The organism is Microlunatus sp. GCM10028923 (genome assembly GCF_042666975.1).
Taxonomy (GTDB): Bacteria; Actinomycetota; Actinomycetes; order Propionibacteriales; family Propionibacteriaceae; genus Microlunatus.
Genome location: NZ_JBHTFF010000006.1, coordinates 228,500 through 286,170, shown reverse-complemented (window position 1 = coordinate 286,170; position 57,671 = coordinate 228,500). Strand labels below are relative to the sequence as shown.

Below are 57,671 nucleotides of genomic sequence, written 5' to 3'. Positions count from 1 at the left end.
GCCCGTGCACGGCGATCAGCAGCAGCGGGATGCCGATCAGGACGGTCCCCCAGATCGCGTACGGCTGCCAGGCCAGACCGAGCACCAGCCCGCCGACCACGGCACAGACCAGCCGCCACCAGAGCCGGGGATCGGACAGCAGGGCGGTCACAGCTGCGGGCGATCCTCGTACGGCGTGGACAGCACGGTCGTCGTATGGGTGGAGACCTTCGCCGAGGCCCGGATCTTGGCCAGGACGGCCTCCAGGTCGGCCATCGTCGGCACCTGCACCTTGAGCAGATAGCTCGGGTCGCCGGCCACCGAGTAGCAGGAGATGATCTCCGGCAGATGCTGCAGCCGGTCCGGCGCGTCGTCCGGCTGGCTCGGGTCGAACGGCTTGATCGCCACGAACGCCGTGACCAGCAGGCCCAGCTCGTTGGAGTCGAGCGTCGCCCGATAGCCCTTGATCACCCCACGCTGCTCCAGCCGGCGCACCCGCTGCTGGGCGGCCGAGGTGGAGAGACCGGTCTCTTTGCCGATGTCGGTGTAGGACATGCGACCGTCTCTCGCCAGCAGCTCGAGAATGCGGCGGTCAAGCTTCTCCATCCCCGACGCCGTGCCAGGATTCGACTGTGCGCACACCGCGATTACTCCTCCTCGACACTGCTTCCCTGTACTTCCGGGCCTTCTTCGGCGTACCGGATTCCCTGCGTGCACCGGATGGTACCCCGGTCAACGCGGTCCGTGGACTGCTGGACTTCATCTCAAGACTCGTTGACACCTACCGGCCGACCCACCTGGTCTGCTGCTGGGACAACGACTGGCGCCCGGCCTGGCGGGTGGAGCTGATTCCCAGCTACAAGGCGCACCGGGTCGCCGGCGCCGGGGAAACGGTGGTCAGCGAGATGTCGACCTCCGCCGAAACGGCCGGTGAACAGGCGCCGGACAACCTCGCGGTGCAGGTGCCGCTGATCGTGGAGGTGCTGACCGCGCTCGGGCTGCCGATCGTCGGCCACGACGGGTACGAGGCGGACGACGTGATCGGCACCCTGGCCAGCACCGCGGCGATGCCGGTCGACGTGGTGACCGGTGACCGGGACCTGTTCCAGTTGGTGGACGACACGCGCGACATCCGGATCCTCTACATCGCCCGCGGCGTCGGCAAGCACGAACAGGTAACCGATTCCTGGGTGCAGGGCAAGTACGGCATCCCGCCCGCCGCCTACGTCGACTTCGCCACCCTGCGCGGGGACACCTCGGACGGCCTGCCCGGCGTGGCGGGGATCGGCGAGAAGACCGCGGCGTCGCTGCTGAACACGTACGGGACGCTGGAGCAGGTGCTCGCCGCCGCCAGCGAGCCCGACACCAAGATCAGCGGCTCGATCCGGTCCAAGCTCGGCGCCGCGATCGACTACCTGGCCGTCGCCCCGACCGTGGTCGCCGTCGCCCGCGACATCGACCTCGGCGTCAAGCCGGACGATCTCGCCCTGCCCACCGCCCCGGTCGACCCGGCCGCGTTCGCCGAGCTCACCGAGCGGCTCGGGCTCGGCACCAGCGCCGACCGGATCACCGCCGCCCTGGCCCTCGACTGACGTCCGGCCCGGCCGAACGGCGGGCCCGGACCAGCGCGACGGCACCGAGCACCAGCGCTCCTGCTCCAGCGAGCAGCCCGAGGTAGGCCCCGGCGCGCCCGTTGCCGGTGCCGATTCCGGCGTCGGAGGTCAACACGACCAGGCCGGCCAGCACGATGCCGATCAAGCCGGCACCGACCGCGGACACCGCGCCGATCGAACCCGTCCCGGTGCCGAGCCGGCTGCCGGGACGGGACAGGGCCAGGCCGGCGGCGACCGCTCCGGCCAGGCCTAGGCCGACGGCCACGACGGCCCCGAGCCGGCCGGCGCTGAGGTAGTAGGCGCCGACGTGCGACGCGAACACGTTCGGGTCCGGCTCCGGACCGAACCGGCCCCAGGCGATGAAGCCCGCCGCCGCGAGGTAGACCAGCGGTGCCGCGGCCAGCAGCGGCTCCCGGCGGCGCAGGTGCAGGACGATCGCTCCGATCATGAGCAGCCCCACGCACACGGCCGTGATCGGGATCAGGATCGGCGCGACGCCGGTCCCGGCCGGCAGCACCAGACCCAGCGCCGCAAGCAACTCCAGGATTCCGATGTACCTCAACCGGGTCGCGCCGACGTCTCGCACCCAGGCACCGAGCCGGGTCGCCGCCAGGGTCTCCGCGGGAACGATGAGCTTGATCGCGCCGCCGATCAGGAGACCCGCGGCGAGCACGCCGCTGGTGATGAAGAGAACGAGGTTCATGGCCGCCTCCAGCCGAAAGGGTGCACTTCTCCCCCTGACGGTGCCGACCGGCGAAATGTGACACGGACCCTCGGTCTCGGCGTGCCCGGGCCTGGGGCCGCGGACCCTGCCGGGTGGGGCTTCCTCAGCTGCCGAACCGGGCGGTCAGCGCGCGGCGGCGGAGGGTCACTTCGTCCGGGTCGTCGCCGTACACCACGAGTTGGAGGGTGCTCTGCCGGACCGAATGGTCGGTCCGGGCGGTGTCGTGGCCGGCGACCACGATCAGGCCGCCGGCGGCCAGGGCCGGGCGCAGCGCGGTGAGCAGGTCGGCCAGCGGTGCCGTCACGGCCAGGCTCACCGACTCGGCCGGCCGCTCCAGCGCGTCGGGCCGGACGGTCTGCAGCGCCAGCAGCGGGATCGAGCCGCCGGTGATCCGGAAGTTCAGGTCGAGCAGGACCAGCCGGCCGTCCCGGGTCTCGGCGCAGTCCAGGCTGCACATCCCCCGGTAGCCGAGATCCGCCGCGCGCTGGGTGATCGCCTGACACTCCGCCAGCAGGGCCGGCGGCGGCGGGCTGACCAGCCCGAACAGGCCGCCGTCGTAGATCCCGGCGGAGTCCACCCGCTGCTCCGTGACGGCCAGCAGCCGCGCCGTCGCACCCGGCTCGACGAAGAACTGGATGCCCCAGTTGCGGACCAGGTCCAGGTATTCCTCGACCACGAACGCGGGCAGCACCCGGGTGAAGTCCGGCCAGCTGACCGGCTCGCCGGCCCGGTGCAGGTAGACGTCGAGATTGCCGCGGTGCGCGTCGTCGGTCGCCGCCTTGAGCACCCAGGAACCGGCCACCGGCGTCGCCTCCGCGAGGTCCGCGCGGGACACCACCCGGCGCCGGGCCCGGAAGTCCGGGTCGACGAACGTGCTGATGCTGGCCTTGTTGTTCAGGAACCCGACCAGCTCGGCCGTCTTGACCGCGTGGGTGTCGGGCAGCAGGGAGTTCGGCTGCGGGTACTCCATCGAGATCAGCAGGCCGTCGGCCATCGCCTCGGCCACCCGGAGCCCGAACTCCGTCTCGGTACGGAACGTACGGAGCTCGGTGCCGACCGGCAGTCCGCCCTCGCGCAACTGCGCCAGCAACGCCGGTTCCGTGCCGCCGGCGCTGCAGATCAGCGGCGTGTCCCCGGCCACGCCGACCGGCCTGGCCGAGACCACGTCCCGCGTCACGCGGTGCCGGCCCGCCGGTGCGTTGTCGGCCAGCGGCGGCCGGGCGCAGACCGCGACCCCGGGACCGTAGATGTCACCGAGCGTGCGCGGGGCACCGACCGACGGTGAGAAGGGAGCAACAAGGGTCATGCGGTACCTCCCGAAGGATCGTGCAAGACGGGCCGTGACGGGAGGCATCGACTGCTGGGTCCGGTTCGGTGGTTGCGAACCGGACACGATGAAAGCCGTGGGCAGGGGCCCGGGTGCGGGCCCTCTGAGCTGATCGTCTCATGCTTTCGACCGGCCTCCGGACGTCGTCGCGGAATGCCGGGCCGGCCCCCTGACCGGAGGCCGGGTCAGGGGCGCGGTGCGAGGTCCAGCTGGGCCCGGAGCGCGGCCAGGAACGGGGTCTCGGACGGCGGCAGCGGGCCTAGATAGCGGGCTGCCACTTCGGGCCGCCGGGAGGCGTTCGGGTCGGTCCGGAGCAACGGTTCGAGGACCGAATCCAGGTCGCCGGCCCGAAGTTGATCATGGGTGACGAGGTAGCCGGCCTCGGCGGTCGCCGGCGGCGTCGGAGTGGCGGCGGACAGCACGACGGCGTACGGCTTCAGGGTGGCGAAGTAGTCGACCAGCAGGCCGCCGACGTCGGTGACCAGCGCGTCGCTGGCGTTGAACGCCTCGATCAGGGTGTCCCGGCGGTGCTCCCCGGCCGGGCGGTGCGGCCGGCCCGACGCGGTCCGGTCCCGGGCGAGCAGCGCGTCGACCCGGTCGATCAGGGCCCGCTCGGCGGCGTTGTCCCAGCTCAGCGGGTGCGGCCGGAACGCCACCGTCGCGCCGCGGGCGATCAGGGCTTCGGCCAGGGTCAGGCAGTACGGCAGCGAGCTCAGCTCGGTCCGGGCGTTGTAGCCGCGCCAGGTCGGCGCCAGCAGCACGGTCGGCCCGGTCACCGAACCGATCGGCCCGGCCAGGGTGGCGGCCTCGGCCAGTTGCGGGCGGCCGATCTCGACGAACCGGTCGTCGGGCACTTCCAGCCCGGCCTGCCGGTAGCGGTCCCGGGCCGCCGGGCCGGCGACGAAGATCCGGTCGAACATCCGGTGGGTCGGATGCACCGACGCCTCCTTGTCGGAGTCGCCGTGGCCGAGGTAGACGTGCCGCAGCGACCGGTAGCCGACCAGGTTGGCGTTGCCGCCGACGACGTTCACGTAGAGCGCGACCCGGGCCGACTCGGTCACCACGGCGTCCAGGTCGGTGGCCAGCGGCGCGCAGACCACCGGTGCCGCCGTGAGCGGCGCGGCCCAGGCCAGCGCGGCCGGATGCCGGACCACGACCAGGTAGCGCTCCCCCAGCCGGTCCAGCAGCGGCAGCCACATCGCCAGCTGGTAGGCGCCGCCGCTCTCCCGGCTGGTGTAGATGATCACCCGCGGTGCGTATGTCTCGATCGCGGCCCGCGTCCGCGCCGCGTTCCCGACCGTACGGGCCCGCCGCCGGACCAGCTGCAGCAGCGCCCCGGCCAGCACGATCCCGATCACTCCGACCAAGATCATCACCGGGATCAGACCGGTCGCCGCGGCCGCCCCGGACAGCGCCAGGATCAGGCCGGCGACGAGCCGGGTCAGCAGCAACGTCACCGGGGTGCCCGGATCGGGATGGCCGGGCAGCCGGACCGCGCCGAGCTGCGGCCGGGACCCGGCCCGGGCCAGCGGCCGGCTCAGCGCGATCACGCCGGCCGACAGCAGGCCGAGCCCGACCCCGATGACCAGCGCGGGCGACGGGCCGGACCGGAACGCGGCGACCATGATCACCAGCAGTCCGGCGGCGACGGCCAGCGGGAGATCCGGGACGGCCCGGCGGAGCAGGCTAACCATGATCAACCGGGTGCGGGACCGGGCTCGGCTCTTCGACAGGTTCGGGGCGCGGGTCGGCCGGGTCGCTGTTGATCACGGTGCGGGCGGCGTCCAGGAATCCCTTGGCGTAGGTCTCGGCCGGGAAGTCGCCCAGGTAGTAGATCCGGGTGCTGTCGCGCTCGTCGAGCTTGGGATCGTTGATCAACAGGTCGTCCAGGGCGCCGTCGAGGTTGCCCAGGTCGTCCTCGATCAGATAGCCGGCCAGCGCGGCGGGCGCGTCCCGGACCAGGTCCGCCGGGGTCCGGCCGACGGAGACGATCGCGAACGGCTTGGCGCTGTGCAGGTAGTCCGACACCACCGCGGACACGTCGGAGATCATCGCGTCGGAGGCATTGAAGCAGTCCTCGACGGTCATCGCCTGCTCGGCCGCGTCGCCCCAGATGTGACCGCCGCCGGGATCCGCGGCCAGCCGGGCCTGGATCTTCTTGATCAACTCGACCGCCGCCGGGAACCGGTAGTTGAACGGGTGGGCGCGGAAGATCACCCGGGCGCCCCGGGCCAGCAGAGCCTGGACGATCCGCTCCCCCACCGGCAGCGAGTAGACCTTGGCGTCGGCGAAGGTGCCCTGCCAGGTCGGCGCATACAGCACGGTCGGTCGTTCCTGGTCAACGACCGGCCGCTCGGCCCGGGTGATCAACTCCACCTGCGGCCGGCCGACGATCCGGAACTTCTCGGCCGGGATCTCGACGCCGTGCCGGGCGTACCGGTCGATCCCGGCCTGGCCGGCGGCGAAGATCAGGTCGTAGATCGCGTGCACCGGGTTGTAGCAGGCCGGCTTCTCCGAGTCGCCGTGGTTGAGCCAGACATGGGTCAGCTCCCGGCGTTCGATGAAGTGGGTGTTCTTCACCGCGTTGTTGACGTAGAAGCAGGTGGCCATCGACGGGACGATGACCTCCTCCAGGCTGCCCAGGCTGGGCCGGTAGATCACCGGCACCGAGGTGATCGCGGCGATCTCCCGGTGCATCTTGAGGTCCCGCGTGATGATCACGTACGGCTCGCCGATCCGGTCGAAGTACGGCAGCCACATGCCGAGCTGGTAGCGGGCGCCGACCGGCGAGGCGAAGTAGGCGGCGAACCGCGGGGCGAGCTCGCGGACCGTCTGCGGCAGCAGCTCCTCGGCGGCGACGACCTGGTGCACCCGGACCGCCGCCAGCGCCAGCGCGCCGATCGTCACGCCGAGCAGCAGCACCGCCAGCACCAGCGCGACCCAGCCGCCGGCCGGGAACCAGCCGATCAGCCAGCCGACCCCGATCACGACCAGGCTGCCCGGCCAGGTCAGCCGCAGCAGGTTCGGCTGGCGCAGTTCGGCCCGCAGGCTGGGCAGGTTGGCCACCTCGACGCCGTGCCGGCCCCAGCCGCGCTTGATCGCCGTCTCGGCGGCGATGCAGAGCACCAGGATCACCGTCGTCGGCAGCACCACCGGGTCGGCGGTCGCGACCAGGCCGAAGCCGACCGCGAGCAGCAGCCGGGCCGGGCCGGCGAACGTCAGCAGCCCGTCCCAGCCGGCCGGCTTGGTCAGCTGGGTCCGCTTCAGGAAACCGATCAGCACCACGGCCGCGACGGCGAGCACCGCGGACACCGGGGCCGGCGCACCCATCAGCACCGCGGCCAGGGCCAGCGCGGCGAGGGCTCCCGCGACCGCGCCGCCGGCCAGCGCGGACAGCTGCCGGCGCAGGTTCGCCCGGCGGCTGGGCCGGGACGGCTCGTCGGGTTCGGACAGCCCGTGCACGTCGCCCGGGTCGGTCCCGGTGGCGGCGTCCCGGACTCCGTCGACGAACACGTCGGCATAGCCCTCGGCCGGGAAGTCGCCCAGGTAGTCGGCCCGGATCTCGGCCCGGACCGCGGCGTGCGGGTCGGCGCCGAGCAGGTCGTCCAGCACCCGGTCCAGTTCGACCAGGTCACGGTCCAGGACGTACGCGCCGCGGGCGATCGGGTACTGGGCGACGAAGTCCCCCCGCACCGGGTCGTCGTCCGGCACCGCCACCATCGCGAACGGCTTCCGCGAGTACAGGTAGTCCGAGACGATCGCGGAGACGTCGGCGATCATCGCGGCGGACTCGTTGGTGCAGTCGAGCACGGTCCGTTCCGACTCGGCCGCGGGTCCCCAGAGGTGGGCCCGGCCGGTCGCCGCTGCGTCGGCCGCGAGCCGGCGCTGGATCTGTTCGACCAGGGCGGTGTCCTCGGCGAAGTGGTACGAGAACGGGTGCGGCCGGAAGATCACCGTACGGCCGCGGGCCAGCAGGGCGTCCACGATCCGCAGGCCCGACGGCAGCGAGGACAACTGGGTCTCGGTGACGTGGCCGCGCCAGGTCGGCGCGTAGAGCACCGGGCCGTCCCCGGTGCCGTCGCCGGGTTCGACCACCCGGACGCCCTCGACCTGGGGCCGCCCGACGACGCGGAACTTGTCCAGTGGGATCCGGACGCCGTGGTCGGCGTAGCGGCGGGTCGCGGCGGGCCCGGCGGCGAAGATCCGGTCGTACATCGCGTGGGTCGGGTTGTACGACGGCGGCTTGTCGGAGTCGCCGTGGCCGAGATACACGTGGGTCAGGTGGCCGTACCGGATGAAGGCGCCGTTGCCGGACGAGGCGTTGACGTAGAAGGCGGCGCCCAGGGTCGGCGCGATGACGTCGTCCAGCCCGCCGATGGTGCGGCGGACCACGATCGGCACGTCCGTCAGCCCGGCCAGCACCCGGGCCGGCAGTTCGTCCCGGGCCACGATGAGGAACGGCAGCCCGGCCCGTTTCAGGTACGGCAGCCACATGGCCACCTGGTACGACGCGTCGTCCGGCCGGGCCGTGTAGACGACGAACCGTGGCCCGTAGTCGGCCACCGCCCCGGCCAGTTGCCGTTCGATCTCCCGGTGCCGCCGGATCCGCCCCGCGGTCTCGGTCAGGAAGGCCACCGCCACCAGGGCCGCCAGCACCGCGGCGGCCACCCAGAGCCAGGACCCCGGCGCCTCCAGCCCGTTCTCGGTCAACCAGCCGAAGCAGGCGCCGGCCACGGTCGCACCGAGGCTGGCCCAGAGCACCGCGGGCGGCAGCCAGCGGCGCGGCTCGGGCAGCGGCGCGATGCCGGGCAGGCCGTGCACGAAGACCAGCTTGGACGCCGCGCCGCGGGCGATCGCCGGCTCGACGATCAGCCCGGCGACGATGATCAACATCGCCAGCGCCCGGCCGGCCCCGGCCACCGGATCGCCGGCCGGCTCGAACACGGTCACCGCGGCGGCGAGCGCCACCCGGGGCAGCTGCCGGCTGCCGACCGGCGACTCACCCTCGCGCCGGTACGCCAGCTGCTGCTCGACGCCGATGATCACCGCGGCCGCGGCCGCCACGATCACGAACAGGGCGGTGCCGATCTCGGAGGTCACCGCCCCGGACCAGACCAGCCAGGCCAGGACCAGCGGAACGGCCGCCAGCAACAGGTCCTCGAGGCTCCACCGCACCTGCTCCGCAGTCCGCTTCACGGCGCGTTCCTCTCAGCCGTCGGTGCGACTGCCGCGATCGGCCTCGTCGAAGAACGCCTCCACCACACGTTGGGTGGCGGCGCCGTCGTGCAGGCCGTTGTACTCGGCGTTGAACCGCGCGATCTCGCCCGCGTACTCCTTCTCCACGACGTCCAGCCGGAGCAGGCAGTCGAGCAGTTCCGGCAGGGTCTTGACCTGCGGGCCGGGCGCGGTCGGCGCCCAGTCGAACAGCGACGACCGGGTGCCCAGGTAGTCGTCCAGGTCCGGCACGAAGAAGATCATCGGCTTGCCGGTCAGGGCCCAGTCGAATCGCAGCGACGAGTAGTCCAGGATCGCCACGTCGGCGGCCACCGTCAGGTCGTTGATCTCCGGGTAACGGGTCACGTCGACGACCGTCGCGGCCTTGTGCTCCAGGTCGCCCTGGCGCAGGTTGTAGTTGTGGCCGCGGAGCAGGATCACGTAGTCCTCGCCCAGCTGGGCGGCCAGCTTGTCGATGTCCAGCGCGTCGTAGAACCGGGCCGACCAGGCGCCGGTGGCGCTGGTGTCCCGCCAGGTCGGCGCGTACAGCAGCACCTTCTTGGCCGGGTCGACGCCGAGCCGGCCGAGCACCCGGCTCCGTTCCCCGGCGTCCGGGTCGACCAGGGCGTCGTCCCGCGGGTAGCCGGTGACCAGGATCTCGCCCTCGTACCGGTACTCCTGCCGGTACAGGTCGGCGCAGAACTCGGACGGGACCAGGATCGAGGTCCAGGCGTCGTTGCGGCGCCGGCACTCGACGTCGATCAGGTCGTCCGGGAAGTCCTTGGCCCGCCAGAACGAGATGCCCATCGACTTGAACGGGTAGCCGTGGAAGGTCTGCAGGAACTTCTGGTACGGCCGGCGAGCAAAGAACCGGTCGAAGTCGATGTTGTTGCAGAGATACCGGGAGGTGGCGATCGCCTCGTACCAGGCGGCGCTGCCGATGATCACCGGCTTGGCGCCCTCGGGCAGCTCGACCGACAGGTCGGAGACGCCCCAGAGCAGGTCCAGCGGCGCCTTCCGGCGGTGCAGCTCGCGGTGGATCGCCAGCTGGCTGTCGGTGGCGAACTCGCCCCGGTAGCACTGGAAGAACACCTGGTCGGCCGGCTTCTCCGGCCAGTCGGTCACGGCCAGCCGGCGCTGCGCGACCCGGCCCAGTTCGGCCTCGGCGAGCGGCGCCCGGAGACCGATGGTGAGCACCGGCGAGTTGGTCCGGCGGCCGATCGTGATCCGGTGCCAGTCGGTGACCAGGTCGTACGGCAGCTCGGCGAGCCAGTCGATGTCGTACAGGAGGTTGACCGACTCCTCCACGCCCGCCTCGCTGGTGAACCAGGGCAGCCGGACGCCGTAGGTGCCGGTCGGCAGCGGGTAGAGCTCCTCGCTGCGCCAGTTCGGCACCGCCGGGTCGAACGCCAGCCGGTGCCGGCCGGCCGGCAGTTCCTCGACCGAGGCGGCGAACACCTTCCCGCGCGGCGAGTGCAGGTAGGCGCCGGCCAGGGTGGCCGGGTCGGCGCCCTCGAGGGACACGTCGACCAGGATCCGGTTCTCCTCGGTGCTCACGCCGTGGGCCCGCAGCACCACCGGCGCGGTGGTCAGCGACACGTACCCGCGCGGGGTGCGGATCCAGCGCGACGCCCCGCGCCCGTAGCTTCCGATCTCGGCGCCGGCCTCGGCCTCGGCCGGCCAGGAGATCCGCCGGTCGGACCGGGCGCTGTCGCGCAGCCGGACCTCCCAGGTGCTGCTCGGCCGCAGCGTCTCCGGCAGCTGCAGCGAGAACGTGTAGTCGCCGTCGGCGAGCGGTTCCACCTTGGCCCGGAACACCTGCTGGCCGTTCCGGGTCAGCACGACCTCGCGCGGCGGCCGGCCGGGCCGGAGCAGCCGCAGCTGCCCGGTCAGTTCGCGCCCGTTCGCCGCCAGCCGGACCGCCCGCCACTGGTCCGGCCGGACCTGGATCGAGAAGCCGATCTTGTCGTCGTTCACCGGCACGATCCGGTACGAGAGGTCGCCATGGGCCAGGTCCCGGGCCGGGTTCATCTTGCCCTGGCCGGTCCGGATGATGCCGTGCACCGCGGCCTCCCGCTCGACGCCGCGGCAGGCGGTGCGCAGCCGGAGCTGCCACTGCGCCTCGGCGACCGGCTCGTCGACCAGCGCGTCGACGTCGACGACGGCGGTGAAGCCGGCGGAGTCGTATCGCTGATTGGGGTGATTGGCCCAGCGGGTGATGTAGTCGCGACGGAACCGGCCCACCTCCAGCTCGACCCGGCGGCCGGTGTTCACCTCCTTGAGGTAGGCGGTGATCTCCTCGTCGTGCTCGGTCAGGTCGACGCCGCGGGCGAACGCCCAGCCCTCCAGCCGGAGCTTGCCGTCGGGCAGCCAGTCGGTGCGGGCGACACAGGCCGACAGCGCACTCTGATGATCACTGAGCCGGTACATGTCCTCCGGCAGGTCCAGCTCGTCGGCGATCGGCAGGTCGGCGAACACGACGCCGTCGATCACCGTCGTCTGCGGCAGCGCGCCGTTCAGCCGGAAGTACTCGATCACCCGGCCGGCCTCGACCCAACGACCCTGCGCGGCCAGAGCGACCCGCAGCTTGCGCTCGACCCGGACGTGGGCCCAGGCCGCCGCGTCGGCACGGGCGATGAACCGCTGGCAGGCCCGCTGCAGCACGGACCGGTACTCCTCGTCGGCGGTGACCGCGAACTCGACGAACAGGGACAGGTCGATGTCCAGCACCCGGCCCAGCCAGGCGGCCGACACCCGGGGCGACGACTCGGCCGAGACGACCTCCCAGGCCAGGTCCTTCACCGACACCCGGTCGCGCAGGTTGGAGACCTCGTGCTTCTGCTGGCCGATCGAGGACTGGTCCTCCCGGATCCGCCAGTTGTACGTGCTGATCGACAGCAGGTCGAACGAGCGGGCGCGCAGGTACGCGGTGACCATCGGCACGTGGTCCTCGTACGCGATGCCCTCGGGGAACGGGCCGATCTTGGTGTTCCAGAACTCGCGGCGGAACATCCGGTTGCAGGCGATCACGTCCTGCATCGCGTCCGGGAACTCGTCGATGGTGATCCCGAGCCGCTCCTCGCGGTGCGCGTTGTCCACCCAGGCCGGCTTGGACGACTTGCCGTGGCTGAACCGGCGGACCGAGCCGACCACGAAGTCGGAGCCGGTCCGGTGCAGGGTGTCCACCATCCGCTGGTACGCCCGCTGCGGGATCGTGTCGTCGGAGTCGAGGAAGGTGATCAGCGGCGCCGTGGCGGCCGCGATGCCGACGTTCCGCGCGGCGCCGAGGCCGGCGTTGGCCTGCCGGATCACCTTGATCCGGCGGTCCTTCTTGACGTAGCGGGCGATCACCGCCGGCGAGCGGTCGGTCGAGCCGTCGTCCACGATGATGATCTCCAGCCGCTTCAGCGACTGACGGAGCAGGCTGTCCAGGCAGGCGCCGAGGTACTCCTCGACGTTGTACACCGGGACGATGACGCTCAGCTCGGGTCCGGGCAACCGGCGCCACAGCAACGGTCCGACCGGGCTCTCTTTCACGGTCCGGACCAAGCCGTTCGGGAGCCGCCGGGCGATCCGGCGCAGAAGCTTGCGTGCCTGCACTGTTCTCCTGTTCGTGTGCCACGTGGGCGAATGCACGTATCTCGAAAAAGTCACGGGGCGCGGCGAGTTTAAGTGAAGTCGACCGGTCAGGACGAGTCGTCCACGCCGCGACGCCGGTTCCAGACCTTCTTCAGGCCGCGCCGGAACCGGCCGCCGACGCCCTCCGGGACGGGTTCGGGGTCGGGTCGGGAGGGCGCCAGCGCAACGGTCGCCGCGGTCTCGCCGGCGATCGCGACGGTGGCCTCGCCGGTGCCGAACTCGACCGTCATCCGACGTGAACTGCGGTGCCCGGTGAAGGCGAACATCAGGTCGCGCCGAGTCGCCCGCACCGGGCCGTCGGCGACCAGCTCGGCACCCGCGTCGGTGGCCACCAGCCGGGCCGGCAGCTGGCTCTCGGTGACCGCCCGCCCGGACAGCCGGCCGGAGCCGGCGATCTGCACCCTGGTCAGGGCGAGCACCAACTCACCGGTGTCGCTGCCGGCGTCCTCGGCGCCGGGCCGGGACGCCCCGACGACGGTCCGCGCGGTCTCGGTGAGGTCCAGCGCGAGCCCGCCGTCCTTCGTCGCGTACGCCACCGCGGCGCGGCCGTCGACCAGCGCCGGCAGCTCGGTCAGACTGCCGATCCGGACCGGGTCCTTGTGCTTGCCGCCGGCCCCGTGCCCGTCGATCCGGACGTCCCAGACGTCCTCCTCCAGGCCGGCCACGTCGATCCGTCCGGTGACCTCGAACGCCAGGCCGTCCCGGTCCGCTCCGGCGGCCGGGTCGGGGGCCTGCCGGGCGGCCGGTACCTCGAGGCCGGACCGGCGTCCACGGACCGAGATGCCGACCGAGTCCAGCGGCTCGCTCGCGGTGCCGGTGACGGTGACGACGAAGGCCCGGCCGGCCCAGGTGACCCGTACCCCGCCGGTCTTCAGGGTCCCGGTGTTCTTGGCCGCCGCGACCGCGCGTTGCTTGGCGGCGGCCGGTTCCGGGAGTTGTCGGACGGCTGGCGGCGCGGCGGCCAGGTCGAGTTCGGCGCGCAGCGGCGCCCATCGGTCCTGGAACTGGCCCAGCACGGCGAACGTGTCGCCCGGCTCCGGCCGGAACCGCAGTTCGGCGGGCCGGTCCTGGTCCGCGACCAGCTCGGCGGCCGACGAGCTCTCGTACGCGATGGTGCCGGTGAGCTCCGAATTGCCGGACGTGTGCAGCCCGGTCAGGCTCAGCCGGACCCGGTCCGGTCCGATCCGGCTCGCGGCCGGGTCCACCCTGGTCAGCGGCAGGATCCGGCGGGCCTCGCCGAGCCGGGTCAGGTCCAGCGCCAGCCGCCCGTCGTTGGTCCGGTACGGCACCACGGGTAGCCCGGCGATCAGCGCCGGCCGCTCGGTCAGCCCCTCGGCCCGGACCGGGTCGATCCGTTCGTAGCCGAGCCCGGTCAGGTGCAGCCGGGCGTCGAAGATCTCGTCACCCTCGCCGCCGTCCAGCCAGCCCCGCAACGGGCTGCCGCCCGGGCCGAGGTCGATCCGGGCGGCCACGGTGAACGTGAGCCGGTGGTCGGCGTCCAGCCGCAGCGGCGTACCGCCGGGCATCGGCCACTCCACGCCGGAGCCGCGGCCGCGCAGCCCGAGGTCGACCAGGGTCGCGGCCAGGTCGCCCAGCCGGGTCGCCGACTCGGGCGGCAGGTCGGGCAGGCCGACGCCGGTCAGGTCCAGCACCGGGCCGTCGGCGCCCGCGGCGACCGGGTACGGGTCGTCCCCCGCCTGCAGCCGGCCGCTGATCGTGACCCGCAGCTCACCGCGGTCCCAGTCGACCTCGCGGACCGGGTCGAGCCCGAGCTTGACCGTCCGGTCCCGTTCCCGGAGGGCGTCCAGGCCGGCCCGGTCACCGCGCCGGTAGAGCCAGGACCGGACCCGGTCGATCGGGTCCAGGTCGTCGTCCATCGCGGCCGGGAAGTGGCGCAGCAGCCGGTCGGCGTCGGACAGGAAGCGTTCCCGGACCGGGTGGTCGCCCGGGCCCAGCCAGCGCAGGATGACGCGGACGTACCAGCGTTTCAGCAGGGCCCGCCGCTTCGGGCCGTCGGGCAGCGCCTCGATCGGCTCCAGCGATCGTTCGTACGAGTCCAGGAAGACGTCGAAGTCGAAGCCGGCCCGGTGCAGGTTCTGATCATGGATCAGCCATTGGTAGCAGGGGTAGTCGGCCAGGATCGCGACCCGGTCGGTGGCGGTGTAGGCGGCGGCGTTGAAGTACTGGTCCTCCAGCCGGACCGGCCCCTCCGGGAACCTGATCCCGGCCTCGGCCAGCAGCGCTCGGCGGTACAGCTTGTGCGGCGTCACGCAGTGCAGCACCCGCTGGTCAACGCCGGCCGCGGCGACGTTGCCGCGCCAGGTCGGCCAGCCGGGCGTCAGCGGGTCGCCCTTCATGACCTCCTTGCCGAGCACCACGTCGGCGCCGGTCTGCACCGCGTAGTCGTACATCCGGCGCAGGGCGTCCGGGAACAGTTGGTCGTCGTGATCGAGGTAGAGGACGTACTCGCCGGTGGCGCGGTCGGTGCCGAGGTTGCGCGGCCGGCCGGACCAGCCGGAGTTCGGGAGCTGCAATAGCTGCAGTTGCGGGTGGTCGGCGATCAGGCCCGCGACGAGGTCGTACGTGCCGTCGGTCGAGCCGTCGTCGACGAAGATCCCTTCGTACTCATCCGCCGGCAGGGTCTGCGCAAGCAGGCTCCGCACGGTCTCTTCGATCCGGTTTCCCGAGTTGTACGTCGCGATGACGACGCTGACTTTCCGCATGTTTCACCAGTCTGTCTTTCCGCATGCTTCACCAGTCTGTGGTTGCCGCGTCGGTGAGGAAGTCACCGTCGCGTTCGAAGTCCACGCTGAAGCCCGATGCGAACGCCTTGCCGTCCCAGCCCTTCTCCGGCTGGGCGATGTCCGGGTCGCACCAGACCAGGCTGACCCGGTGCCCCATGGCGAAGGCCATCATGTATTCGTTCCGGGCCGTGTACGACTCGGACGAGATCAGGATGACGCGTTTGGGTTCTGCGCAGAAGATCAAGCTGAACATGGCGCTGCCGGCGAACCCGGCGATCAACTCGGCGGAGTCGAAGATCGTCGCCTGCTCGGCGACGTCGTGGTCCTCCGGGTAGACGATCGTGAACCCGTGCCGGGTGAAGAACTCCTCCACCTCGGTCAGGTTGTGGCAGGCGCGTTTGTAGTTGGAGCGGCGGGAGACGAAGATCTTCGCCGGCCGGTCCTGGTCGCTCCGCGAGCGGCCCTCGGCGACCAGCTTGGCGCCGGCCCGGCGCCAGACGTCCGGCAGGTCCGGGTGGACGTAGCTCGGATTGACCAGCATCGGCGTCGCCGACAGCAGCTTCTCCACCCGCAGGACGCCCTTCGGTGACACGAAGTCGTCCGGCCCGGCGCCGGCCGCCGCCAGCACCTCCCGCTCGAACGGGGCGAGTTCGTTGTGGCCGCCGGGCAGCGGCAGCAGCACCTTCAGATCGGGGTGCTGTTCCTTGGCGATCGACCAGGCCCACATCCGGGACAGCTGCTCGGTCATCATGTGCCCGAAGTGCCGCGGCCACTCCGAGGACAGGTAGAAGTAGCTGCCGGCCAGCTCCTTGGGCGCCGACACGTCCCGCGGGTAGCGGGCGAACAACGGGTTGAGGTCGTCCAGGAACCTGTTCTTCAGCCGCGGGTGGGTCAGGTGCCGGAACGTGTCGGGCAGGATCACGTCGTGCGACAGCACCACCTGGTGCGGGCAGGCCAGCACGTTGTCGTACTCGCGCAGTTGCAGTTCGGGCACCTTGTACTCGGTGGCGAACCGCGGGTCGTGCCGGTCGTGGTTGTACCGCAGGTCGCCGACGCGGGAGAAGGTGGTGGCGGGCAGCCGGGTCAGGATCCGGCCGATCTCCGGCTTGGCCTGGAGCACCCGCTCCACTTCCCACTCGCGCAGCTTGGGCAGCGCGGGGCCGGCACTGGTGATGATCAACAACTCGTCGTCGTACGCGATCCCGCGGACGGCCTGGGCGATCCCCTTATCGTCCTTGCGCGGCGTCGGCTTCTTGTCCTCGACGTCGGCGAACCGGCCGCGGTCGCGGTCGTCCAGCGCCCGGGTGACGAACTCCCAGATCGACGGAGTCTTCTTGGCGTCCGCGGTGAGTCCGGTGGTGGCGCTGCGGACGCAGTACCGGCCGCCGGCCTCGAGGTGGAACAGGGTCCGGCGGAAGCGGCGCAGCCGTTCGGCCGGGCCGGCCAGCGTGGCGTCGATGATCACGTCGAGCGGACCCTGGGCGGCGAGCTCGGCGTGCTGGTCGGAGTCGCTGCCGTCGGCGACCGCGAAGACGAAGCTCTTCGGCAGCACCTCCACCAGCAGCGCGGTCAGCTCGGCCGAGCTGTCGTCGGTGAACAGCGCGATCCGTTGCGGGGTGCCCTGGCCGAGGGCGTCCTCGAGCCGGGCCAGGAACTTCCGGGTCGGCTTGTCCGGGCTCCAGCCGCGGTCCTTGGCGACGCTCAGCCACTCAGCCGGTCCGGCCTCAGTCTTGGTCTCCGCACCGTTGGTCGAGGGCGTGCCATCGCCGCGCGCCGACCGGTACGCGCTCTTCAGCCAGTCCGGGGCGTAGCGACGACCCAGTTTCTTGAGCCGCGCCACCCGGCGTGGCTGATCGGATTGGCGTGACGTTTCCACCAGACTCCCGCTGTGCACTCGTGTATGACCACCGAAGAACCCGACGGTAGTGTGCAGGTTACGACGAACTGACAACTCTCGAACAACAGGACACCCGGATGCCCGTAGAAGTTTCGGTACTGATCACTGCCGACCGCGAGCCGCGGCGGCTCGCGAAGCTGATCTCCTCGCTGGACACGCAGACGCTGAGCCCGTCCGAACTGGAGATCATCCTGGTCAGTACCGGTGACGGACCCGCCGAGCGGCTGGAGGATCTGGCCGCGCGCCGCCCGAACGTGACCGTGCGCCGGTCCGCCGGCCCGGCCGAGGCGGCCCTGGCCCAGGCGTTCGGCGCGGCCTCCGGGACCTGGACCGTCATCTTCGGTACGGAGACCGCGACGCGGGACGCCGAGCTGCTGCCGGAGTCGCTGCGCAAGCTGGTCGATCACGCCGAGAAGCTCCAGCTGGACTGGCTCGCGGCGCAGGTCGCGTACCGGAACGCGAAGGGGCGGCTGACCGGCCTGTTCCGGTTGTCCGAGCAGCGTTCCGGCGGCCCGGTGCCGCCGTCGCCGTGCATCCTGCACCGGACCGAACGGCTCCGGGACGCCTCCGACGAGCAAGGCGCCGGCGGTGTCTTCGCCGACTACGCGTGCCTGGTCCTCGGCGAGCAGGACGGCGCCGAGGGTCCGGCCGCGTCCTTCGAGGTGGCCGATGCGACTGCCTCCTGGCAGGGCACCGTGCTGACCGTGACGGCGACCGCGTCCTCGTCCGCCGAGCTGGCGTACACGTTGCAGCACCGGGCGACCGGGCTGGAGCACTGGCTGCCGACCACGACCGAACCGGCCGCCGACGGCGGCACCGTCGTCCGGGCCACGATCGACCTGGCCGCCGACGCCGAGGTGCCGCAGCTCGCCGACGGCGCCTGGGGTCTGTGGCTGACCGCGATCGACGGCGACGGCACCGGCGAACGGGTCCGGGTGCCACCGATCACCGCTCCGTCGGCCGTGGTCGACGGCACCCTGATCGCCCTCGGCGTGACCGGGAACGGGTTCTCGCTCGACCTCGGCGCGACCATGCTGGCCGGGCTCGGTGAGCTGCCCGCCGAACGCGCCACGATCGAGGAAGCGGCCGGCGGCACGCTCGCCACGCTGCCCGCGCCGGGCCTGCATGTGCACGGCGACGCCCGGATCGAAGGCTTCCTGCAGCAGGGCGGATTCCCGCTGCCGGCCGAGCTGCTCGCCACCGACGGCGAGGCCCGGGTCGAGTGCCTGATGTCCGGGATGGCCGGCAGCAGCCCGCTGCTGACCAAGTTCGGCACGAGCCATGCCGCCGAGACCGGCCTGACCCTGACCATCGACGCGGTCGGTGCCATGTCGATCGCGCCGACGCCGCCCAAGCCGGCCCCGAAGCCCGCACCGAAGCCAGCCGCCAAGCCCGCCCCGAAGCCCGCGGCCGTGGCGCCGAAGCCGCAGCCGGCCGCGAAGAAGCCGGCCAAGAAGAAGGCGAAGAAGAAGCCGCCGCCCACCGCCCTGACCAAGATCAGGCGCCGCGTCCCCGGCTTCCTCGAGCCGGCTGTCCGCGGCCTTTCCCGCAACTCGGCCGCCCGCAGCATCTACAGCCGGATCAACAAGTCCCTGCGCTGAGCCCGACTCACGCCACTCGATCCTGACGAGCGGCCGCGCCGGGCGTCAGCCCGGGTCCGCGGCCGTTTTCGTCGTCAGGCCTTCGGTTCGTTCCCGCCGGGATGGGAGCAGGAGCCGCCATTCGGGACGCGGCCCGGATGTGCGAGGAGCTGACCTCCGTCCGGCAGGGCGACAAGCCGCTGACCATCGCGGTCCGCGACTTCAACGAGGACTGCCGTCAGCGCGGGGCCGCGGTGGTCGCCGCCTCGCTGCCCACCATCCGGCAGATCCTGGCCACCGGAACCGCCACCGGATCGGTGATCACCAGGGCGGCGCTGCCGGCGCTCGCAGCCGTTCACCGGCTCCGGCTCCGGCCGGCTTCATGATCATGATCGTCTGGGACGCGCCCGCCCCACCCGTCACACCTCACCAGCTTTGCTGTCGCTTCCCGTCAGATATATCTCGCGGGAAGTGCCAGTTTTTCACGTGACGTGAAAAACCGACCGGCCCGTTCGGCCGCGGAACGGTGGAGTCAGCGGCCGCGGATCAGGCGGCGGAGCCGGGAGCCGAGGGTCGGCTGCACGGTCACCGTGTGGTCGGTCTTCGTGGTCCGGCCGCTGAACCGCACTTCGATCGTGTACGTGCCCGGATCGATCACCGCGGCCGCCGTCCGGATCAGGGCCCGGCCGTCGGCGCCGACCAGCGTCGCACTCAGCTCGATCGGCTCGCGGTCGTCGTCGGCCGGCACCAGCCGGACCGTGCCGGTCAGGGCCGTCGAGCCGTGCACGTGGACGCCCGGCACGGCGATCTCCAGCACGGAGCGGCCGTCGGACGGCAACAGTTCCACGGTCGCGCCGGGCGCCGCCGCCCCCGCCGCGACGGTACGGAAGCGCTCCCCCACGTCCAGGGTCAGCCCGCCGCTCCGGTTCGTGTAGGCGATCACCGCGGTCCCGTCGATCAGGGCCGGCAGCACCAGCCCGTCCGGTCCCGGCGCGGCGTGGTGGAACCGCCGGTCCAGCGCGGTGGTGCTCAGGCTGAGGTCGTACGGCTGCTGCCCGAGCGGCCGGCCGAACAGCGCCGTCCCGAGGTCGATGCCGGTCGTGTGCCGGCCCTTGATCACGAAGCCGTCGCCGGCCGGTACCAGCTCAACGGTGCCCGGCTCCCCGACGTGCCAGTCCTCCCGGGTGTCCCGCGCCTTCAGCCCGAACTGGAGCAGCCCGCCGTCCGCGGAACCGGCGAAGTCGAGCTGGTCCTGGCCGAGCACGGCGCGGACGGCGGCGTCCGGGTCCCGGTGCAGCCGCCCGTCCGGATCCCGGGTCAGGATCAGCGGTACGCCCTCGTACCGCAGCTGGGACTCGACGGTCAGCATCAGCCGCGATTCCTGCCAGGACACGTCGACCGCGGTCGCCGACGCGCTGAGGCCGCGTTCGATCAGGGCCAGCCGGCGGGCCGTGTCGAGGTCGCCGGTCCGCAGGCACCGCGACCGGGCCCGGCCCACCGGCACCAGCCCGGCGTCCAGGCTCTCCGGGACCAGTTCCTCGGCCAGCGTCCGGGCCTGCTCCGCCTCGAACGCCAGGCGCTCCGGCCGCGCGGTCAGCATCCACACGCCGAGCCGGTCCAGGAACCGCCCCTTGTACGTGTGCAGCAGCACCTCGTCGCGGACCGGGCCGGGCGGCAGCACCTCGCAGGCGGAGCGCATCAGGTCGGTCAGGTTGCGCCACTTCTCCGCCGGGTCGGCGCCGAACGTGGTCGAGCTGCTGGTCCCGTGCTTGACCCAGTGGTAGCAGGCCCGGCTGCCGAACACCGCGACCCGGGCACCGCGGGCCAAGGCGAGGACGTTGAACCGGATGTCCTCCCAGAGCAGCCGTCGCGACTCCTCGAACCGGACGCCCTGGTCACGCAGGAACGCGCGCCGGTACAACTTGTGCGGGGTCAGCGGCAGCAGGCTGGTCAGCCGGGTCACCGGCTCCGGCGCGAGGTCACGCTCGTAGGCGTCCCAGCCCCAGCCCCACCCCTTGGACCGGGCCTCCTTGATGTTCACGATGTCGGCCCGGTGCCGGTGCCCGAACGTGTACGCGGCCTCCAGCCCGTCCGGGAAGAGCACGTCGTCGTGGTCCAGGTAGAGCACGTACTCGCCGGTGGCCAGGTCGGTCCCGACGTTGCGCGGCCGGCACGGCCAGCCGGAGTTCGGAATTTGCCGGGCCTGGGTGTTCGGCCGGGACTCGGCGATCTTGAGCAGCCGGTCGTACGTGTCGTCCGGCGACCCGTCGTCGACGAAGATCAACTCGACCGCGTCGGCGGGCAGGGTCAGCCGGTCGACCGACTCCACCAGCATCGCCAGGTGGTCCGGATTGGTCCGGTATGTCGGCACGACAAGGCTCACGCAGATCCGCATACTTTGGCCCCGGTTTCTCGTTCTCACGCAGTTTGCCAAGTATCACCGCAGAAATCGCGGGATGCTGGGATTCGCGCCGAAAATCGGAGCCCGGAATTCAGGCCGTGGAGATTCCGCTCAGGAGCGGGACGAAACGGTCAGGCGTACGCGGCACCGAGCGACGCGCCGAGCCGGCCGGACAGCCGATCCTGCACCTCGCGGGCCGGAGTGCCCGGCTCGACACCGATCAGAGTGTCCCAGAGATCCGACTGCATGACCCGCTCCGGGGACTGCGCGCCGAGCCGGTCGATCAGCTGGATCGGCACCGGCTGCGGGTCCGGCTTGCGGAACTCGGCCAGGATCTCGGTGAAGTTGTCGGCCAGCACCGTGTTCTCCGGGTCGAGCCCGGTGACCAGCAGCAGCCCGGTCGGCCGGACGTCGGTCATGATCACGGTGAGGTCCGGCCGGTAGCGGCGGAGCACCTCGACGATCGAGTACACGTCGCCGGTCCAGAGCCGGGTGTGCTTGACCCGGGCGGCCTCCTCGACCGAGTTCGGCATCATGTCGTCGAAAAAGATGACGCCCTTGGTCGAGCTGTAGCGCTCCGCGTTGATGAAGTCGCGGAGGGCGTACTCGAAGAGGTGCATGCCGTCGATGAACGCCAGCTCGAACGGCCGGCCGCCGGTCGCCGCCAGCGGATCCGGCTGGCTGAAGTACGCATCACTCGTGGTCCGGAAGAGCGACACGTCGCAGTGCAGCTCGGTCTTGATCGTGAACGCCGGGTCGATCCCGATCGCGCGGCAGCGGGCCAGCGCGAGGCTGGTCCCGGTCCGTACGCCGATCTCGAGATAGGTGGCCGGGTTCAGCTTCCGGTGTGCGTATTCCAGGACCGTCAGATACCTCATCGGCACAACTTATCCCTTCTTCACTTTCGGTTCACGTTGCCGTCACCGAAGACGGCATCGACGACGCGCGCGGCGGCCTGGCCGTCGTCGCGCGGGTTGAACTTCGCCACCCAGGCGGCGTAGGCATCCGCGTGCTCGGCGTGCTTCGCCTCCGCGTTGCGGACGTTCTCGACGACCTCTTCCGGCGAGTACGACAGCGGGCCGGGCGCGCTCTCCGCCAGATCGAAGTAGAGGCCGCGCCGGCGGTCCCGGTAGTCGTCGTAGTCGGGCACGAAGAACTGGATCGGCTTCCCGGTCACCGTGTAGTCGAACATGATCGACGAGTAGTCGGTGATCACCAGGTCGGCCGCCAGCAGCAGGTCGTTCAACAGCGGGTACGACGTCGCGTCGATGATGTTGCTGCCGAACACGCGGGCACCCGGGCGCAGCGAATTCGTGTGGCCGCGGAGCAGGAACACATAGTCCGGCCCGAGCTGGCGGCCCAGCCACTCGAGATCGAGATAGCCGACCACGTGGCCCTCGCCGTCCCGCCAGGTCGGCGCGTACAGGATCGCCTTCTGGTCCGGCCGCAGCCCGAGCCCCTCCCGGATCCGGGCGATCTGCTCCGGCGGCGTGGTGACCAGGGTGTCGTTGCGCGGATAGCCGAGTTCCAGCAGCGGGCCCTCGTAGAAGTAGGCCTCCCGGAAGATGTCCGCCGCGTACGTGTTCTGCGCCAGCAGGAAGTCCCAGTCGGCGGACAGCGCCTCCTGCAGCTTCCGGTAGTTGGACCGGTTGTGGTTCACCGGCCGGTCGTTGCCGAGCAGCTTCAGCGGGGTCCCGTGCCAGGTCTGGACGACGGTCTGGCCGGGCCGCTTGTGCTTGCGCAGCGGGATCGGCGCGCCGCAGTTGTGGAAGAAGTACGAGGCCTTGCCGAGCACCTCGAACCACTCCCGGCTCTTCCAGAGCAGCGGCGTCGCGCCCTCCGGCAGCGGCACCGAGTAGTCCGCGACCGTCCAGTAGAGGGTGCGGTCGGTGCCGCGGCGGACCAGTTCCTCGTGGATGGCGCGCGGGCTGTCGGTCGCGCTGCGGGCGTAGAAGCTCTCGAAGTAGACGGAGCCGTCGCGCTCGGACGGGGTGGACCAGTAGCGATCCCGCTGCTGGCGGAACGCGTACAGGCCGGCCTCGTCGACCCGCAGCGGCGGCGCGACGTGCACCGACGGGAGGTCCTTCCCGCCGCGGCCCAGGGTCGCGTTCAGCCGGCTCGACTCGAACTCGACCGGGAGCTCCGCGATCGCCTCCGGAGCCAGCCGGACCTCGATCGGCTCGCCGTCGGCCAGCGCCCAGAGCCGGTAGTGGCCGATCGACAGCGGCGCCACCGGCCCGTTCCAGAAGCTGGCCTCGAGGTCGAGGGTCAGGGTGAAGCCGCGCCGCTGCCAGGTCGTCTCGGCCGGGACCGACCCGAGCGGTCCGCGCAGTTCCAGGGTCACCGCTTCCGGATCGACGTCCTCGGCGACCCAGCCGGTCGCCCGGACCCGCGGCGCGCCGGGATCGTAGGCGGCCCATTCGGTGATCATCACCGGCGCGGTGGCCGGCCGGGGCGGTTCGCCGTCCCGCCGGACGACGGACAGGCCGTCCTCCTTCGACCAGACCGGCTGCAGGTGCCGCGGGGCGTTGTCCGGCCCGGCGCCGCCGGCGGACGGCGCGAGGCTGCCGGCCGAGCCCTGGTCCTGCCGGCCGGTGACCGTGCCCTCGATCGTCGAGCCCTGCTGGGTCAGGGCGCCGTGGACCGTGAGCCGGTCGGTGTCGGCGCTGGTCAGCAGCGGCTTCAGGTCGACGACGGCACGGAAGCCGGCGCCGCTGCGGTCGTGCTTGTCGTCCGCGGCGTACAGGTTCGCCCGCAGGTCGACCCGCTGCTCGACGGTCGCGGCCACCGACGTGTCGCCGCCGGCCAGCCAGACCCGGAGCTTGGGCGGGTTGAGGGTCGCGGGCAGCTTGCTGCCGTACGCCCAGCCGGTGAGTTCGTACTTCGTCGGGCCGAGCCACCGTGCCCCGGCCAGGACGAAGACCAGATCACCGAAGTTGATCTTGGGTGCGGCCTTCTTCGCGGCGGCCTTCTTCGCGGGCGCCGGCGTGGCCTTCTTCGCGGGCGCCGGCGGGGCCGCCGCCTTGCGGGCGCTGTCGTACCGGCGGAGCAGGCCGTTCAGCACCGGCGTCCGTTTGACCACGCGGCGGATCCGCCGTTTCAGTCGGGTCACCGAGCTCCGACGTTCGCCTGTCCTCACCATGGCGGGGAAGTTTACGGGCGATGGACCCCCGAGCGCGCCCATGGTGTCCACGGCGCGCCAGGAATCTGCGACGGAGCGGTGAATCGACAGTAAGGTTGACTCGATGTCGCACTCCGTCTCGGTCGTGGTGTATGCGGACCGCCCCGCCCAGGAGTTATCCGCCACCCTGGCCTCACTCGATGCTCAGTCGCTGCCTGCCGCGCGGCTGCAGGTCATCCTGGCCACCGGCAGCGGCGAGCTGGCCCGGCGCCTGGATCGCTACGCCCAGCACCGGCCGAACGTCCTGGTCCACCACAACCCCGGACCGGCCGAGGCCTCGAAGCACGGCGCGGCCGCGCTGGCCAGCGGAGACTGGACCCTGATCCTCGGCCCGAGCGTGATGGACCGCCGGGCCCGGGTGCTGCCGGAGGCGCTGGAACGACTGACCCGGTACGCGGCGGAGCAGGACCTGGACCGGCTGACCGGCCGGGTCGCCTACCGGAGCGCGGCCGGGATCCTGGACGGCCTGTTCGGCGAGAACTCGGTCTGGTCCGGGGACGTACCGGATCGTCCGGAGCCGTTCGTGCTCTACCGGACCGCGGTCCTCACCGACCCGCGCCGGCACACCCGGCGGGGCGGCGTGCTCGCCGACTACCCCGCCCTCTATCTGGATCCGCGGCCCAGCAACACGCCGCCGATCACCCGCTCCGGCGTCGCCGCCCACTGGGTCGACGGCCGGCTCCGGGTCGAGGTGACACTCCGCTCCGAGGCCGCCGCGATGGCGATCGCCGACCAGCGGCTTCATGATCAACAACTGCGGTTCGCCGTCCACCACCCGGCCTCCGGCCTGGACTTCTGGCTGCCCACCGACGCGCCGAAGTCGGACGACCCGGACGCCGACAAGCGGGTGGCCCGAGCGGAACTCGACCCGCGCCGCGCCGCGCTGGGCGAGCCGCTCGCCGAGGGCGTCTGGGAACTCTGGATCTCCGTGATCGGCCCGGACCACACCGGCTGCCGGCTCCGGATCCCGGCCGCCGACGCGCAGTCCGCCGTCCTGGACGGGCTGCTGGTCGCGACCGCCCGGCACGGCGACGGACTCGCCGTCGACGTCGGCGCCACCCGCTATCCGGCCGTGGGCGCCCTGCCGGCCGACGGCGCCGAGGTCACCGAGAGCGTCCGCGGCACCCTGGGCCGGCTGATGGTCCCGTCGCTGCACGTCACCGGTACGGCCACGATCCGCGGTCACCTGGTCCAGCGCGGCGACGCCGCCCCAGCCACCCTGATCTGCGCCGACGGCCAGGCCCGGGTGGAGAGCTACCTGTCCGGGCTGGCCGGGACCAACCCGCTGGCCGTCGCCTTCGGCGGCGCCAAGCCCGCCGAGACCGGCCTCAGCCTGCGCATCGACGCCTCCGGCGGCATGACCGTGATCGCCACCCCGAAGCCGCCCCGCCCCCGCGTCATCCCGGCCCCGGTCGCCCGCGACCCGGAGCCCGTCGCGGACCATCCTCGTCGTACCCGGCCGAAGCCCCCGCCCACGGTCCTGACCCGCCTCCGCCACCGCATCCCGGCCTTCCTCGAGCCGGCCGCGCAGCGCCTCTCGCACAACCCCGCCGCCCGCGCCTTCTACCGCCGCGTCAACCGCTCCCTCCGCCCCCGCCACTGACCCCCGCCACGGCCCCGGCACGGCCCCGGCGACCGGCGCCCCCGAAGTCCGGCGGTCCCGGCGGTCCCGGCGGTCCCGGCGACCGGGCACAAAAGCAGGCGTTTGGGCGGCGTGTCGCTGCAGAGGTGCCGAGTCGCTGCAGGGTTGGGGTTCGGACCGCGACGACCGGTCTCTGACTCGAACCTCATGACCGGACCAACCGGATCACGGTCGCCAAGGAGGCCGTCCGCCGGGTGCTCCCCGGCCCATCGACGGTGGCCCCGGCACGCCGACCCGGCAGTTCGGCAGCGACACGCCGCCGAAACGCCTGCTTTTGTGCCCGGTCGGCGAGAAGGGGGTTAGCGGGCGAAGGCGGGGCCCAGTTGGGCGGACAGGCAGCCGGCGATCTGCTGCTGGGTCATCACCGATCCGTCGGTGGGGGCGGCGGAGCGGAGGACGGACCACAGGTCGGAGTCCAGGACGCGGCGGGCCGGCTGGGCGTCCAGGCGGTCGATCAGGTCCGCCGGGACCTGCTGCGGGTCGGTGGCGCGGAACTCGGAGACGATCTGGTCGTAGCGCGCGGCGAGCACGGTGTTGGTCGGGTCGAGGCCGGCGAGCAGCAGCATCCCGGTGGGCTCGGTGGCGAGCGGTACGACAGCCAGGTCCGGCCGGTACGTCCGCAACACGCCGATCAACTGGTACGCGTCGCCGGTCCAGACGCCGGTGTGCCGGACCCGGGCGGCCTCGTCGACGTTGCGCGGCAGTACGCCGTCGATCAGGATCACGCCGTGCGGCGAGCTGCAGCGCTCGACGTTGATCACGTCGCGCAGGACGAACTCGAAGAGGTGCAGCCCGTCCACGTACGTCAGGTCGAACGGACGGCCGCCGGTCGGCTCCAGCGGATCGGGCCGGTTGAAGTAGTCGTCGCTGGTGGTCCGGAACAGGGACACGTCGCAGCGCAGTTCCGCCTCGATGGCGTACTGCGGATCGATCCCGACCGCCTGGCACCGGGCCAGCGCCAGGCTGTGCCCCTGCCGTACGCCGATCTCGAGGTAGCGCTCCGGCTGCAGCCGCCGATGGACTTCCGCCAGCACCTCCAGGGACTTCATCGCGCAACGGTATCGCGGCGGAAGGTATCGCGGCGGGGCCTACGCGGCGACGTCCAGGTGACGGCCCGGCGTGTTCCACATGTCCGACGACGGAACAGTTAGAGTTCGTCCGGTGACAAGCTTGCGTAACGTCGCCGTGATCCTGGCCGGAGGCATCGGTACCCGGGTCGGCATGAGCATCCCCAAACAGTTGATCAAGGTCGCCGGGAAGCCGATCATCGAGCACACCCTGGCCACATTCCAGGCGTCGCCGTTGATCGACGAGATCCTCGTGCTGATGACTCCGGGCTACCTGGACGAGATCCGGGCGATCGTCAAGAAGGGTGGCTACGACAAGGTCAGCCAGATCCTGGAGGGGGCCGGCGCGGGCGGCACCCGCAACGACACCACCGCCATCGCGCTCAACGCGCTCGGCGACGAGGACTGCAACGTGCTGCTGCACGACGCGGTCCGGCCGCTGGTGTCGCAGACGATCATCGCGGCGAACGTCGAGGCGCTGCAGACCCACCAGGCGGTGGACACCGCGATTCCGTCGGCGGACACCGTGATCATGGTCGACGATCCCGGCGCCCGGATGGTCGACGTCCTCCCCCGGCATCTGCTGCGGCGCGGCCAGACCCCGCAGTCGTTCCGGCTCTCCACCATCAGGGCCGCGTACGCGAAGGCGGCCGAGGACCCGAACTTCATGGCGACCGACGACTGCACGGTGGTGCTGCGCTACCTGCCGGACGTCGAGATCGCCGTCGTCGCCGGCCACGAGCGCAACATGAAGGTCACCGAGCCGATCGACATCTCGCTGGCCGACAAGCTGTTCCAGCTGGCCTCGGCCGACCGGCCCGAGCCGCTCAGCGACGACGAGTACCGGCGCCGGCTGGCCGGAAAGATCATGGTCGTCTTCGGCGGTTCGTACGGGATCGGCCACGACATCGCCGAGCTCGCGGCCGGCTACGGCGCGACGGTCCGGGCCTTCTCCCGGTCCTCCACCGACACCCACGTCGAGCGGCGCGGCGACATCACCGCGGCCGCCGACGAGGTGCTGGCGAAGGACGGCCGGGTGGACTTCGTGGTCAACACGGCCGGCATCCTGCCGCTCGGCGAGCTGGCCGAGTACTCCGAGGAGGCGGTCTACGCGGCGACGGAGATCAATTACCTGGCGCCGGTGTTCATCGCGCAGGAGTTCTTCCCGCACCTGGCCGCGAGCCACGGGTCGCTGCTGTTGTTCACCTCGTCCTCCTACACCCGGGGCCGGTCCGGCTACTCCCTCTACTCGTCGGCGAAGGCGGCCGTGGTCAACCTGACCCAGGCGTTGGCCGACGAGTGGGCCGACGCGGGGGTACGGGTGAACTGCCTGAACCCGGAACGGACCGGTACGCCGATGCGCACCAAGGCGTTCGGCGACGAGCCGCCCGGCACGCTGCTCACCTCCGAGGAAGTCGCCCGGCAGTCGCTGGACGTGCTGCTCTCCGGCCAGTCCGGCCACGTGATCGACATCCGCCGCTCGGAGGGGCCGGCCGCGCTCGAGAACGGCTGATCGTCCTGGATTCGTGCCCTGAGCCTGTCGAAGGGCCAAGCCCGATGTGCCCTGCCCTTCGACAAGCTCAGGGAACGTCGGGCCAGGCGTCGCCCCATTCGATCTTGCGGGCGCGGCGGTAGTCCTCCTTCGCCCGCTTGGTGATCTTGGTCCGCTGGATTCCCGGCGGCACCGTGCAGAGGGTCAGGTCGACCTGGCCCTTGGCGTAGCCGGGGTGCCGGAGGATCCGCGCGTCGGCGGGCTCGACCGGCTGCCGGGTCGCGACCAGGTAGCTGAACTTCTCGTCCTCGTACGACAGCTCGGCGTTCTTGATCAGCCGATGGGTGACCGAGCGCCCGATCCGGACGGCGAAGTGGCACCAGTCCTCGTCGGTCATCGGGCAGTCCAGGTCGTGCGGGCACGGCGCCGCGACCCGGAGCCCGGCGGTGATCAACTGCTGCCGCGCTTCGAGGACCCGGCGATAGCCGGCCTTGGTCCCCGGCTCGATGATCGCGATCGTCGCGCCGCTGTCGGCCAGCTTGGTGATCATGGTCCGGCGCAGCTCCGGGTCCAGCTCGCCGAGAACGTACGAGATCGTGATCAGGTCGGCGTCCGGCAGGGTCAGCGCCCCGTCCAGTACGGAACGGGTCCAGTCCGTCCCGCCGATCGGCCCGCCGGTGCCGGCCACCAGCCGTCGGCCCACCGTGATCATGGCCGGCGCCTGTTCGATCACCTGGTGCCCGGTGATCCCGGGCCAGGTCTCCGCGGCCGCCCAGACCGCTCCCCCGGTGCCGCCACCAAGATCAACGTGCCGCTCCGGCCGGAACCCGGGCACCGCCGCCGCGGCCTGCCGGAGCGCGGACCGGATCGCCGCATAGGTCGCCGGCATCCGGTACAGCGCATAGGCCGCCGCCTGCTCCTCCGCCGCCACGATCGGCGCACCGGCCGGGGCCGGGCGGTCGGCCTGGTAGCGGTCGATCAGCCGTCCGGTCAGCTCGGCCAGCCGACCCGTCGGCAGCGCCGAGGCGAGCCGGTTCAGACCCTCCGCGAGAGGCTCCGGCAACGGCTGCACGGGTACCGCCTTCCATGATCGATCCGGCCCTAGCGTGTGGAACCGACCCTACGATAGGGAGATGGAGCAGCTCGACGTGATCATCGTCGGCGCGGGCATCTCGGGTATCGGTGCCGCGTGTCAGCTGCGGCGGCGCTGCCCGGACCTGTCGTTCGCGGTGCTCGAATCGCGGGACCGGGTGGGCGGCACCTGGGACCTGTTCCGCTATCCGGGGGTCCGGTCGGATTCGGACATGTTCACCCTCGGCTATGCGTTCCGGCCCTGGCGTGGGCCGCGGGCGATCGCCGACGGCGACGCGATCCGCCGCTACGTCGAGGACACCGCACGTGAGTTCGGGGTGGATCGCGAGATCAGGTTCGGGCACCGGGTGATCGCGGCGGACTGGGACGACGCCGCCGCCCGCTGGACCGTGACCGTCGAGCACGGCGGCGACCGCCGGACGCTGTCCTGCCGCTGGCTGGCGTTGTGCTCCGGCTACTACGACTTCGCGGCCGGTCACCGGCCGGACTTCCCCGGCGAGCAGGAGTTCCGGGGCCGGATCGTCCATCCGCAGCACTGGCCGGCCGGCCTCGACCACGCCGGCCGGCGGGTGATCGTGATCGGCAGCGGCGCGACCGCGATCACCCTGGTTCCGGCGTTGGCCCGGACCGCGGCGAAGGTGATCATGGTGCAGCGGACGCCGAGCTATGTGGTGTCGCAGCCGCGCGACGACCCGTTCGCCGAGCGGCTGCCCGGCTGGCTGCCGAGCCGGCTCAAGCCCTGGCTGGTCCGCTGGCGGAATCTGCTGCTGACTCAGGCCTCCTACCAGTTCTCGCGCCGTCGGCCCGAGGAGATGAAGGCGCGGCTGCGCCGGTGGCTGCGGCACGCCCTGCCGGAGCCGTACGACCTGGACACGCACTTCACGCCGCCGTACCAGCCCTGGGACCAGCGGCTCTGCGTCGTGCCGGACGGCGACCTGTTCCGGGCGATCAACGAGGATCGGGTCGAGGTCGTCACCGACCGGATCGACAGCTTCACCGAGACCGGGCTGCGGCTGGTCTCAGGACGCGAGCTGGCCGCCGACGTGATCGTCACCGCGACCGGGCTGACCGTACGGCCGGCCGGCGGGATCCGGCTCAGCGTCGACGGAGTGCCGGTCGATCCGGGCCGGACGGTGACGTACCGCGGCGTCATGCTCTGCGGCGTGCCGAACCTGAGCCTGGTGATCGGTTACGTCAACGCCTCGTGGACCTTGCGGGCCGACCTGGTCAACAGCTACGTCGCCCGGCTGCTGCGCCACCTGGCCCGGCACGGCTTCGACCGGGTCGTGCCCGAGCCGCCGCCGGGCGAGCCGGGCGACCGGCCGCTGCTCGACCTGAGCTCCGGCTACATCGCCCGGGCCGCCGCCGCGTTGCCCAAGCAGGGCCGCCGCTCGCCGTGGCTGATCCACCAGAACTACCTGCGGGAGCTCTGGCCGTTGCGCTTCCGCCCGCTGACCGACGGCGTGCTGAGGTTCCGCCGGCGGTCCGCTGTTGATCATGGTCGGTCCCCCGTTGATCATGAACGGGCCGAGGCTGGCGATCGCTGATGACACCCTTCGACTTCGGTTCGGGTACGGCGATCGTCACCGGCGCGGCCGGCGGGATCGGCGAGCAGTTGGCGTACCGGCTGGCGGAGCGCGGCCTGGCGCTGGCCCTGGTCGACCGGGACGCCGACCGGCTGGACCGGGTCGCCGCGGCGGTGCGGGAGCGGACCACGGTGACCAGCTATGTCACGGACCTCGCCGACGGGCCGGCCTGCGCGCGGCTCGCGGCAGACCTCGCGGCCGAGCACCCGGACTGCACGCTGTTGATCAACAACGCCGGCGTCGCGCTGGTCGGCGACTTCGAACAGGTCAGCGCCGAAGAGTTCGACTGGGTGCTCGCGGTCAACCTGCACGCCACCGTCACGCTCTGCCGGGCCCTGGTCCCGGTGCTGCGATCCCATCCCGGCTCGCACCTGGTCAACCTGTCCAGCCTGTTCGGGCTGATCGCGCCGGCCGGGCAGGCGGCGTATGCGACCAGCAAGTACGCGGTCCGCGGGTTCACCGAATCGCTGCGCGCCGAACTGGCTCCCGACGTCGGCGTCACCGTCGTCCATCCGGGCGGCATCCGGACCGGGATCGCCCGCTCCGCCCGGCGGGCCGCCGCCCTGCCTCCGGCCCCGGCCGGCGACGGCATTGACGCCTTCGACCGGCTGCTCACCTTCCCCGCCGACCGGGCCGCGACCATGATCATCCGCGCCGTCGAACGCCGCCGGCCGCGCCTGCTGATCGGCGCCAGCGCCTCCGTACCCGACCTGCTCGCCCGGATCACCCCCGGCCACTACCCGCGGGCGCTCGGGCTGCTGCACCGTCTGCTGAGCCGGGGCCGCTGAGCCCGGCGCGTTGGGCGGACGGGCGCCGGATGCTGCACGATGGTCCGATGCCGATCGCTGAGTTGCTCCGCCTGGGCCGTCCGCGGCCGATCGTCCGCTGGGGCGATCCCGTGTTGCACCGGCCCGCGCAGCCGGTCACCGACTTCGGGCCGGAGCTGCAGCAGTTGCTGGCCGACATGTTCGCCACCAACCGGGCCGCGAACGGGGCCGGGATCGCCGCCCAGCAGCTCGGTGTCGATCTTGCCGTGTTCGCGTACGACTGTCCGGACCAGACCTGGGAACGCCGAATCGGCGTGATCTGCAACCCGGTGCTGGATCCGCCCGGCCGGCGGAGCCTGGTCACCCTGGGCGAGGGCTGCCTGTCGCTGCCCGGCGGCGAGGCCGAGGTGTCCCGCCCCGAGTACGCCACCTGCCGCGGCCAGGACCAGTTCGGCGAGCCGGTCGTGGTCACCGGCGGCGGAACCCTCGGCCGCTGCCTGCAGCACGAGACCGACCACACCCGCGGCACCGTGTACGGGGACCGGCTGAACACCCGCCGCCGCAAGGAACTGCACCGCGAGGCGGCCCGCTACGCCGACCGCTTCCCCGCCGACTGGCCCGCCACCGAGGCTCCCTGAGCCGGCTCGCCCGATCAGAATTCCTCCGCCAGGTCGTCACTTCCAGGAGACCTCTCGCACCGGTGGAAGGATGATGATCATGACAGAGGCCCGACAGCTGGGTGCCGACGATGCCGCGTTCATCGCGGCGGCCCGCTCGGACGACCCGGCGCAGTTCGAGCTCCTGACCGAGCGGCACCGGCGGGAGCTGCAGGTGCACTGCTACCGGATGCTCGCGAACTACGAGGATGCCCAGGACCTGACCCAGGAGACGTTTCTTCGAGCGTGGAACAAGCGGGCGTCGTTCCAGGGCCATGCGGCGGTGCGGACCTGGCTGTACCGGATCGCGACGAACGCCTGCCTCGACTTCCTGGAGAAGCGCAACGATCGCACTCCGGTCCCGTCCGGGCTGGCGGGCGTCGACGAGGTGCTCTACCTGCAGCCGTACCCCGACCGGATGCTGCCCGAGGACCCGCAGGAAACGTACGTGGCGCGGGAGACGATCGAGCTGGCGTTCATCGTGGCCGTCCAGCACCTACCGCCGCGGCAGCGGGCCGTGTTCATCCTGCGCGACGTCCTCGGCTGGCCGGCGGCGACGGCCGCCGAAACACTCGACCTGACCGTCGCATCGGTGACCAGCGCGCTGCAACGGGCCCGGGTGACGGTACGGGAGCGGCTGCCCGACCGCCGCCTCGACTGGAGCCGGTCCGCGACCCACGAGCTGTCGGAGGACGAGCGCAACTCGGTGAAGCGTTACCTCGAGGCGCATCAGCGCAATGACCTCGACGGGCTGACGTCCCTGCTCCGCGAAGACCTGCGGTTCGTCATGCTGCCCGAGGCCGGCACGTCGGTGATCACGGCGAAGGACGCGGTGGACGGCTGGGTCGCCGGCGGGCTCTTCCAGCCTGGTCACGACGACTGGCGCGGCGTCACCACGACGGTCAACCTGATGCCCGCCGTCGCGCTCTACCTCCGCGCCAAGGAGGACCCGACGCACCGACTGTTCGCCGTCTCGGTCCTGCGCATCGTGGACGGCAAGATCACCGAGCTGACCGGGTTCGGCGCCGCGGACAAGCCGTGGCTCGGCCTGCCCGCGACGCTGTGATCATCGCCGCGTCTCGTACCGGGTCATCAACCGGCCGCCGGGGAACGTCCGCGTCTCCACCAGGGTCAGGTTCACCCAGTTGTCCAGGCTGGCGAAGAACGGGGTGCCGCCGCCGACCAGGACCGGCACGGTGACGAGGACGTACTCGTCAATCAGCCCGGCCTTCATCGCCGCGCCGGCGAGCGTCGCGCCGGCGATATCCATCGGCTCGCCGTCCTCGCCCTTGAGTCGGGTGATCTCGGCGACGGCGTCGCCGCTGACCAGTCGTGAGTTCCAGACGACCTTGTCGATCGTCGAGGAGAAGACGATCTTCGGCCGGTCCCGCCAGCGGCGGGCGAACTCGATCACCTCCGGGGTGGCGCCGGGCTGCTGATCGGCGGTCGGCCAGGCCGAGCTCATCCCGTCCCAGAGCCGGCGCCCGTACAGCGACAGGCCAGGCGCCGCCACCCGGTCGGACCACCACTTGAACAGTTCGTCGCTCGGCGGCGAGCCCGGTTCGTCGTCCCCGCTCCAGCCGATGTCGTCGCCCGGTGCGGCGGTGTAGCCGTCCAGGCTCACGTTCATGGCGTAGGTCAGTTTTCGCATGGCAGTTGCCTTTCGGTGAGTCGATCTTCACCCGTATGGACGACTGCGGCGCGGAAACCTGATCGGTGCGCGGTCCTCCAGCGACCCGCAGAGCCCCACTACCCCACACTTCTTGTCGCTTCCCGCGAGTTATATCTCGCGGGAAGTGCCAGATTTTCACGTAACGTGAAAAACTGACCGGATCCAGGTCAGGGGGCGGTGGTCGCGGGGCGGGTGCGGTTGGCCAGGAGTTCCCGGAGCAGGCGGACCGCCGGGACGACCTGGGCGTCGCGCAGGTTGCCGTAGCCGAGGACCAGGGCGGGTGGGTCCGGCGGCCGGTCGGCGGCCCGGTAACGATCATGGTCGACCAGGTGCAGGTCGGCCTCGGCCGCGCGCCGGACAAGATCAGGAACGTCGGTGCCGGCGGGCAGCCCGAGCACCAGGTGCAGGCCGGCGCTCAGCCCCGTCACCGGCAGCTCCGGCAGTTCGGCGGCGAGTCGTTCGACCAGCCGGTCCCGCCGTTTCCGGTACGACAGCCGGAGCCGCCGCAGCTGCTGGTCGTACCGCCCGGACTCGATCAGCTCGGCGAACGCGACGGCGTCCACGGTCGACGGCCCGATCCCGTCCAGGGCGGTCGCGACCGGCTCGACCCAGTCCGGCGGCGGCACCACCCAGCCCAGCCCGAGGGCCGGCGACAGGGTCTTCGAGACCGAGCCGAGCAGGGCCACCCGGTCCGGCGCCATCCCTTGCAGGGAAGCGACCTGGGCCCGGTCGTAGCGGAACGGCGCGTCGTAGTCGTCCTCGATGATCAAGCCGTCGACGTCGCGGCACCAGTCCAGCAGTGCGGCCCGCCGGGCCGGCGACAGCGCCACCCCGGACGGGAACTGGTGCGCCGGAGTGATCAACACCGCCCGCACGCCGGGCAGCCCGGCCAGCCTCTCCACCAGCAGCCCGTCGGCGTCCACCGGGACCGGTCGCGGCGTCAGTCCGTGCCGGGCGCAGAGTCCCCGCAGCCGGCCCCAGCTCGGGTCCTCGACCGCGATCTCGGTCAGCCCGGCCCCGACCAGTGCCTCGGCCAGCGCCCGCATCCCGGCGCTCGCGCTCGGCACCAGCAGTGTCCCGGCGGCGTCGGCGTACGCGTCCCGGGCCCGGCGCAGATAGCCGGCCACCGCCCGCCGGGCCTGCGGATGCCCGGCCGGATAGGCCGCGGCCAACTCCCCCGCCGGCAGCACGCCGAGGGCCCGCCGCGTCGCCTCCGCCCAAGCCGCGCGGGGAAAGGCGTTCAGGTCCGCGATGCCCGGGCCGAGGTCGATCCGCCACGGCCGCGGGTCCGGGTCGGCGGCCGGTTCGGCCTCCGCCGGCCAGACCAGTCCCGGCCGGACCCTGGTCGCCGAGCCGCTCCGCGCGGTCAGATAACCCTCGGCGGTCAGCTGCCCGTACGCCTCGGTGACGGTGGCCCGGGAGATGCCCAACTCGGCCGCGAGGGTACGGCTGGGCGGCAGGGCCGTGTCGCCGGGCAGCCGGCCGTTGCGGATCGCGGCGCGCAGGGACCGGGCCAGCCGCTGGTAGAGCGGACCGTCCTCGACCTCGGTCAGGTCGAGCACCAGGTCCCAGGCCAGCCGCGGCGCCCGATCGGCCACGGGTGCGGCTAGGGACCGGCCGGATCGGCCGGCGGATTGATCAACAACGACAATCCCTGGTACGGGTCCAAGACCACCGGGAAGCTGTGCAGATCGTCCACCTCGCCGATGATCTTGTCCGTCATCATGTCGATCACCGGTGCGCCCGGGATCAGATGTTCGGACAGGACGTTGCCGGCGATCGGCTCGTCGGAGAAGTTGAGCACCGTCACCTGACGCGCGTCACCCTCGAGCGCGTGCACCATCACCAGCATCGCCCGCTGCGACACCTGCGGCACGTCCAGCTGTTCCGCGACGTCGATCCGGTAGCGCTTGCGGACCCGCAGGATCGCGGCCAGCCCGGACGCGAACGAGTCCGGATCCTCCAACTGCGCCGGCAATCCCCCGTAGAGGCTGACCCCGCGCGGCATCTGCGACCCGGACTGCAGCGCGTGCGGCTGATAGTCCATCAGGTCGTACGCCGCGCGGTGGATCCACCGGGTGTCGCCGGTCGCCAGCAGCGGCTCGACCTGCTTCCGGGGCAGCGTCAGCAGACCGCACAGATCCCAACCGGACAAGGCGAAGACGCCGGGCTGCCAGGCGTTGAACGCGGCCAGCAGCAGGTGCGCCCGCTTGATCGTCGCGATCTCGGCCGGGGTGATCTCGTCCAGCTCGGTGACGCCGAGGGTGGCGGCGATGATCGTCGCCAGGGTGGAGGCGATCCCATTGGTCGTGAAGGTCGCGTTGTATGGCGCCGCGTCGCCGGCCAGCCGGTCGGTCAGCTCCTGGCGGACCGTCACGGCCAGCTCCGCACCGCTGACCTCGCCGCCGCGGAACGCGAACGCGTCCTCGGCGTGCAAGGTGGCGAAGTGAACCAGCTCGTACGTCATCTCGTCGTGGTTCTGCAGCGCGTGCACCAGGCCGACCGGCGCCACGCCCATCTTCAGCGCCAGGTTCATCGTGAGCCGGAGGAACTCGGTGTCGGCGGTCGCCAGCGCGTGGTGGTAGGCGGGCCGGTTGACGAAGTCGTACGACAGGTCGGCGCCCCGCTCCGAGGTCGCCTTGATGTCGTCGATGGTCAGGTTCAGTTCCTGGAAGGTGAAGCCGCCGACCTTGCGCACCATCGAGGCGATGAACTGGTTCGCGGCCTCGGACAGCGGATGGCCCTCGGACCAGGCCGGTGCCCCCTCGGTGGTCTTCTCGACGGCGAGGAACCCGTTCGCGTCCAGCCGCAGCGCGCCGGTGCCGAGGTCGCCCAGCGAGTGCAGCGCGTCGCCGATCACCAGCCGCATCCCGGCGAACGTCGGGTCCAGCCAGTTGATCGACGGCTGGCCCTCCTTGAAGTAGTGCAGGTAGACCCAGCGCCGCTCCACCCCGTCCGCGCCGAGCACGACGTCGGTGGCGCTCCAGTTGGTGTCCTTGATGCCCGGGTCGTAGAAGATCACCCGCTGCATCTGGCCGATGATGTAACCGGCCTTGGCGAGCTGGTCCTCGGTCTCGGCGTCCAGGTTGATCGAGTCCCGGCCGCGCGGCACCCGCGGCAGCAGATGCCAGTCCTCCGGCGCGATCTCCACCATGTGATAGACGCCCGGGTAGTCGTCGACCTTCATCTCGGCCAGCCGGAAGTCGGCGCCCTTCCCGGTGTGCCCGGGGACGATGTCGTCGATCACCGTGCCGCCGTGCGAGGCGGCCACCTCGCAGAGCGTGCGGAACTCCTCCTCGGTGCCGAACTGCTCGTCGAGCTGGGTGCTGATCCGGTCGAAGTGGCCGTCAACGGTCGGCGTCGCGTCCCAGCCGGTCAGGCCGCCGGCCCGCTTCACCGGCCCGGTGTGCACCGCCTTGATCCCGATCTTCTCGAACGCCCGCCACAGGTCGTCGTCGCCGAGGGTGCCGAGGAACGAGCGGCCGGGCGCGGTGATCAACGAGATCGGGTACGCCGTGAACCAGACCGAGGCCTTGTCGATCGCGGCCCGCGGATCCGGATGCGCGTACGGGTTCTGCCACATGCTGCCCAGCCCGGAGAACTGGCCGGCGATCGCCGTCGCGTCGCCGAGCATCGATTCCTCGCGCAGCCAGGCGACGTAGGCCGGGTTGTCGCCGGACGGTTTGCCGTTGCGCGGCGTCCGCGGCCGGAGTGCGTACAGATCACGCAGCCGGGCCCGTGGCCGCAGTCGCTGCGGCCGGGCCGGATAGAACTGTTCGTCGTACGTGATCTCACTCGTCGGTGCTTCGTCGCGCGGCTGGACGACCTCGTCGTCGGGTGTGACTGCCTCCTCCGCCACGCAAGTCCCTTCCGCCCAGGCGACGTTTCGTCGCTCCCGCATGGTCATCACCAACGCTACTGCAGGCGAGCCGGTTCCAAACCCCCAAAACGGTACGAGCCGCGTTCAAGATCATCACAACCGCGAGGAAATCCTGGCTGCCACGGAGGCCTCGTCCAGATCGAGCTGTTCGATCAACTCCCGATAGACGTCATCGTCGAGCCGAAAGGCGTCCCGCTCCGCGGTCAGCGCCCGGCGCTGGGCCCGGACCATCGCCAGCCGGGCCTGCTGGAACTGCGCCGCCAGTAACTGGCGCTTGGCGTCGTGGCGGCCGTCCGGCTCGCCGTCGACCTCGGCCGGTTCAAGATCATCGGCGAGCCGTTGCCGGGCCTTCTGCGCCTCGGCGAACCGGGCCGCGAACGCCTCCACGGCACGAGGATCGATGATCCCGGCCTCCTTCTTCGCGGCGAGCTTGGTGAGGATCGCCTGGACCGTCTCCTGGCCGGCCTGCTCGATCACCCGCTGGGCGTGCCGGTGCTGTTGTTCCGTGTACGCGTCCTCGGCGGCGTTGTCCAGCTTGAGGCTGCGGATCAGCGCGGGCAGGGTGGCGCCCTGGATCAGCAGCGTGCCGATCGCGACGACCAGCGCGATCACCTGGATGGTGGCCCGGCCCGGGAAGTCCTCGCCGGTCGCGGTGACCGCGGGGATACCGGCGGCCGCGGCCAGGGTGACCACGCCCCGCATCCCGGTCCAGGAGATCACCAGGTCCGACTTCAGCGGCAGCACCCGCTGCTCGGGCGGCAGCTGTCCCTCCGGGTTCCGGGCCCGCCTGATCGCCTTCCGCGCGTTCGGCCGGTCCCGGAGGAACCAGCGGCCGAGCCTGGCCTGGCCGACCAGCCGGGCGTGGTCCAGCAACACCCAGGCGATCCGGACCAAGATCACCACCAGCAGGACGCCGAGCGCGGCCAGCAGCACCCCGCCGATCGGCCGGCCCTCCCGCACCACGTCGTCCAGGACGAACTTGACCTGCAGTCCCATGTAGGCGAAGACGAACGCCTCCAGCAGCACCGCGCAGGACCGCCAGACGTCGCGTTCCTGCATCCGGGTCGCGACTCCGGTCCGGTCGGCGTTGTGCCCGATCGCGAAGCCGGCCGCGACGACCGCGATGACGCCGGACGCGTGCAGCGACTCGGCGACCAGGTACGCGGCGAACGGCAGCACGATGCCGAGCACGGTCTCCAGACCGGTGTCGTTCAGCCGGCTCCGGGTCATCAGGACGATCGCGGCGAGCATCAGGCCGACGACCAGTCCGACCGCGGCGCCGTACCCGAAGAACAGCACCGGGCTGTCGATGAACGCGGTCTCCTGGGTGACCGCGACGGTGAAGATCGTGAACAGGGTCAGCGCGGCGGCGTCATTGACCAGGCTCTCCCCGGTCAAGATCGTCATCACCCGTTTGGACAGCCCGAGCCGGCGGCCGATCGCGACCGCACTGACCGCGTCCGGCGGCGCCACCACGGCGCCCAGCACCAGCGCCGCGGCCAGGGTCAGCTCCGGCACCATGATGTTGGCCGCGCCACCGACGATCAGGCTGGTGGCCAGTACCAGCAGCACGCCCAGACCGAGAATCGGCCTCAGGTTGCGGAAGAACTGGATGAGCGAGAACTCGACCGCCGTCGAGTAGAGCAACGGCGGCAGCACGAAGCTCAAGATCAACTCCGGCTCCAGCTCGATCCGGGGCAGGCCGGGGATGAACGAGACCGCCGTCCCGACCACGACCAGGATCAGCGGCGTCGGCAGACCGCGTCGGTGCGCGACCGCGGCAACCGCGATCGCAGCGATGACCACCAGCAGGATCTGTGCACCGTCCACGTACGGACACTAACCAGCGGATCAGGGAACCCGGTGGAGCCACTCTGTGGTGCCGAACTTCTCCTTGACCAGCTGTTCCGCCCGATCCCGTTCGTCGGCGCCGATCTCGGCATCCTTGGTGTCGTAGCGGGACCGGAAGTGATCCTTGTAGGCCTCGATGATCGCGGCCCGGGACAGCCCGGTCTGGCTGCGCAGCGGGTCGACCCGCTTGTTCGCGCTCTTGGTTCCCTTGTCGGACAGCTTCTCCCGGCCGATCCGCAGCACCTGCAGCATCTTGTCGGCGTCGATGTCGTACGCCATCGTCGCGTGGTGCAGCACCGAGCCGGCCGCCAGCCGCTTCTGGGCCGCGCCGCCGATCTTGCCGGCCGGCGAGGCGATGTCGTTCAGCGGTACGTAGCTGGCGTCGATGCCCAGGCCGTGCAGCGCGCCGAGCACCCAGTCGTCCAGGAAGGCGTACGAGCGCTCGAAGCTGAGCCCCTCGACCAGCGAGGCCGGCACATAGAGCGAGTACGTGATCGTGTTCCCCGGCTCGATGAACATCGCGCCGCCGCCGGAGATCCGGCGCACCACCGTGACCCCGTAGGCGACCGCGGCGTCGGTGTCGACCTCGTTGCGCAGCGACTGGAACGAGCCGATCACCACGGTCGGCCGTTCCCATTCCCAGATCCGCAGCGTCGGCGCCCGGGTCCCGTCCGCGACAGCCTCGGCCAGCACCTGGTCCAGCGCCATCTGCATCGGCGGCGTCTCGGCCCCGCCGTGGATGATGTCGAACGTGTGGTCGGCCCAGCCGGTCGCCCGCCCGACCGCCCGCCGGACCGCGATTGCGACGGCGTCCGGGGTGAACCCGATCATCCGCGCCTCACCGGCCGCGACCGACACCAGCTCGCTGAGCCGGTCCACCGGGGTATCCACCGCCAGGCCGGTCAGCGCCGCGTCGATCCGTTCCAGCGCGTCGTCGGGCTCCAGGAAGAAGTCGCCCGAGATGCGGACCGTCGTCAGCCGGCCCTGCTCGACCTCGACGTCGGCGGCGACCAGCTTGCCGCCCGGCACCTTGTATTCCCCGTGCATCGGTTCGTCCCGTCTCGTCTCGTCAGGTCAGCGCTCGGCCGGCGGCCAATCCCGCTGACCCTGCGCCGGCGGCCATTCCTGGCGCGGTTCGGCCGGCGGCGCCGACCGGACCGGACCCTGGCCGGGCAGCACCGGTCCCGGCGGCGGCTGCTGCCCGTACTGCTGCTGCGGGGGCTGCGGGGCCGGCGACTCGGGGCGGTACGGCTGCGGCGACTGCTGGTGATGGGGCTGAGGAGCCGGCTGCTGGTACTGCGGGGACTGCTGTCCGTACTGCGGCTGCTGACCGTGTTGCGGTTGCTGACCGTGTTGCGGTTGCTGACCAAATTGCGGCTGCGGCTGTGCGTAGGGCTGCTGGCCGTACGCCTGCTGCTGTCCGTAGGGCTGCGGCTGTTGCTGTCCCTGGGGCTGCGGGGACTGCGGCTGGTGCGGCTGCTGCGCTTGCGGCTGGCCGTACTGCTGCTGTTGCCCGAACTGCTGCTGCGGCTGTCCGTACTGCTGCTGATGCCCGTACTGCGGCTGTTGCTGTTGCCCGAACTGCGGCTGCTGGCCGTACTGCTGGGGCGGACCGACCGGCTGCTGCGGCTGCGGCTGTCCCGGCTGCGTGGTGATCACGGTGATCATGCCGGGCGGGTTGGCCCGGTAGAACGCGTCGACGAAGGCCGGGTGCGCCCGGGTCATCAAGATCGTCTGCCCGTCCACGTCGGCCCCGACCACGTCGGACCGGTAGCTGCCCAAGATCACCGACCCGAAGGCGGTGATCAACAACAGCAGGAAGAGGATCGCGCCGATCGGCGACGGCAGGACGGCGACCAGGACGAAGGCCAGCACGATCGAACCGAGACCGCCGATCAGGGTGATCAGCCGCCACATCGCGATCTTGCTCCGGACCGCCTCGCTGACCGGGATCATCAGGCCGATCGGCGGACTGGTCGCGTTCATGATCAACCGGCCGATCCCCGGGAGGAAGATCGTCCACTCCTTGCGGAACAGCATCCGGGTGTTCGTCGTGGCCGGCTCGCCCGTTGCCGGACACACCGGCGGAAAGACCACCCGCGACACATCCTGACGGAGCCAGGAAACCTTCATCGTCACCTTGTCAAAACCTCTCCATGACCGTACGGCGGAAACCGAAAGCCACAATACGAGACACCTGGTGCGGGACCTGACCCGATCCGGCGGTTCGGGTTGATCTGTGCGGAGGAACACGTAGCGTGGATGCTTTCTGTCCGCGATCTTCGAGGAGAGCTGTGCTCACCCTGACCGAGAACGCAAGCACCGTTGTGAAGACCATTGCCACCCAACAACTCGGGGCCGCTGAAGGAGGCCTGAGGATCAGTAGTCACGACGGAGACGGAAGTTTCGCGATCGCCGCGGTGCCGGACGGCCAACCGGGCGATCAGGTGGTGGAAAGCGACGGCGCCAAGGTGTTCGTCGACGAGAGTGCCTCGCCGGCCCTGACCGACAAGGTGCTGGACGCCCAGATCGACGATCAGGGCAACGTCCAGTTCCGGCTCGGCCAGCAAGCCTGAACTTCACCCCCTGACCGAGCTGTGGGCTCGGTCAGCTGCGGCGGCGGACGGGCAGGCGGGGCGGACTGCCTCCCTGCTCGTCCACCAGCCCGGCCGGCGCGGTCAGACGCCAGGCCTCGAACGTGAGCTCGCTCAACTCGTCCGGCTCGATCCCGTCCAGCCGGACCACAACCCAGCCGAACTGCCCGGTCGTGAACTGGATCTCGAACACGTCCGGCCGCTCGTGCACCAGCGCCAATTGCTCGGCGATCGTCTGCTTCAGGCCGACCGTGGCGGTGCGCTCCCAGAGGTAGCCGAATCCCTTTCCGTGCACCTTGAACCCGGTCCAGTCGGGTCCCTCGGACCGCTCGACCTCGGGCAACAGGTCGACCAGGCGAAGGAACGTCGCAATCGTCACGGCCACACCGAGGATCGAACCACGCGGCACCGACATCCGGCGCCCGGGTGGAAATCGCACCGCGTCCACCCGGTCCGTGATGACAGCCCGAACACGAACGGCACGACCTGCTGCCACGAATCTGCGACGCAACGCAGCCCGCTGTCTGGCCCTGTCACAGATCTGCAATGCAACGGCCTGCCGAGGCCATTTTCGGCGATTTCCGAGGCGTTGCATTGCAGATTTGTGACAGGCGGGACCGCCAGGGCCTGGATGTGACTGTGCGAACGTGTGCTTCGACGGGTCCGAGGTGCCGGGCCCGGCGGGTAGTAGTCTCCTGCGCCGGAGGTGACCGTGACCGAGAACGGCGGCGACGACAGCGAGGGACTGGGCCGGGAGGCCGGTCCGGATTTCACGGCGCCCGGAGGGTACTACGGTTCTTCGTCGCCGTTCGGATCCGAACCGTCCGGCACCTCGTCGGCGGAGGGGCCGAGCTCCCCCTCACCGCTGGCCGGGGGGTCCGCACCGCAGTACGGGCAGCCTTCCGCGGCGCCTGGCCAGTCCTCTTCCCCGCAGAGCCAGCCCTATGCGGCACCGGCCCAGACCAACCCCACGCCGGGCCGGTCCTATCCCCCGCCCGGTCAGTCCGCTCCGCCACCTCAACCGCCGCCGTCGGAGGGCTCCCGGCCACCGTTGTCGGCCGGTTCGCCGGTGCCGCCGCCGTCCCGCTCCAACCGGGGCATCACCACCGCGATCGTGGCCACGGTCGTCATCGTGTTCATCCTCGTGGTCGGCGTCGTCACGATCCGCAACGCGCTCACCGGCCCGTCGGCGGTCTCCGATCCGGCCGGCCAGTGGACCACGCCGCCGCGACAGAAGACGCCGCCGCTGAAGACCGAACCCCAGGAGCATCAGGGCTCCGGGTTCACCTTCACCTCGCCGGCCGGCTGGCAGCGCGCCGACGACTGGGGCGACAAGAACGACGGCAAGATCGTGGACGCCGCCGGCAACGACATCACGGTCTACATCTTCGACCGGGACGACCCGCGGGACCGGTGCCGGAAGGAGCTGCGTGCCCTGGAGGTCTGGGTGCCCGGCGAGATCAGCGACCTGCCGGACCGCAAGCTGGACGGCAAGGTCGCGCCCGGCGGCCAGCTGCTCGGCGAGGACACGTACCAGATGCGCTGTGCCGCCGGCCCGGCCGGGCTCTACAACATCTCGCTGCAGTCCCACCCGGACGACATCGACGCCACCAGCGCGGCTTACACCGCACTGCTGGACAGCTGGAAGTGGCGCTAGACCTCGACGCTGCTGTCCCCGACCATGATCACCGTCGTGCCGCCCGGTCCGGCGAAGGCGTCCCGTTCCATGATCATGAAGCGGTACGTCTGCCCGCCCGGCGGCACCTCGACGCGACGGAAGGCCAGCAGTTCCCGCTGCCGCGGCCAGAGCCGGCCACCGAGCCGCTTTCCGTACACCTGAAGGACTTCGGGCACCGCCGCGTCATGATCATGATCCAGGCCGACCTCGACCTCGACGCCGTCCGCGACCCGCGCCGCGGCCAGCCGGCTGACCCCGACGGTACGGAAGCCGAGCCCGGCACCGAACGGCCGCAGCACCGGTTCGGGCCGGTCGACGTAGCCGCCGGTCGCGTCCAGCCGGTCGTTGTAGCGGACCGGTACCACCCCGGTCGCCGCGGGCAGCGTCACCGGCAGCCGGCCGGTCGGCTCGGCCGCACCGGTCAGCAGGTCGGCGATCGCGGCCGCACCGTACGGACCCGGATAGAACGCGAGCACCGTCGCGTCGCTCAGCGCGAGCACCTCGGTCAGCACGTGCGGCCGGCCGGTGATCACCACGCTGACGACGGGTCCGCGCGCCCGCGCCCGGACCTCACGCAGCCAGGCGACCTGTCCGTCCGGTAGTTCCAAGTCGGCCAGGTCGACGCCCTCGCCGCAGTTCGCGGCCGTCCCGTCGCCGGCGGCGCCGTTGTCGGCGAAGTCCTCCTCGTAGGCCCGGTGGCTGGTGCCGCCGAGCACGCAGACCACCAGGTCCGCCGAGCCGATCGCCTCCTCGCCGGCCACCGTCCAGCGGCCGGCCAGCGCCTCCCGGACCGTCTCGGCGTCGCCCGGCCGCAGCGGCGGCACGTAGTCGCCGAGCATCGAGGTCACCGAGTCGGCGTTCGGGCCGGCCACGGCGACCACGAACGTGCCGTCGACGTTCCCTGAGCTTGTCGAAGGGCAAGGCACGGTCGGGTCTGGCACTTCGACAGGCTCAGTGCGCGTTCGAACGCTTACCGGCAGCACTCCGGCCGGGTCGTCCAGCAGGATCAGCGACCGTGCGGCCAGGGCCCGGGACAGGGCGGCCGCGTCGCGGACCACGATCGGGTCCGGCCGCGGATCGGTGGTTCCGGGCAGCAGGCCGTACCGCTGCTTCAGCCGGAGCACCCGGCGGCAGGAGCGGTCGACCGCCTCGGCCAGTTCCGGTTCGTCCGCGACGAGTTCCTCGAGCAGGGTGTACGCGGTGTCCCACAGACTGACGTCGACGCCGGCCAGCAGGGCGGCCCGGGCCGCCGACCGCAGCGAGCCGGTCTGGCCGGCCAGCCGGTCGATGGCCAGCCCGTCGCCGACGACGATCCCGTCGAAGCCCCACTGATCCCGGAGCAGGCCGGTGAGCAGGTCCGGGTTGGCCGAGCAGGGCACGCCGTCGATGTCGTTGTAGGCCGCCATCACGCCGACCGCGCCGGCCTCGATCCCGGCCAGGGCGGCCGGCAGGTGCAGCTCGGCGAGGTCGTGCGGGCCGATCACCGCGGAGTGCCCGTTCCGGCCACCGGTCCCCTCGCCCTGGGCCGCGAAGTGCTTGATCACCGCGCCGACCCCGGCAGCGGCCAGCCCGCGGACCTGGGCCGCGGTCAGTTCGGCGGCCAGCCGGGGATCCTCGCCGAAGCACTCCTCGCTGCGGCCCCAGCGCGGGTCGCGGAGCAGGTCCAGTCCGGAGATCAGGGCCAGGTGCACGCCGGCGGCGCGCAGCTCGGCGCCCATCGCGGCCGCGCACTCCTCGGTCAGCGCCGGGTCCCAGGCGGCCCCGGCGGCGAGGTTCACCGGGAACAGGGTCTGGCCCAGGCTCTGGTGCCCGTGCGGCGCCTCCTCGACCAGCAGCGGCGCGATCCCGTGCCGGGAACTGCGCCGGCCGGCGTCGGCGACCAGCGCGGCGACCTCGGGGCGTTGTTCGGGCAGGATCCCGTTGTGCCAGCCGCGGCCGGACCAGGCGTCGGAGCGGAACACCCCGTACAGTCCGCCGAGCCCGCCGCAGCGTTCCGCCTCGGCGTGGAAGACCTCGGTCAGCTCATGATCATCACCGCGCCGCTCGACCGCGGTCCAGCCGTGCAGCCGCAGGCTCAGCTGCCCGGCCTTCTCCCGCAGGCTCATCCGGCCGAGCAGGCCGTCCAGGTCGACCATCAATCGATGGGTGCCGTGGTGGTGGCCCGGTAGTCGGCCGGCAGCTCCGGGATCTCCGACGTCCCGGCCGCATAGCCGACGACCTCGGTCAGCCGCGCCGCGTCGCCCTCGAGCTTGATCGACAACCGCTCCACCCGGCGGGCCGGGAAGGCGTGCAGCCGCCGGCTGCCGACGGACTGCCCGGCGGCCAGTTGTTGATCTTGGTCGAAGATCGCGTGGCCGGTGATCCGCTGGCCGTCGACGAGTTCCTCGACCAGGGCGAGATGATCAAGTTCGACCTCGGCCCCGAAGTCGATCAGTACGCCGTCGTCGGTCTCGGTGAGCTTGGCCGGGATCGGATCGCCGAACCGGCGCTCCAGCTCGGCCGCCCACTCGGCGACCCGGGCCCGGTCCGCGTCGTCGATCAGGCCGCGCCGGTCCGGCGGGATGTTCAGCAGCAGGTTCGAGCCGAGGCCGACCGACCGGTAGTAGATCGCCAGCAGATGATCAAGGTCCTTGGGCTGCTCGGCCGGCTGCCAGAACCAGCCGCGGCGCAGCGAAACGTCGCACTCGATCGGCAGGTAGAGCGCCTCGCTGAACGTCGTCGTGACCACGGTGTAGTTGTCCATCTTGGTGTGGTCGATCACGTACCGGTACGGGTCCTCGGCATAGCCGTCCTCGTTGCCGACCCAGCGGATCGTCGGGTCACCCATGTTGAACACCATCGCGCCCCGCTGGTGCGTGTGCACCACGTCCATGATCGCCGCCCAGTCATAGGTACGGCCCTGCGAGCCGGCCCCGTCGAACCAGAGCTCGACCAGCGGCCCGTACCGGGTGCAGAGCTCGGTCAGCTGGCGTACGTAGAAGTCGTCGTAGGCCGCCGGATCGTCGTAGCAGGAGGCGTTCCGGTCCCACGGCGACAGGTAGAGACCGAGCCCCAGCCCGGCCTCGGCGCAGGCCTCCGCAACCTCGCCGACCACGTCGCCGCGCCCGTCCTTCCAGGGGCTGGAGGCGACCGAGTAGTCGGTCGTCTCGGTCGGCCACAGGCAGAACCCGTCGTGGTGCTTGGCGGTCAGCACCACGTACCGGGCGCCGGCCTGCTTGGCCACGGCCACCCACTGCCGCGCGTCCAGCTCGGCCGGATCGAAGCTGGCCGCGGGCAGCGTGCCGTCGCTCCATTCCTTGCCGTGGAAGGTGTTCAGGCCGAAGTGGAAGAAGACGCCAAGGCCCCAGTGCTGCCAGCGCAGCTGTTCCGGGGTCGGGGTGAGGGTCCCCGCGGTCGATGTCACAGTTCGAGCTCCTCGTTGAAGTAGACCTTGTCACGGCCCCGATCCAGGGCCAACGCCAGCGCGCCGCGCACCGCCGCACCGTCCGGCAGCGCACTCGGCACCACCCGCGGCCGGAACAACGACGTCGCCGCCACCTGTTCCGCCACCGCCTCGGCCACCTCGGCCGACGCCTGCGGGCCGGACAGCACCACCAGTTCCGGGTCGGCGACGGCGCAGAGCGCGATCGCCGCCTCGGTCAGCTGCCCGATCACCTCGGCCGCCGTCCGCTGGTACGGATGGAAGCCGATCTCACCGGCCGCCCCGTTGGCGCCGCGGACCAACCGGCCGTCCAGCACCAGCGCCGCGCTCAGGCTCTCGGTGAACCGGAGCAGCACGAAGTCGTCCGAGTCGGCCGCCGCGCCGTAGCGGTGTTCGGCCACGCCGGCCAGGTTGGTGTCGTTCTCCAGCACCACCGGTACGCCGAGCGCCTCGGTCAGCCGGGCGCCCTGCGGGCCGGCCCAGTGCGGATGGTCGGAGACGAAGACGACGTTGCCCTGCCGGTCCACGATGCCCGGGGTCGCGACCACCACGGCCTGCAACCGGTCCGCGCCGTCGAAGCCACGCACGGCCCGCCGGACCAGGGTGGCTGGACGTTCGTTGCGGCGCGCCTTCACCCGGATCCGTTCCAGCTCCGTGCCGTCGACGTCGGCCAGCACCGCCTCGGCGTGGTCCGGCTGGATCTCCAGTCCGACCACGGTGCCGCAACCGCGGCGCAGCCGGTAGCGCATCGCGTTCGGACCGCGGCGGCCGGTGGGGATCTCACCGTCCTCCTCGACCAGACCGGCGTTGATCAACCGCGTGATCAACTCGCCCGTCGACGGCCGGGACAGCCCGGTCAGCTCGGCCAACGCCGGACGGTCCAGCGGCCCGCGGGCGAGCAGCAGCTCGATCACCCGGTCATCGCTTCTGGATTTCACGCCGACAGTCTCCCAGCTATCAAGGCCCGCACTTGATTGGTGCGTCGCAAACACTAGCGCACGAATTAACTATTAGGTAGCCTGCCTGTTAGTTTCAACCGCCCGATGATCTTCGAGGAAGGGAGGTTCTGCTGCATGCGCATCCGTGAACCCCGCATCGACCGGGGCTTCCACGTGATCAACTACTGCATCCTGGCGCTGTTCGCGATCTCTGTGGTGTATCCGTTGATCTACGTGGTGAGCAGTTCGCTGAGCAGTGCCGAGGCGATCAGTACCGGCGCGGTGAAGCTGTTCCCGGTCGGGTTCAACGTCGACGCGTACCAGACGATCTTCTCCGCCCCGCCGCTGCTGCGCGGGATGGCGAATTCGATCTTCTACGCGGTCGCCGGCGCGGTGATCGGCACCGTGCTCACGGTGCTCTGCGCGTACCCGTTGTCCCGGCAGGATCTGCCCGGCCGCCGCTGGCTCACCTTCTTCGTGCTGATCCCAACCCTGTTCTCGGCGGGCATCATCCCCAACTACATCGTGGTGCAGCAGCTCGGTCTGCTGAACACGGTCTGGGCGATCGTGCTGCCCGGCGCGATGGCCGTCTTCAACGTGATCATCACCCGGACCTTCTACCAGCTGAACATCCCGGGCGAGCTGCTCGAGGCGGCCAAGATCGACGGCGCCAGCGATGCCCAGTTCTTCTTCCGGGTGGCGCTGCCGCTGAGCAAGCCGATCATCGCGGTCAACCTGCTCTTCTACGCGGTCGGGCAGTGGAACGGTTGGTTCTCCGCGATGCTCTACCTGACCGACCAGAACCTCTATCCGCTGCAGCTGGTGCTGCGCGAGGTGCTCACCCTGGCCAGCGTCTCCCCCACCGACATGGGCAGCATGAGCGCGGCCGAGTTCGCCCGCCGGCAGGACCTCTTCGACAAGCTGCGATATGCGCTGATCGTGGTCGCGATGATCCCGCCCTTGATCGCGTACCCCTTCGTCCAACGCCACTTCGTCAAGGGCGCACTGATCGGATCCCTCAAGTGAACGCCACCACCGCCGCGACGCCTCGCAAGAAGCGCACCCTGATCCGGATCCTGCAGTCCTGGCAGCTCTACCTGATGCTGGCCCTGCCGCTGGCGTACGTGATCGTCTTCCTCTACTGGCCGCTCTACGGCCTGCAGATCGCGTTCCGCAACTACAACATCGTGCAGGGCATCCTGGGCAGCCCGTGGATCGGGATGCAGCACCTGGAGCGGTTCATCGCCTCGTACCAGTTCTGGCCGGTGATCACGAACACGCTGATCCTCAACGTCTACGAGCTGGTCGCGCTGTTCCCGCTGCCGATCATCCTGGCGTTGTTGATGAACGTCGTCCGGAGCACCCTGTTCCGGCGGGGCGTGCAGTTGATCACGTACGCACCGCACTTCATCTCGACCGTGGTCGTGGTCGGCATGATGGTGATGTTGTTCTCGCCGAACGGCGGCATCGTCAACCAGGTGCTGCAGGTGTTCGGCGGCAAGCCGTTCGACTTCCTGGCCAGCCCGGACTCGTTCCGTCACATGTACGTCTGGTCCGGTGCCTGGCAGACCCTCGGCTGGTCGGCGATCATCTATCTGGCCGCGTTGTCCGGCGTCGATCCGGAGCTGCACGAGGCGGCCAAGGTGGACGGCGCCAACATCCTGCGCCGGATCTGGCACATCGACTTCCCGGCCGTGCTGCCGGTCAGCATCACGTTGTTGATCTTGAACATGGGATCGATGCTGAACAGCGGGTTCGAGAAGGTGCTGCTGATGCAGAACCCGCTCAACCTGGCCGGCTCCGAGGTGCTCGACACCTACGTCTACCGGGTCGGCCTGGCGTCGACCGTTCCCCAGTTCTCCTATGCGACGGCGATCGGCCTGTTCAAGTCCGTGATCGCACTGATCCTGCTGATCCTGGCCAACTGGCTGGCCCGGCGCGTCGCCAAGACAAGCCTCTTCTGAGCGTCCCCCGAGAAAGGAAATGATCATGGCCGATCCCAAGGAGCTGTCCCGCCGGACACTGCTGACCGGCGCAGCCGGAGTCTCGGCCGGGCTGGTCGCCGGCTGCACCACCGGAGGCGGCGAGGCCCCCGGCCCCGGTCCGTCCAGCGGCGGTGCCGGCACCGGCGCCAAGGTCGAGCTCGGTCCCGAGACCGAAGGCGTGCTCTATCCCGAGCCGTACGTCGGGCCGAAGGCGACCCAGCTGAAGCCGTTCGCGAGCAGCGGCACCACGTTCCGGATCGTCGTACCGCAGGACACCACGGTGGTCGGCGACTGGAACGACAACACGTACACCTCCTGGCTGGAAGAACGCACCGGCGTCAAGGTCCAGTTCGACGCCGTGCTGGTGACCAACCCGGACGGCAGCGCGGACCTTTCCAAGATCAACGCGATGATCGCCTCCGGTGACCTGCCGGACGCGTTCATGGCGGTCGGACTGACCCGCGACCAGATCGCCCTGTACGGGCAGCAGGGACTGTTCCAGCCCCTTGATCAACACATCGAGACCTCGGCGCCGCACATGCGACAGCTGCTGACCGACCTGCCCGACGTGCGGCAGACCAACCTCGCGCAGGACGGCAAGATCTACAACTTCGGCGGCGTCAACGACTGCTTCCACTGCCGTTGCGCCGGCGCCCGCGCCTTCGTGAACCAGAAGTACCTGGACAAGGTCGGCGCCAAGATCCCGGAGAACACCGAGGAGTTCCGGCAGCTGCTGCTCGCCTTCAAGTCCGAGAACCCGAGCGGCAAGGAGGGCTTCCTGCCGTTCATGGGCGGCGATGTCACCTACGACCCGGTCGACCAGTTCATGATGGGGCCGTTCACGTACAACCCGGGCCCGACCTCCGGTGCGGTCTACCTGCGGCTGAACCAGGGCAAGGTCGAGTTCGCCGCGAACAGCGAGGGCTGGCGGAACGGGCTGCGCTTCATGCGGCAGCTGTTCGACGACGGCACGCTGACCCAGCAGACGTTCACGATCAAGGGCGAGGAGCTGACCAAGCTCGGCAACAACGGCCAGATCGGCGTCTGCCGCGCCTTCAACTGGGCGGCCTGGGTCAACATGGACCCGGGCGAGGACGCCCTCTGGCGCGACTACGTCCCGGTGCCGCCGCTGGCCGGGCCGGACGGCACCCGGATCGGGACCTGGACGTACGGCAACGCGCCGTTCACCAACGCGATGGCGATCACCAGTGCCTGCAAGGATCCGGCGAGCCTGGTCCGCTGGGCCGACGCCCAGATGGAGCTCGAGTCCACCCTGCGCGCCTACGCCGGGCCGCAGGACGCAGGCTGGCGCTGGGCGAAGAAGGGTGAGCAGGGCAGCAGCGGCAAGCAAGCCGTCTGGGCCGGCATCCCGCGGGACAAGATCCCGGTCGGCGACGGCTGGAACCAGTACGCGATCATGTATCGCTCGGCGGACTTCCGGGCCGGCGAGAAGGTCGATCCTTCGGTGCCGAACCTGGACAAGATCGCCGAGCTCTACCAGGAGTACGCGCAGCCGGAGGACCAGTTCCTGCCCCGGCTGCTGTACACCCCGGACGTGACCGCCCAGCGCGGCGACATCGAGGCCAACCTGACCACCGCCGTGTCGATCCACCTGGCCAAGTTCGCGACCGGCCAGCTGGACGTGAACGACGACGCGGCCTGGAACGGCTACCTGTCCCAGCTCGAGCAGATGGGCCTGCCCAGCTATCTGCAGCTGACCCAGGAGGCGTACGACACGCGTCCGCAGTAACTGTCGGAGGCCGGGGTTAGGGTGATCGGGTCTTGATCTTTCGGAGGTGATCATGCCCGAGCACACTCCCCCGGCCGACGCCGTGCTGGTCGACGACTTCACCGGCCCGTCGCTCGACCCGGACCGGTGGATCGATCAGTACTTTCCGCACTGGACCACGCCTGACCGGTCGGCCGCCCGGTACGCGTTCGTACCGGACGGGCTGCGGTTGCGGATCGATCATGATCAACCGGCGTGGCGGGTCGAGGACGGCCCGATGCGGGCATCCGGCGTGCAGACGGGAAGCTTCGCCGGCCCCGTCGGCAGCACCAGGGGTCAGCAGCGGCACCGTACCGACGGGCTGGTGGTGCGGACCGCCGTACCGACCCGCCGGTTGTGGACCCCCAGTTCCGGCCGGGTCGAGGTGACCGCCGCCGCCAGCCCGGACCCGACCTGCATGCTGGGGATCTGGCTGGTCGGCGTCGAGGACGGCGCACCCGAGGACGCGGGCGAGATCCTGCTCGCCGAGCTGTACGGGGACCTGATCGGCGCCGAGCGGTCGACCGTACGGCTCGGCGTCAAGGCGCACCACGACCCGCGACTGACCACCGACGTCACCGATCACGACCTGCCGATCGACGCGACGACGCCGCACCGCTACGGAGCCGAATGGGACCGGTCCGGCGTCCGGATCCTCGTCGACGGCGCGCTGATCCGATCCTTCGACCAGGTCCTCGCGTATCCGCAGCAGCTCATGATCGCGCTGTTCGAGTTCCCCACCGACGGTGACCGCGACCCGGCCGATTACCCCAAGACCGCCGACGTGCTCCGGGTGTCCGCGTCCGGCCGCTGACCAGCCCCCCGGTCCGATCGAGGTGCACTTCCGCCGGTCAGTCACGGCGGAATCCACGATCCGACTCGAGCGGGATTCGGATCGCATCGAGTGGACCCTTATGGCAGCGAAATCGCGCGGGACTTGCCATGATCGTCCACTCGGCCCCTGATCCATCGGCCGAATTCCGCCGAAACCGACCCCGCACCGTGCCGCAGTCCCTGAATCCCAACACCGTGGAAACCAGAGGGCACCAGACACGGCGAACAGTTCCGCGTCGCCACGGCGATGCCTGGTGACCACTTCGGCGGAGCGAATTTCGGCCGGTCAGTCACGGCGGAAATCCACTTCGGTCGGGATGCAAGGTGAGCGTGATCAGCGCAACGCCCGCGCGGCGACCCTCCGATCAGCTGCGCAACCGATCACTCCGGGCAACCTCGCGCCGAAGCCCCGCCCACACGGCCGGAGGTATCCCCCGGTCATGCCGAACCAACCGAAGACGCCGGACCGGATCGTGCGCGTCGACGACGAGCTATGGCGAGCCGCCCAGGCAGCCGCCCACAATCAGGGCGAAACTGTCTCCGACGTGATCCGGCGGTCGCTGCGGGAGTACGTGGAGAAGCAGCGGTAACGAGATCATCACGGATAGCCCTGGGTAGCGCTCTGTGCGAGTGGCACAGAATTGCATTTCGGCGCACCCCAGGGGCCGATTTCGCCTTCCTCGGGCCACCAAAGTGCAATTCTGTGCCACTCGCCGTCGGCACCGGGCCGGCCGTTCCGTTCCGTAGGCCACGCGGGCCCCGTTCCGGCCGCGATCGTGGATGATGGGGACGTGAAGCTTCTCGAATCCCCGCTGTCCGAGCTCCGAGTCTCCAATGTCGTCCTCGGCCTGATGCGGATCAACAACCTCGATGATGATCAGATCCGCGACCTGGTCGCCGCCGCCCGGGACGAGGGCATCAACGTTCTTGATCATGCCGACATCTACGGTGGCGATCACGGCTGCGAGCGCCGGTTCGGTGACGCGGTCCGGCCGACCGGCGCCGATCGCGAGTCCATGATCATCCAGTCCAAGGTCGGCATCCGGCAGGGCTATTTCGACTTCTCGGCCGAGCACATCGCCGAGTCGGTCGACGAGTCACTGCGCGCACTCCGGACCGACTACCTCGACATCCTGCTGCTGCACCGGCCGGACACCCTGGTCGAGCCGGAGGAGGTCGCGGCCGCGTTCGACAAGCTGCACGAAGCCGGCAAGGTGCGCCACTTCGGCGTCTCCAACCACACGCCCGGCCAGATCGAGCTGCTCAAGCGTTCGGTACGGCAGCCGCTGGCGTACAACCAAGTCCAGTTGAGCATCACCCACGCTCCCCTGTTCGCCGCCGGCATCGCGGCCAACATGGCGGGACTCGATCAGTCGATCGACCGGGACAACGGGCTGCTCGACTACTGCCGGCTGAACGACATCACCCTGCAGGCGTGGTCGCCGTTCCAGAAGGGTTTCTTCGACGGCGTCTTCCTCGGCGACCGGGAGAACTACCCGGAGCTGAACGACGCGATCGACGAACTCGCCGAGAAGTACGGGGTCACGCCGACCGGCATCGCCGTCGCCTGGATCACCCGGCACCCGGCCGGCATCCAGGTCGTCCTCGGCACCACGAAGCCGGATCGGGTGCGCGAGTCCGCCGCCGGCTCCGAGGTGCCGCTGACCCGGCAGGAGTGGTACCGCCTGTTCACCGCGGCCGGCTACCGCGTCCCCTGATCACGCTCAGGGGCGCAGCGCGTCCCTGATCCGCTCGGCGTAGGCGTCCTGCTCACCGTCGGCGTACTTGGTTCGCGGCCAGAAGAAGCCGCGCAGGCCGTCGCCCTTGCTGCGCGGTACGACGTGCAGATGCAGGTGCGGTACGGACTGGCTGATCACGTTGTTCATCGCGACGAAGCTGCCCTGGGCCCCGAGCGCCGTGCCCAGGGCAGCGGCGATCTCCCGGCCGAGGTCGAGCAGCGGCTGCATCAGGTCCGGCGGAAGGTCGAGCAACGTGTCCACGTGATCGACCGGGATGATCAGCACGTGCCCCTTGAAGACCGGCCGATGATCAAGGAACGCGACCAGCCGGTCGGTCCGGGCCACCTCCGCCGCCGGCAGTTCGCCGCGCGCGATCTGGCAGAAGATGTCGTCGCTCATGGCGGCGATCCTACTGAGCCGGTCAGCGGGTCGAGGTGATCAGCCCGGCGGCCGCCTGCTCGGCCAGCGTGACCGCGACCAGGCGCTGTTCCAGGGACGGCCGGCGGATCCGGGTGGCGGCGGTGATCAGGAACCGGCCGTGCCCGACTCCAGCGTGCTGGACCGGGAGTTCGATGACGTCGTCGGTGGGCAGCCCGGACCGGTCCACGTCGACGGTCCGGTCGCCGTCGGTCAGCGTGCCGTCCGGCCGGAGCCGGTACCGCAGCGCCCGCGCGCCGTCGTCGTACCGGCAGCCGTCGACGTCAAGCACGGTCGTCACCTGGTCCGCGATCCGCTCCACCAGTTCACCGGTCGGAGTGCCGCCGGCGGCGACGATCCGGGCCGCCGAGGCCACGCCGGACAGGTAGCCCTCCCGGCGACTGGCCCGGCCCTGCTGCCGCCGGCCCCACAGCGAGAGCTCGGTCACCGCGAGCCCGACCAAGATCAACAGGACGGCGGTCTCGACGTCGTTCCGGTCGTTGATCGTGAAGGTCAGGTACGGCTCGGTGAGGAAGAAGTCGAACCAGGCGGTGGCCGACAACGCTGCCACGATCCCGGCCAGCCGGCGGCCGGTCGCCGCCACCCCGACCACGACGAGCACCAGCACAAGGGCGGCGTTGGCGTTGTCCACCACGTCGCGGGCCAGGCCGAGCAGCCAACCGACCAGGGCCGGTCCGAGCAGCGCGAGCGTCATGATCACGGGCCCGCGGGAAGTCCAGGTTCGCACGACACCAATCCACGCCCGGAACGCCCGCCGGTCAAGCTTCTTGACGTGATCTTGACTCCGGATTGATGCTCTCGTCCGCGAGACGCGTCCGGTCCAGCAGCGGTACGGGGTTGAAGCCCTTCACGACCAGCCACACGCCCAGCGCCAACTCCCAGAGCGCCACCGGCAGCGCGGCCAGGCCGGACAGCGCCGACACCTGACCCCAGAGACCGAACATCGTCGCGCCGGCCGACGCCACCAGCAGCGGCGCCCCGACGAACCCGATGATCGGCAAGACTCTCGGCACCAGACCCGACCGGAACAGCAGCGAGCCGAGCAGCAGCGCGTTCGCCGCCGGCAGCAGTCCCTGGCCGAGCAGGAAGGTCCACTGGTTCAGGGCGATCAAGGCCTGCGCGGTGATCAAGGCGTCCGCACCCGCCCCGGACTGGCGCAGCGACACCACCGCGAACAGGGTGCCGACGCCGGCGAAGATCGTCGCCGCCTCCAGCGTGCGTACGGCCACGAAGCCCAGCGCGATGCCCTCGTGCTGCCGCTTCACGACCGGGTACAAGATCACGGCGGTGCCGATGCAGGCCAGGGCGACGACGAGTTCCAGGATCCCGGCCAGGAAGACCTGGGCGTCCGGCCCGGATCCCAGCACATAGCGGGGATCCCGGACGCCCGCGTACAGGGCGAGGGTGGGGATCGAACAGAAGGTGATCAAGTACAGCACGCCGGCCGTCAGCGAAATTCTCCGGTACGGCCGCAGAGTTGAAGTCTTCATGAACGCCCCCGATCCCACCGCACCGTAGCCCCGGCCCGATCACCCCTGATAGGGCCGTTGGTCCCTCAGGGTACGAAGCGGTAGCCGACACCGGGCTCGGTCCGGAAGTGCCGCGGATGACTCGGATCGTCCTCCAGCTTGCGCCGCAACTGGGCGAAGTAGACGCGCAGGTAGTTGGTCTCGCGGTGGTAGGCCGGACCCCAGACCTCCTGCAACAGTTCGGCCTGCCGGACCAGCCGGCCCGGCCGCCGGGCCAGCGCGGCGACCAGCCGCCACTCGGTCGGCGTCAGGTGCACCTCGGCGCCGTCCCGGGTGGCGATCTGCTCGGCAAGATCAAGACTGAGCGTGTCGGTGGTGATCACCGACTGGTCGCCGGCCAGTTGATCAGGGCCGCGGCGCAGCGCCGCCCGGATCCGGGCCAGCAACTCCTCCATCCCGAACGGCTTCGTGACGAAGTCGTCCGCGCCGAGATCGAGGGCCTCCACCTTGTCGTCCGACTCGTGCCGCGCCGACAGGACCACCACCGGAACCGCGCTGAAATCCCGCACCCGCGCCAGCACCGACACCCCGTCCAGGTCCGGCAGGCCGAGATCGAGCAGCACCAGGTCGGGCATCCGCTCGTTGATCACCTGCAGGGCCGACCGGCCGTCGCCGACCGTCTCCACCTCGTAGTCGCGGGCGCGCAGGTTGATCCGAAGGGTACGCAAGATCGCGGGATCGTCGTCCACCGCCAGGATGAAGGTCACTCCTCCCCCCGCTCCGCCGCGGGCAGGTCGATCACC

At 70.9% G+C, this 57,671-nt stretch carries 46 protein-coding genes (2 of these 46 running past the window's edge); 17 read left to right on the top strand and 29 right to left on the bottom strand.

From position 1 onward, the window contains the following. Together lnt and ACFQU4_RS16830 are read right to left on the bottom strand one after the other, a co-directional pair. Nucleotides 1–151: the 5' portion of an apolipoprotein N-acyltransferase gene (lnt, locus tag ACFQU4_RS16835; RefSeq protein ID WP_377493876.1), read on the bottom strand. Its footprint begins 1,475 nt before the window's first position; 151 of the gene's 1,626 nt are visible here — the first part of the coding sequence; it begins with the start codon at nt 149–151; its stop codon lies off the left edge, out of view. After that, complete coding sequence (locus ACFQU4_RS16830; RefSeq protein ID WP_179758095.1) at nt 148–585, bottom strand: Lrp/AsnC family transcriptional regulator; 438 nt, start codon at nt 583–585, stop codon at nt 148–150. Before ACFQU4_RS16830 ends, lnt begins: the two co-directional genes overlap by 4 nt. Before the next feature lie 26 nt (nt 586–611). Between ACFQU4_RS16830 and ACFQU4_RS16825 the strand changes: the two genes are divergently transcribed. Further along, the gene (locus ACFQU4_RS16825; protein ID WP_377493873.1) at nt 612–1,571 is read left to right on the top strand and encodes a 5'-3' exonuclease H3TH domain-containing protein; all 960 of its coding nucleotides are present in this window, start codon (nt 612–614) and stop codon (nt 1,569–1,571) included. On the opposite strand, the gene ACFQU4_RS16820 is transcribed toward ACFQU4_RS16825, so the two are convergent. From ACFQU4_RS16820 to ACFQU4_RS16790, 7 genes are all read right to left on the bottom strand, one after another. Beyond that, nucleotides 1,546–2,295, bottom strand: a complete 750-nt coding sequence (locus tag ACFQU4_RS16820; RefSeq protein ID WP_377493871.1) for a DUF6223 family protein — start codon at nt 2,293–2,295, stop codon at nt 1,546–1,548. The two genes, ACFQU4_RS16825 and ACFQU4_RS16820, sit on opposite strands and share 26 nt — an antisense overlap. Before the next feature lie 124 nt (nt 2,296–2,419). After that, a complete protein-coding gene (locus tag ACFQU4_RS16815) occupies nt 2,420–3,622 on the bottom strand; it encodes a hypothetical protein (protein WP_377493869.1) in 1,203 nt (400 codons plus the stop codon). A 206-nt stretch (nt 3,623–3,828) separates the two neighbouring features. Further along, nucleotides 3,829–5,337, bottom strand: a complete 1,509-nt coding sequence (locus tag ACFQU4_RS16810; protein WP_377493867.1) for a CDP-glycerol glycerophosphotransferase family protein — start codon at nt 5,335–5,337, stop codon at nt 3,829–3,831. Further along, nucleotides 5,330–8,839, bottom strand: a complete 3,510-nt coding sequence (locus ACFQU4_RS16805) for a CDP-glycerol glycerophosphotransferase family protein (RefSeq protein WP_377493865.1) — start codon at nt 8,837–8,839, stop codon at nt 5,330–5,332. Before ACFQU4_RS16805 ends, ACFQU4_RS16810 begins: the two co-directional genes overlap by 8 nt. A 12-nt stretch (nt 8,840–8,851) precedes the next feature. Beyond that, on the bottom strand, nt 8,852–12,457 hold the full coding sequence (locus ACFQU4_RS16800; protein ID WP_377493863.1) for a CDP-glycerol glycerophosphotransferase family protein: 3,606 nt from the start codon (nt 12,455–12,457) through the stop codon (nt 8,852–8,854). Between the two features lie 86 nt (nt 12,458–12,543). Further along, complete coding sequence (locus tag ACFQU4_RS16795; protein ID WP_377493861.1) at nt 12,544–15,219, bottom strand: glycosyltransferase family 2 protein; 2,676 nt, start codon at nt 15,217–15,219, stop codon at nt 12,544–12,546. Nucleotides 15,220–15,247: 28 nt separating this feature from the next. Then, a complete protein-coding gene (locus tag ACFQU4_RS16790; protein ID WP_377493859.1) occupies nt 15,248–17,080 on the bottom strand; it encodes a glycosyltransferase family 61 protein in 1,833 nt (610 codons plus the stop codon). 134 nt (nt 17,081–17,214) lie between these two features. On the opposite strand from ACFQU4_RS16790, the gene ACFQU4_RS16785 reads away from it, so the two are divergent. Together ACFQU4_RS16785 and ACFQU4_RS16780 are read left to right on the top strand one after the other, a co-directional pair. Then, a complete protein-coding gene (locus tag ACFQU4_RS16785; protein WP_377493857.1) occupies nt 17,215–18,738 on the top strand; it encodes a glycosyltransferase in 1,524 nt (507 codons plus the stop codon). Nucleotides 18,739–18,839: 101 nt separating this feature from the next. Next, nucleotides 18,840–19,103 (top strand): hypothetical protein, encoded by a 264-nt coding sequence (locus ACFQU4_RS16780; protein ID WP_377493855.1) that lies wholly within the window; start codon nt 18,840–18,842, stop codon nt 19,101–19,103. 146 nt (nt 19,104–19,249) lie between these two features. Here the strand turns inward: ACFQU4_RS16780 and ACFQU4_RS16775 are convergent, their stop codons facing one another. The 3 genes from ACFQU4_RS16775 to ACFQU4_RS16765 all read right to left on the bottom strand — a co-directional run bounded on the left by ACFQU4_RS16775 (nt 19,250) and on the right by ACFQU4_RS16765 (nt 24,200). Next, nucleotides 19,250–21,100, bottom strand: coding sequence for a glycosyltransferase family 2 protein (locus tag ACFQU4_RS16775; RefSeq protein WP_377493853.1), 1,851 nt, complete (start codon nt 21,098–21,100; stop codon nt 19,250–19,252). 149 nt (nt 21,101–21,249) lie between these two features. Next, the gene (locus ACFQU4_RS16770; protein WP_377493851.1) at nt 21,250–21,996 is read right to left on the bottom strand and encodes a class I SAM-dependent methyltransferase; all 747 of its coding nucleotides are present in this window, start codon (nt 21,994–21,996) and stop codon (nt 21,250–21,252) included. A gap of 20 nt (nt 21,997–22,016) precedes the next feature. After that, nucleotides 22,017–24,200 carry a CDP-glycerol glycerophosphotransferase family protein gene (locus ACFQU4_RS16765; RefSeq protein WP_377493849.1) on the bottom strand — a complete coding sequence of 728 codons (2,184 nt, stop codon included), beginning with the start codon at nt 24,198–24,200 and terminating at the stop codon, nt 22,017–22,019. Between the two features lie 163 nt (nt 24,201–24,363). Between ACFQU4_RS16765 and ACFQU4_RS16760 the strand changes: the two genes are divergently transcribed. Continuing rightward, nucleotides 24,364–25,902, top strand: coding sequence for a hypothetical protein (locus ACFQU4_RS16760; RefSeq protein WP_377493847.1), 1,539 nt, complete (start codon nt 24,364–24,366; stop codon nt 25,900–25,902). A gap of 338 nt (nt 25,903–26,240) precedes the next feature. Here ACFQU4_RS16760 and ACFQU4_RS16755 read toward each other — a convergent pair whose 3' ends face one another. Continuing rightward, entirely contained in the window at nt 26,241–26,990 is a 750-nt protein-coding gene (locus ACFQU4_RS16755) for a class I SAM-dependent methyltransferase (RefSeq protein WP_377493845.1), read from the bottom strand. A 112-nt stretch (nt 26,991–27,102) separates the two neighbouring features. Here ACFQU4_RS16755 and ACFQU4_RS16750 point away from each other — a divergent pair, with 112 nt between their 5' ends. After that, nucleotides 27,103–28,521, top strand: a complete 1,419-nt coding sequence (locus ACFQU4_RS16750; protein ID WP_377493843.1) for an SDR family NAD(P)-dependent oxidoreductase — start codon at nt 27,103–27,105, stop codon at nt 28,519–28,521. A 67-nt stretch (nt 28,522–28,588) separates the two neighbouring features. Here the strand turns inward: ACFQU4_RS16750 and ACFQU4_RS16745 are convergent, their stop codons facing one another. Next, nucleotides 28,589–29,572, bottom strand: a complete 984-nt coding sequence (locus tag ACFQU4_RS16745; protein ID WP_377493841.1) for a small ribosomal subunit Rsm22 family protein — start codon at nt 29,570–29,572, stop codon at nt 28,589–28,591. 61 nt (nt 29,573–29,633) lie between these two features. On the opposite strand from ACFQU4_RS16745, the gene ACFQU4_RS16740 reads away from it, so the two are divergent. The 4 genes from ACFQU4_RS16740 (at nt 29,634) to ACFQU4_RS16725 (ending at nt 33,667) form a co-directional block, all read left to right on the top strand. Then, nucleotides 29,634–31,139 (top strand): flavin-containing monooxygenase, encoded by a 1,506-nt coding sequence (locus ACFQU4_RS16740; RefSeq protein WP_377493839.1) that lies wholly within the window; start codon nt 29,634–29,636, stop codon nt 31,137–31,139. Further along, the gene (locus ACFQU4_RS16735) at nt 31,139–31,966 is read left to right on the top strand and encodes an SDR family NAD(P)-dependent oxidoreductase (RefSeq protein ID WP_377493837.1); all 828 of its coding nucleotides are present in this window, start codon (nt 31,139–31,141) and stop codon (nt 31,964–31,966) included. The genes ACFQU4_RS16740 and ACFQU4_RS16735 overlap by 1 nt, the downstream gene beginning before the upstream one ends. A gap of 47 nt (nt 31,967–32,013) precedes the next feature. Then, nucleotides 32,014–32,583: a peptide deformylase gene (gene def / locus ACFQU4_RS16730; RefSeq protein ID WP_377493835.1), complete on the top strand. Its 570-nt coding sequence runs from the start codon at nt 32,014–32,016 to the stop codon at nt 32,581–32,583. Nucleotides 32,584–32,662: 79 nt separating this feature from the next. Further along, nucleotides 32,663–33,667: an RNA polymerase subunit sigma-70 gene (locus ACFQU4_RS16725; RefSeq protein ID WP_377493833.1), complete on the top strand. Its 1,005-nt coding sequence runs from the start codon at nt 32,663–32,665 to the stop codon at nt 33,665–33,667. On the opposite strand, the gene ACFQU4_RS16720 is transcribed toward ACFQU4_RS16725, so the two are convergent. The 6 genes from ACFQU4_RS16720 to ACFQU4_RS16695 all read right to left on the bottom strand — a co-directional run bounded on the left by ACFQU4_RS16720 (nt 33,668) and on the right by ACFQU4_RS16695 (nt 42,143). Next, nucleotides 33,668–34,252 carry a dihydrofolate reductase family protein gene (locus ACFQU4_RS16720; RefSeq protein ID WP_377493831.1) on the bottom strand — a complete coding sequence of 195 codons (585 nt, stop codon included), beginning with the start codon at nt 34,250–34,252 and terminating at the stop codon, nt 33,668–33,670. It lies immediately after the preceding gene. Between the two features lie 188 nt (nt 34,253–34,440). Then, nucleotides 34,441–35,871 carry a PLP-dependent aminotransferase family protein gene (locus tag ACFQU4_RS16715; protein ID WP_377493829.1) on the bottom strand — a complete coding sequence of 477 codons (1,431 nt, stop codon included), beginning with the start codon at nt 35,869–35,871 and terminating at the stop codon, nt 34,441–34,443. A gap of 8 nt (nt 35,872–35,879) precedes the next feature. After that, on the bottom strand, nt 35,880–38,132 hold the full coding sequence (gene treS, locus ACFQU4_RS16710; RefSeq protein ID WP_377493827.1) for a maltose alpha-D-glucosyltransferase: 2,253 nt from the start codon (nt 38,130–38,132) through the stop codon (nt 35,880–35,882). Between the two features lie 114 nt (nt 38,133–38,246). Beyond that, complete coding sequence (locus tag ACFQU4_RS16705; protein WP_377493825.1) at nt 38,247–39,983, bottom strand: cation:proton antiporter; 1,737 nt, start codon at nt 39,981–39,983, stop codon at nt 38,247–38,249. A gap of 21 nt (nt 39,984–40,004) precedes the next feature. Then, entirely contained in the window at nt 40,005–41,051 is a 1,047-nt protein-coding gene (locus ACFQU4_RS16700) for a biotin/lipoate A/B protein ligase family protein (RefSeq protein WP_377493823.1), read from the bottom strand. 27 nt (nt 41,052–41,078) lie between these two features. Then, the gene (locus tag ACFQU4_RS16695) at nt 41,079–42,143 is read right to left on the bottom strand and encodes a hypothetical protein (RefSeq protein ID WP_377493821.1); all 1,065 of its coding nucleotides are present in this window, start codon (nt 42,141–42,143) and stop codon (nt 41,079–41,081) included. A 155-nt stretch (nt 42,144–42,298) separates the two neighbouring features. Here ACFQU4_RS16695 and ACFQU4_RS16690 point away from each other — a divergent pair, with 155 nt between their 5' ends. After that, nucleotides 42,299–42,580 carry a Fe-S cluster assembly protein HesB gene (locus ACFQU4_RS16690; protein WP_377493819.1) on the top strand — a complete coding sequence of 94 codons (282 nt, stop codon included), beginning with the start codon at nt 42,299–42,301 and terminating at the stop codon, nt 42,578–42,580. A gap of 31 nt (nt 42,581–42,611) precedes the next feature. Here the strand turns inward: ACFQU4_RS16690 and ACFQU4_RS16685 are convergent, their stop codons facing one another. Next, nucleotides 42,612–42,977 carry an MmcQ/YjbR family DNA-binding protein gene (locus tag ACFQU4_RS16685; protein ID WP_377493817.1) on the bottom strand — a complete coding sequence of 122 codons (366 nt, stop codon included), beginning with the start codon at nt 42,975–42,977 and terminating at the stop codon, nt 42,612–42,614. 753 nt (nt 42,978–43,730) lie between these two features. Here ACFQU4_RS16685 and ACFQU4_RS16680 point away from each other — a divergent pair. Next, nucleotides 43,731–44,255, top strand: a complete 525-nt coding sequence (locus tag ACFQU4_RS16680; RefSeq protein WP_377493815.1) for a hypothetical protein — start codon at nt 43,731–43,733, stop codon at nt 44,253–44,255. On the opposite strand, the gene ACFQU4_RS16675 is transcribed toward ACFQU4_RS16680, so the two are convergent. From ACFQU4_RS16675 to ACFQU4_RS16665, 3 genes are read right to left on the bottom strand one after another with little or no spacing between them, the layout of a single operon-like run. Further along, nucleotides 44,252–46,411 carry a glycoside hydrolase family 3 N-terminal domain-containing protein gene (locus ACFQU4_RS16675; RefSeq protein WP_377493813.1) on the bottom strand — a complete coding sequence of 720 codons (2,160 nt, stop codon included), beginning with the start codon at nt 46,409–46,411 and terminating at the stop codon, nt 44,252–44,254. The two genes, ACFQU4_RS16680 and ACFQU4_RS16675, sit on opposite strands and share 4 nt — an antisense overlap. Further along, nucleotides 46,411–47,679, bottom strand: a complete 1,269-nt coding sequence (locus ACFQU4_RS16670) for an alpha-L-fucosidase (protein ID WP_377493811.1) — start codon at nt 47,677–47,679, stop codon at nt 46,411–46,413. Before ACFQU4_RS16670 ends, ACFQU4_RS16675 begins: the two co-directional genes overlap by 1 nt. Next, nucleotides 47,676–48,635 carry an ROK family protein gene (locus ACFQU4_RS16665; protein ID WP_377493809.1) on the bottom strand — a complete coding sequence of 320 codons (960 nt, stop codon included), beginning with the start codon at nt 48,633–48,635 and terminating at the stop codon, nt 47,676–47,678. The genes ACFQU4_RS16670 and ACFQU4_RS16665 overlap by 4 nt, the downstream gene beginning before the upstream one ends. Nucleotides 48,636–48,770: 135 nt before the next feature. Here ACFQU4_RS16665 and ACFQU4_RS16660 point away from each other — a divergent pair, with 135 nt between their 5' ends. The 6 genes from ACFQU4_RS16660 to ACFQU4_RS16635 all read left to right on the top strand — a co-directional run bounded on the left by ACFQU4_RS16660 (nt 48,771) and on the right by ACFQU4_RS16635 (nt 54,940). Further along, nucleotides 48,771–49,661 (top strand): carbohydrate ABC transporter permease, encoded by an 891-nt coding sequence (locus ACFQU4_RS16660; RefSeq protein WP_377493807.1) that lies wholly within the window; start codon nt 48,771–48,773, stop codon nt 49,659–49,661. Continuing rightward, a complete protein-coding gene (locus ACFQU4_RS16655; protein ID WP_377493805.1) occupies nt 49,658–50,599 on the top strand; it encodes an ABC transporter permease in 942 nt (313 codons plus the stop codon). Before ACFQU4_RS16660 ends, ACFQU4_RS16655 begins: the two co-directional genes overlap by 4 nt. Nucleotides 50,600–50,624: 25 nt before the next feature. Further along, complete coding sequence (locus tag ACFQU4_RS16650) at nt 50,625–52,370, top strand: hypothetical protein (protein ID WP_377493803.1); 1,746 nt, start codon at nt 50,625–50,627, stop codon at nt 52,368–52,370. A 52-nt stretch (nt 52,371–52,422) separates the two neighbouring features. Beyond that, entirely contained in the window at nt 52,423–53,202 is a 780-nt protein-coding gene (locus ACFQU4_RS16645; RefSeq protein ID WP_377494256.1) for a glycoside hydrolase family 16 protein, read from the top strand. A gap of 460 nt (nt 53,203–53,662) precedes the next feature. Next, nucleotides 53,663–53,812, top strand: a complete 150-nt coding sequence (locus tag ACFQU4_RS16640; protein WP_377493801.1) for a hypothetical protein — start codon at nt 53,663–53,665, stop codon at nt 53,810–53,812. Between the two features lie 201 nt (nt 53,813–54,013). After that, nucleotides 54,014–54,940, top strand: coding sequence for an aldo/keto reductase family oxidoreductase (locus ACFQU4_RS16635; protein ID WP_377493799.1), 927 nt, complete (start codon nt 54,014–54,016; stop codon nt 54,938–54,940). A gap of 6 nt (nt 54,941–54,946) precedes the next feature. Here ACFQU4_RS16635 and ACFQU4_RS16630 read toward each other — a convergent pair whose 3' ends face one another. The 5 genes from ACFQU4_RS16630 to ACFQU4_RS16610 form a co-directional block, all read right to left on the bottom strand. Further along, nucleotides 54,947–55,360, bottom strand: coding sequence for an HIT family protein (locus ACFQU4_RS16630; protein WP_377493797.1), 414 nt, complete (start codon nt 55,358–55,360; stop codon nt 54,947–54,949). A gap of 22 nt (nt 55,361–55,382) precedes the next feature. Continuing rightward, complete coding sequence (locus tag ACFQU4_RS16625; protein WP_377494254.1) at nt 55,383–56,093, bottom strand: DUF4118 domain-containing protein; 711 nt, start codon at nt 56,091–56,093, stop codon at nt 55,383–55,385. 64 nt (nt 56,094–56,157) lie between these two features. Next, nucleotides 56,158–56,889, bottom strand: coding sequence for a DUF4386 domain-containing protein (locus ACFQU4_RS16620; protein ID WP_377493795.1), 732 nt, complete (start codon nt 56,887–56,889; stop codon nt 56,158–56,160). Nucleotides 56,890–56,954: 65 nt separating this feature from the next. Then, complete coding sequence (locus tag ACFQU4_RS16615; RefSeq protein ID WP_377493793.1) at nt 56,955–57,635, bottom strand: response regulator; 681 nt, start codon at nt 57,633–57,635, stop codon at nt 56,955–56,957. Continuing rightward, nucleotides 57,632–57,671, bottom strand: the final stretch of a protein-coding gene (locus tag ACFQU4_RS16610; protein ID WP_377493791.1) for a DUF4118 domain-containing protein. 2,483 nt of this gene lie beyond the right edge of the window; only the last 40 of its 2,523 coding nucleotides appear in the window; the start codon falls outside the window, past its right edge; its stop codon occupies nt 57,632–57,634. Before ACFQU4_RS16610 ends, ACFQU4_RS16615 begins: the two co-directional genes overlap by 4 nt.

Coding starts and splice junctions, on each gene's coding strand:
- ACFQU4_RS16815 (WP_377493869.1), bottom strand. CDS start 3,622: ATGACCCTTGTTGCTCCCTTCTCACCGTCGGTCGGTGCCCCGCGCACG.
- ACFQU4_RS16770 (WP_377493851.1), bottom strand. CDS start 21,996: ATGAGGTATCTGACGGTCCTGGAATACGCACACCGGAAGCTGAACCCG.
- ACFQU4_RS16660 (WP_377493807.1), top strand. CDS start 48,771: ATGCGCATCCGTGAACCCCGCATCGACCGGGGCTTCCACGTGATCAAC.
- ACFQU4_RS16625 (WP_377494254.1), bottom strand. CDS start 56,093: ATGACGCTCGCGCTGCTCGGACCGGCCCTGGTCGGTTGGCTGCTCGGC.
- ACFQU4_RS16630 (WP_377493797.1), bottom strand. CDS start 55,360: ATGAGCGACGACATCTTCTGCCAGATCGCGCGCGGCGAACTGCCGGCG.
- ACFQU4_RS16620 (WP_377493795.1), bottom strand. CDS start 56,889: ATGAAGACTTCAACTCTGCGGCCGTACCGGAGAATTTCGCTGACGGCC.
- ACFQU4_RS16830 (WP_179758095.1), bottom strand. CDS start 585: ATGGAGAAGCTTGACCGCCGCATTCTCGAGCTGCTGGCGAGAGACGGT.
- ACFQU4_RS16650 (WP_377493803.1), top strand. CDS start 50,625: ATGGCCGATCCCAAGGAGCTGTCCCGCCGGACACTGCTGACCGGCGCA.
- ACFQU4_RS16700 (WP_377493823.1), bottom strand. CDS start 41,051: ATGCACGGGGAATACAAGGTGCCGGGCGGCAAGCTGGTCGCCGCCGAC.
- ACFQU4_RS16795 (WP_377493861.1), bottom strand. CDS start 15,219: ATGCGGAAAGTCAGCGTCGTCATCGCGACGTACAACTCGGGAAACCGG.
- ACFQU4_RS16755 (WP_377493845.1), bottom strand. CDS start 26,990: ATGAAGTCCCTGGAGGTGCTGGCGGAAGTCCATCGGCGGCTGCAGCCG.
- def (WP_377493835.1), top strand. CDS start 32,014: ATGCCGATCGCTGAGTTGCTCCGCCTGGGCCGTCCGCGGCCGATCGTC.
- ACFQU4_RS16820 (WP_377493871.1), bottom strand. CDS start 2,295: ATGAACCTCGTTCTCTTCATCACCAGCGGCGTGCTCGCCGCGGGTCTC.
- ACFQU4_RS16780 (WP_377493855.1), top strand. CDS start 18,840: ATGGGAGCAGGAGCCGCCATTCGGGACGCGGCCCGGATGTGCGAGGAG.
- ACFQU4_RS16640 (WP_377493801.1), top strand. CDS start 53,663: ATGCCGAACCAACCGAAGACGCCGGACCGGATCGTGCGCGTCGACGAC.
- ACFQU4_RS16735 (WP_377493837.1), top strand. CDS start 31,139: ATGACACCCTTCGACTTCGGTTCGGGTACGGCGATCGTCACCGGCGCG.
- ACFQU4_RS16645 (WP_377494256.1), top strand. CDS start 52,423: ATGCCCGAGCACACTCCCCCGGCCGACGCCGTGCTGGTCGACGACTTC.
- ACFQU4_RS16810 (WP_377493867.1), bottom strand. CDS start 5,337: ATGGTTAGCCTGCTCCGCCGGGCCGTCCCGGATCTCCCGCTGGCCGTC.
- ACFQU4_RS16720 (WP_377493831.1), bottom strand. CDS start 34,252: ATGCGAAAACTGACCTACGCCATGAACGTGAGCCTGGACGGCTACACC.
- ACFQU4_RS16785 (WP_377493857.1), top strand. CDS start 17,215: ATGCCCGTAGAAGTTTCGGTACTGATCACTGCCGACCGCGAGCCGCGG.
- ACFQU4_RS16740 (WP_377493839.1), top strand. CDS start 29,634: ATGGAGCAGCTCGACGTGATCATCGTCGGCGCGGGCATCTCGGGTATC.
- ACFQU4_RS16725 (WP_377493833.1), top strand. CDS start 32,663: ATGACAGAGGCCCGACAGCTGGGTGCCGACGATGCCGCGTTCATCGCG.
- ACFQU4_RS16675 (WP_377493813.1), bottom strand. CDS start 46,411: ATGGTCGACCTGGACGGCCTGCTCGGCCGGATGAGCCTGCGGGAGAAG.
- ACFQU4_RS16760 (WP_377493847.1), top strand. CDS start 24,364: ATGTCGCACTCCGTCTCGGTCGTGGTGTATGCGGACCGCCCCGCCCAG.